The following is a 52,329-nucleotide window of genomic DNA, read 5'->3' as shown; positions in this document are numbered from 1 at the left end:
GCTCGTCAGGCTCATAACCTGAAGGCCGCAGGTTCAAATCCTGCCCCCGCAACCAAACCTTACCTTAGATACTCCCAAGCCCCTGTCATGCAGGGGCTTTTTGCATTCCAGAGGAGAGCAATATCGCTGGCGCGAAGACTTCATCTTCGCTGGCGATGGTAGCTCCTCGTCCTGCGGACCATAACCTGAAGGGTGAGCGGTCGATCGGGCCTGCCCGGTAAAACAGTCCAGTGGACCGTTTTAAGACCCGAACAGGACAAAGCCTGCCCTAGAAACCAAATTTCCTCATAGACACGATCAATACGAAAAGCCCTCCATCAAGGAGAGCTTTCGTGCGTTTGGTGCATGGCATCCGGAACAACCCTCAATGCAGGCGCGGGCGACGCCTCTCGCTGAGCTGCCGGCCAAGGTTCCAGCGGGATGGTCTAAAGAAAAGCCCGCCTCGTGCGGACTTTGTGCGTTTGGTAACGGGGCGAGGTTAATGCCTACTCAGGGGCGCCGGCACGGTCCATCATCATACAAACCGAGCCTCCGCTGCAGTACATAGCTAATCCCAGGTTAGCCTTATTGCGACATTTTACCGAACGTATCGAGCGCAGCCTGCTCGTCCCCTTGTCTATGGCCATGGTGCGCCTACATCACTACAAGATATAGTTGCATTTGCACAAGCCTCACACGAGTGCCTTGCGGTTGATGATTTTGGAATTGCTAATGATCTGGAACCACCGCATTACCCGTATTCTGGTCGGCATATTGCTGTTCGCGCTTGCGATCGTTCTTTTGCTGCCCGGCCTGACTGGCTTTACAAGTCTCGACGGTACAGTCAATGCGCGATTTGCGATCGTGAACGCTCCTATCGACGGCGAAGTCGCAGAAACACCCCCAAAAGTTGGTGCGCGCGTGTTGGCAGGAGCGCCGCTCGCCTTGATACACAACGCCCGCGTGAACCGCGCAATACTGACTTCGCTGCAGGCCGACCACATGACTGCTGTCGAACATGTTGCGGCGCTAAAGCGGGAACGCGATGAGCTTGTACGGCTTCGTGATCAATTGGGTGCACGCATGGAAGTCTTTACGCGCACAACCGTTGCCGACTTGGAGCGACAAGTTGAAATTCTAAACAAACGGGTCAAGGTTTCCAAGGCGCAGGACAATGTCGCGCAAGTGGACTTTGACCGGCGGCTGGCGCTTGAGGCGAAGGGTATCCTGTCCACCAAGATGGTCGAGTCCGCCCGAGCCGCCTGGGAAGCGGCGGGGGGCGAACTCGAAATCAGTGGTTTGACCGTAGCCCAGCTCGAACAAAAGCTGGAAGCCGTTCGCAACGGTGTTTTCGTTTTCGGTGACGGCCAGAACGACGTGCCCTATTCTCGCCAGCGACAGGATGAGGTCATCGTTCGTATCAGCGATCTCAACACGCGCATCGCCGAAAACGAAACACGGGGCGCACAGGTGCAAATGCAACTGATTGAGGAGGAAAACCGCGTCCGCAGTCTCACTTCGGCATCAGATCCATCACCTTTCGACGGAGTCGTGTGGAGTAGCAACATCGTCAATGGCTCGAACGTCATCCTCAATACCGAGCTGATGCGCATCCTCGATTGCAGCGATCTTTTCGTCGATATCCTTGTTCCGGAGGTCGATTACCAAGAGATTTATCCTGGCCTTACTGCAGAGGTGCGCTTGTTGGGCGGAGGCGAGGCCTTCAAAGGCGTTGTCCTATCGGTGAGAGGCAGCTCCGCGGTCGCCGAGAAGGACACGCTGGCAGCCAATCAGCCCGAAACAGCCAAACGCAACGATCGAATACGCGTGGGCCTGGCTCCCTCCGCTCTCAATACGGATTATGCGAACTTTTGTCAGGTGGGGCGTTCTGTTCAGGTGCGCCTTCCCAAACCTAACATCCGCATATGGAACTGGATAGAGAGCCTGTGGTTCAGTATCTCATAGCACTGGCTCCGACATTTTCGGTTTTGGCGTTCTTTTTGCTTGGGCCTTTCAACTGGTCGCGTAACCATAGTTGGACGCGCGCAATCACATGCGTGGTCGTTGGCGCCATTGCATTGCGCTATATACTCTGGCGGTTATTCGAGACGGTACTTCCTTATCCCAACAATGGCCTCAATTTCTACTGGGTCTGGTTTCTGTTCATCATAGAAATTCTCGCGTTCTTCGAAGTCGTGCTCTTCCTGGTTTTGATGAGTCGATACGTGGACCGGAGCGCAGAAGCGGACAGGCTTGCGCCAGACTTCTTTAGAGGTGACGAGGATGAATTGCCCACGGTGGATGTGTTCATTCCTACCTACAACGAGCCGCTCGACGTCCTGGAACGGACGATCATAGGGGCGCTTGCGCTCGATTATCCGCAAGACAAGCTGAAAGTCTACGTGCTCGACGATCAGCGTCGTAATTGGCTCAAGGCGTACTGCGAGGAGAAGGGAGCAATCCACGTCACACGGCCCGACAACAGCCATGCCAAAGCCGGCAACATGAACAATGGTCTGAAGGTCAGCTCCGGCGACTTCATCGCGATATTCGATGCTGACTTCGTGCCCTATCGTCACTTCCTGCGCCGGACGCTTCCCTTCTTTTCCGATGCGACCATCGGCATCGTTCAAACGCCACAGCATTTCTTCAATACCGATCCGGTACAAACAAATCTCGGTCTCGAAAATATCTGGCCTGACGAGCAGCGTTTGTTCTTTGATGAAATTGCACCGAGCCGAGATATCTGGGACGTCAGTTTCTGCTGTGGGTCATGCTCAATCGCGCGACGCAAGGCGATCGATGAGATTGGCGGGTTTCCAACGGAATCCATCACAGAGGATCTGTTGACCACACTTTCCATGCTCAACAAGGGTTACAAGACCCGTTACCTGAATGAGCGCCTGTCGATGGGATTGGCCGCTGAGAATCTGACCGGCTATTTTGTACAGCGCGAGCGCTGGTGTCAGGGGGGGATTCAAACACTCTATCTTCACAACGGCCCACTGCGCGGACCTGGTCTGTCACTTTTTCAACGCATCATGTTCCTTCCGCTATCGTGGTTGGTGCAGTATCTGGTGCGCTTTACGATATTGATCATCCCGATCATATATCTCTGGTTCGGCTTGCTGCCGCTCTATTTCACCAACGCTGCGGACTATATCTCCCATCAGGTGCCGTTGCTGACGGCCTATTTCCTTTTGATGCTCTGGATAACACCGACCCGATATTTGCCTGTCGTATCGAGTGCCGTCGGGGCTTTTTCGACGTTTCGGATGTTGCCAACCGTTATTTCCAGTGTGGTGCGCCCCTTCGGCAAGCCATTCAGGGTGACCCCGAAGGGCAGCGGCAACGAGGCGATCGGATTTGATGGATACAGCCTTGCCTGGATAGCGGCGTTGATAGTGGCGACGGCCATCGGTCTTGTCATCAATATTGTGCCTGAGACCTCCCATATCGAGGCGCAGTTCTCGCCGATTGCGGTTTGCTGGTCGGGCATCAACATTCTCGTTCTCGCTATTGCGTCTTTGATCTGCTTTGAGAAACCGCGACGGCTCTTCAATGCGTTCAAACTTGACGAAGCGGTTCACGTCGACGGTGTTTCCGGCCGCATAGTCAGTCTGGCGCTGGACAAGGCAGTCGTTGCCGTGCCGCCGGAGACGCGCTTTGCGTCCGCCGATGTCACGCTGTCGCTCGAGGGTTTTTCGCCCTTCAAAACCGAACTAAGGACGGTCACCCAAAGACGAAGGAGCCTCGCTCGCTTAGGCGACAAGGAGGCCTTCTACCTGCACCTCTTTTTTGATCTTAGTGGTTCGCCCCGCGATAAAATGATCGTGAAACTTTATACCGGGCGTTACTCCCAGGACGTTCGTGACATTGACAAAGTCGCTGTCTCGATCAACCTCCTGCTTCGGACATTCGGTCGGACCCGGACGCTTTGAGCGAGGTGTTTCCCGGCCCGGCAGTCGGCCAAAGGCCAGGTCGGCAAGCGGTCAAGAAGCTTACTGATCTCAGCCGAACCTGCGTGAGTATTTCGGGTATCTCTCAATCGAGAAAGATCAGGCTTGCGGCGCCAATCAAGCCGGCATGCCTACCGAGTTCGGCACAACCGGCACGTCGCGAAAAGCGGGCATCGCTCGTTCCTGGATGGTGGCCTCGAGCGGTTTGCGAAGGAGATCATAGCCATGGGAAATTCCACCGCCCATGACGATCATGTCGGGCGAGTAGAGATGGAGCAGATTGGTAAAGCCGATGCCCAGCCAGCGGGCTTCCCTGCCAATCAGCGCAAGTGCCGCTTCGTCACCGCCGCGCGCAGCCTCGACAACGTGTCGACCCGTGACCTCGACGTCGTGGGACAGGGTTCGCAGCGCCGAGCCGTCGCCTGGCTTTGTCAGAGCCGTCGCATGCCAGCCGAGCGCCGTGGCCCGACGCCACCGCCTCGAAGCAGCCCACCGCCCCGCAATGGCATCGTTCGCTCTCGAGGTCGCGCCGCGGCCGGCGCCGAAACGCCATTCGCCGAGAGCGGCGGCGTTGGCATCGTTCTCCAGCCGCACAGGCAGGTTCGACCGGTCCTGAAGAAGGCGCGCGAGGGGGACTTCGCGCCAGCCCGGTAGTTCGTCAGGGGCCCGCAAGAAGGCAAAGCCGATAAAGCCGGACAGAAAACCACAAATCCTGCACCAGGAACCAAACCTTCCGTCCGCGCCAAGCGGCCGTCTAAAGCCAGCCTGAAGAGAATCCTGCGCGTCGTAATCCGGTTACAATGGGCTTGCATCGGCGCATGATGCTCCAGAGCAATCCGGTCCGATAATTTTCAATCATGAGGACAACAGGTCCTTGGTCAATGCCGAAGTGATGTGGGCTTACCCACCACCCGGCCGGGCTATTTTCCACGGCATATGTTTGGTTGAACGACGGTTTGAAACCGTAAAGCCGCGTCATGCCGAGGTTCATTCGTGCAAAGTTGCGAACAGTCGGCACAACGATTTCCGGCGCGAACGGCAGCGAGGCGACGGCGACCCATGGTGCGATCGTGCCGTCGTCAGGCCCGAAGGGAGCCCCGCGAGCGATATAGTCGAAGTACTCCCGATCGACCCCTTCTGTCGTCCGCTTGCCCCAGCTAGGCCCGTCGCACGCTGTAAACCCCCAACAATGCTCGCCATACCCTGCAAAGTTCATCGGGTTGCGGATTGCATACTCCTGCTGGACATATGTCGCATGCCGGGTGTTTTCGAAATAATCGGTGTCATGCTCGCGCATGAACGCATCGCGTATGCCTCGAAAATCTATCCACATATGCGACAGCTGGTGGGTGAAGAGCGGTCCCGAATATAGCAGTTCTCGGCCGTAGATATTCCTCCATTCGTAGCTCTCGGTGTAGGCGGCATAAGATTCGGGCGGCAGCGGGTGAGTTGGGGATCCGAGACCAATGATGTAGAGAAGCAGGCCTTCATCATAGCCGCGCCATCGATAGGGGATGAAGCCGCTCTCCGGACGCCAGCCATGCGTCAAAGTTGCGCCGCCGTCGCGGGCCCAATTCCAATCGGCCCTCTCGTAAAGCGCCGTTGCGAGGCCGCGGATTTCCGCCTCATCGGCCGTATCCCGATCAAAATAAGTGGCAACGGTTAAGGCACCCGCAAACAGGAAAGCGGAGTCGATTGTCGACAGCTCGCATTGCCAAACTCGGCGGCCCGTTTCGATATCCAGAAAATGATAGAAGAAACCCTTGTAACCTGATGAATCCGGCTCGGGCCCCTGCGGGCATGCCATCAGGTATCTCAGGCGGCTGCGGGTGATCTTTGCCGCAAATTCGCGAATGAGGACGCCGCGTTCCACGACTACGGGGATCGTCGCCAGTGCCATGCCGATCGCCGCGATGCTGGCCGGTGCGTTGGGTTCCGTCTTGTCGCGGACGAGACCGTTGTCCGGGTTCGTGCAGTGGAGATAGTATAAGACAGTGGTGAATTGCAGCCGACTGAGATCGTGGTCCGTTGGCAAGCGGTCGAGATCGGCGTCGGTCGAGAGCGTTTCGGGCATGGCCGCTATCCAATGATAACGTGGACGTCGTGCGTGCGCGCGTCTTGCGCAAGCGGGACGCTCTCGTTCGCAACAGGTTCGCCATCCAGCGTGACGGATTGCACACCCCGGCCGATGCCCTTCGAGTTGTCGAAATGGATGCGGTAGGTCGCAGATCCATATCGGTATGCGATCTCATAGGCCGGCCAGCCTGCCGGAACGCAGGGTTCGAATCGCAGGAATCGCCCCTCCTGGCGAAAGCCAAGGATCGCCTCGAGCGCTACACGATAAAGCCAACTGGCCGATCCCGTGTACCAGGTCCATCCACCGCGCCCCGTGTGCGGGGGCGCGCCATAGATATCGGCGGCGACCGCATATGGTTCGACCTTGTAGCGTTCGACTTGATCCTTCGTTGCACCGTGATAAATCGGATTGATCAGGTTCCAGAGCTTCAATGCGAGCTCGCCGTCGCCCTGCAAAGCAGTCGCCCAGACCACCCAGGTTGCCGCATGTGTGTACTGCCCGCCATTTTCACGGATGCCGGGGACGTAGCCCTTGATGTAGCCGGGCTGGAGCACGCCGTCGTCAAACGGCGGGTCGAAGAGTTTGATCAGTCTGTCTTCTTGGCGGACAAGCCGGTCGTGGACCGCACGCATTGCCTGCGAAGCGCGTTCCGCATCCGCCTCGCCGGAAATGACAGCCCAAGCTTGGGGGATGGCGTCGATCTGGCATTCGTCATTCAGGGACGATCCAAGCGGCGTGCCGTCGTCAAAATAAGCCCGGCGATACCAGCCGCCGTCCCAGGCGTTGGCCTCAATGGCAATGCGCAAGGCTTCTACCCGTTCGCCGCACCAGGCGGCACGGCTCTGGTCCCCGCGTGACGCTGAAATCTCGGCAAATGATTTCAGCACCGTGAGATAGAGCCAGCCATTCCAGACACTCTCCCCCTTACCCCCAGCGCCGACTTTGTTCATGCCGTCGTTCCAGTCGCCGGTTCCCATCAGGGGCAGGCCATGGCTGCCTAGCCGGTAGCCATGCTCCAGCGCTCGAACGCAATGTTCATAGACGGTGCCGGACTGCTCGCTGGTCGCCGGCTGGTTGAAGTCTTCCTCCTGATCGTCTCTCAGCACCGGTGACGTGATGAAGGGAACAATCTCGTCAAGCAGTTGAGCGTCGCCTGTCGTGGAAACATAGTGGTGAACGACGAGAGGCAGGAAATACAAGTCGTCAGTGATCCGGGTGCGAACGCCGACGCCAGATGGCGGGTGCCACCAGTGCTGGACGTCCCCCTCCTCAAATTGGCGCGCCGCCGATCGCAAGATGTGTGAGCGGGCCTCGCTCGGCACGCTATAGACCAGCGCCATCACATCCTGCAGCTGGTCCCTGAATCCATACGCGCCGCCGGACTGATAGTTGGACGTGCGCGCCCACATGCGGCATGCCAGAACTTGGTACAGCAACCAGCGATTCATCATCAAGTTCAAGCCCGTGTCCGGCGTCGAGACCTGGATCGAGTTGAGAATGTGATCCCACTGGCGGGAGGCAGCAGACAGGCTCGCGGCTGCGCGCTCGAGGTCGGTATGCTCATGGACGAGCCTGCTGACCTCATCGAGATCGGCAGCCTGCCCAAGTATGAAGACAATCTCCCTGCTTTCGCTGGGGCGCAGGGAGATATCCACCATCAGCGCGGCACAGGGATCCAGTAGTGGGCCAAAACGTTCAGCCAGATCGGTTCGCCCCAGGGCCGCCGGCTGAAACACGGAACCGTATTTACCCAGAAACTCCGTCCGGTCGGACGTGGTCGACCTTGCCGGCTGACTGGCGGCTGCAAAAGCCAGCCTTCCGGCAAAATCGGCGGCCCAGGGATTCCTGGCCACGATCGCACCCGATCTGGCGTCCCGCTCGCAGACGACCCGTGCTGCTGTCTGTTCACGCTGGGTTCCAAGCACCCACTCGGCGAAATAGATTGCGGTCACATGCCGAACTCGGGTGTCCTCGTTGCTAAGCCTGACGCGCATGATTTTGACCGGATCGTTGGGGGCGATCGATACTGTCAGTTCGTGACTGAGGTGTCGGCTAAAACTTGTATACCGGCTGTAACCTTGGCCGTGACGAACAGTCACGACTGCACCAGGACCGATCGGTAGCGGCGTCGGCGTCCAGATATCTCCGGTTTCCTCATCCCGCAAATAGAGGACCTCGCCCGGCGCATCCGTAACCGGGTCGTTCGACCACGGTGTTAGCCGGTTCATTTGACTGTTCTCCGCCCATGTGTAGCCAAGACCGGCTTCAGTCGTCAGACAGCCAAAATGCGGATTTGCGATCACGTTGGTCCAAGGCGCAGGCGGCAGGGCGGGGGCTTGGGGTTTGAGCGCGTCCACGCGCACCACATACTCGTGCCCATCAGCTGTGAAGCCGCCGAGCCCGTTCCAGTATTGCAAATCTTCGGCTGGTTTAGGAGGCGGGGCTGCGGGGTGCTCGCTCAGCCGAGTGGTAAAGGTGGGTGAAAGAGGTGACCTGGCTGGGGAGAGCCGGTTGAGTTGATCGCCGAGTTCACCGCCGCTTCCCAGCAGGATGACGCGCGCCGCCGCGGCGATGGTCGCCAGGTGGTCGCTTTCGGTATCGGGCTCGGAAAGGATAAAGATTCCGCCGGGTTTGCCGATCATTTCGGCTTGCGGGCCCGACTGCAGCTTTTCGGCCAGCCGCTTGGCGCTTGCCGAACCGCCCTCATCAACTAGGATCAGGTCAAATCTCAAGCCCCTCCGCCGAGCGAAATCGTGAGCCATCGTTACCTGGCGAAGGAGGGCATGGTGCCTGTCGCCATTCGCGCGGACCAGCACGATGGGGAGGTCGCCGGAGATACCGCGAGCCCAGAGAGCTGCTCGATCCCACCGATCTCTCTGGAGAGCGGTCGCCTGCCGCATGGCCGGGTTCGTAAATACGACGCTCCCGGCCAGCCGATTGAACAGCGAGACATCGCCGGGCTTCAGGCCCAGCGTCTGGAGCTCGCTTTCGTATCTCCTTGATGCATCGGAGAAAGCTTGCTCGACTGCGTCGATCTCGGCGTATCTCTTGGCGATGAGCTGCACGGCCGACTGGTCGTCTGCCGCCCCCGTGACGAAGGCGATGCGCGCATCGGCGCCTGGCGCCAGACGAACCGTTCGCCGCAGACAGAAAATCGGGTCGAGGACAGGCCCGGTTGTTCCGGAGAGCAATGCGCCTGCGTCGAATGCCACCGGGTTGGCTGTTGTCCGGCCTCGACCAAGAAATCTCAGCCGATCGGTTTCATATTGGGCCGCTTGGGCAGGCTGCAGGTTCGACGAGGAGACGTGAACTGCCCAAGTGGCTTTCTCCCCGGCAGCACGTGGCCTGCGACGGGCAAACAAGGCGCCTGTCGCCTCGTCAAACTGCGTCTCCACGAAAAGCTTGGCAAAACCCGGATGCGCCATATCCGCGCTGCGATTGTACAGGCAGACTTCGGCATAGCTTGTCAGTTCGAGGGTTCTTTCCCGTGTGCCATGGTTCGTGACTGTGAGCATGCGCACTTCCACGTCCACATCGGGTGCGACACAGATTTTCGAGACGATTTCAATGTCGCCGGCATGACAGCTGAGTTCGGCCCGGTCTCCATAAAAGGCGTGCTCGTAGATATTTGAAGGGCGAAATAATGGCTGCCGCCCGATGGACCAGAGATCGTTGTCAGTCAGATCCCGGACGTAACAAAATTGGCCCCAACAATCGCGGGTGCTGTCCTCGCGCCACCGGGTAATGTCGAGGCCTTGCCACATTCCGTAACCAGCGCCGGCAGCGGTGACCAGGACACTGTATCGGTCGTTGGAAAGCAATGCGACCGCGGAACTCGGATTGAGCTCCGCGATACTATCATGGCGTGGCGCGTCGGCCGTGCTCGTTGCCACTGGAACCTCCGTTCGATTGCACAATGTTGCTCAAGCATTGTCCCCTTCGGTGGAGGTTCTTTGACGTGTTTTTGGCTGAGCTTTCGAGCCCCATTTCCAGCCGCTGATTGCCGGCATGTCGTCGCCATACTTCTCAATGTATTGGCGATGTTCGACCAGCTTCTCGCGAATTGCCTGTTTGAAATATGCAGCGCGCGCACCGAGCTGCGGCAGCCGGTCGATGACGTCCTCGACCAGATGGAAGCGGTCCATTTCATTCAGGACCACCATGTCGAACGGCGTCGTCGTCGTTCCTTCTTCCTTGTAGCCGCGGACGTGCAGATTGCCGTGATTGGTACGGCGGTAGGTGAGCCGGTGGATGAGCCACGGATAGCCGTGGAAGGCGAAGATGATCGGCTTGTTCTTGGTGAACAGCGCATCAAAATCGCGATCCGGCAGCCCATGTGGGTGCTCGGACGGGGGTTGAAGTTTCATCAGGTTCACGACGTTGATAACACGGACTTTCAGCTCCGGCAGATGCTCCCGGATTAGCTCAACCGCCGCCAGCGTCTCAAGCGTTGGAACATCCCCACAACATGCCATCACGACGTCAGGTTCACTTCCCATGTCATTGCTGGCCCATCCCCAAATGCCGAGACCTTCGCTGCAATGCTTGATGGCCTGATCCATCGTCAGCCACTGCGGAGCAGGCTGCTTGCCTGCGACAACCACGTTGACATAGTTGCGGCTGCGCAAGCAGTGATCGGTTACAGAGAGCAATGTATTGGCGTCCGGCGGCAGATAGATCCGGACAACGTCCGCCTTCTTGTTGACGACGTGATCAATGAATCCCGGATCCTGGTGGCTGAAGCCATTGTGGTCCTGCCGCCAGACATGGGAGCTCAGGAAGTAGTTAAGCGAGGCGACCGATCGCCGCCATGGAATGTCGTTGCACACCTTCAGCCATTTGGCATGCTGGTTGAACATCGAGTCGATGATGTGGATGAAAGCTTCGTAGCAGGAAAAGAAGCCATGCCGGCCGGTCAGCAGGTAACCTTCCAGCCAGCCTTGGCATTGATGCTCGCTGAGCACCTCCATCACTCTGCCATCGGGCGAAAGATGATCGTCTTCCGGATAGATGTCCGCCATGTAGCAGCGGTCGGTGACCTCCAGTACATCCTGCCAGCGATTGGAGTTGTTCTCATCAGGGCTGAACAGTCGGAAGTTCTTGCTGTCCATGTTCATCTTCATGATATCGCGGAGAAACTTGCCCATCACTCGCGCCGCCTCGGTGTGGGTTTGCCCGGGGCTTGGAACGGATACCGCGTAGTCCCGGAAGTCGGGCATTTTCAGGTCCCGCAATAGCAATCCGCCGTTGGCATGCGGATTGTCGCTCATCCGGCGTTGCCCCACGGGCGCCAGCGCCGCCAGCCCTGGCTTCAAGCGACCGCTGTCATCGAACAATTCCTCAGGGCGGTAGCTGTTCATCCATTGCTGCAGAATGCGGATGTGCTCCGGTTTGTCCATGTCGCCCATCGGCACCTGGTGCGCCCGCCAGTAATCCTCGCACTTCTTGCCGTCGATCTCGGGAGGGCAGGTCCAGCCTTTTGGCGTGCGGAAAATGATCATCGGCCACATCGGGCGTTTTATCTTGCCTTTGGTGCGGGCAGCTGCCCAGATTTCCTGGATATCCGCCACTGCTGTGTCGAGCACGCCGGCCAATTGCTGGTGCACGTTTTCAGGGTCACTACCCTCGACGAAATACGGCGTGTAGCCCATGCCTTCGAAGAACTTCCTCAACTCGTCCCGGGGAATGCGGGCGAGGAAGCACGGATTGGCGATCTTGTAGCCGTTCAGATGCAGGATCGGCAGCACGCAGCCGTCACGAGCGGGATTGAGGAATTTGTTGCCGTGCCAGCCTGTTGCAAGCGGCCCGGTTTCGGCCTCCCCATCGCCGACGACGCAGGCGACAATCAGATTCGGATTGTCGAACGCCGCCCCATAGGCGTGGCTGAGGGCATAGCCCAGTTCGCCGCCCTCGTGGATACTGCCGGGGGTTTCCGGGGCAACGTGGCTAGGGATGCCGCCGGGGAAGCTGAACTGCTTGAACAGCCTCTTCATGCCCTCGGCATCCTGACTTATATTGGGATAAACTTCGCTGTAGGTGCCTTCGAGATAGGCGTGCGCAACCAGCGACGGTCCGCCATGTCCTGGTCCGATGACGTAGATCATCTCTAGATCATCGCGTTTGATCACGCGGTTGAGATGCACGTAAAGCATGTTCAAACCCGGCGAGGTGCCCCAATGGCCAAGCAGTCGCGGCTTTATGTGCTCGCGCCTCAATGGTTCTTTCAGCAGTGGATTGTCGAGAAGATAAATCTGTCCGACCGACAGATAGTTCGATGCCCGCCAATAGGCGTCGATGGACTGCAATTCTTTCGTCGAAAGGGGGCCGCCCGTTGCCATCTTCGCGTGTATGGCGACCTTTGCATCTCGTGCCGTTTTGAGCGAAACCATGGGTGCCTCCTCCTCTGAGCCCAGATTGCTACGGTAAGATCTTCCAAGGTGAGAAATTGTCGAGTTTCTAACTGCGAGCGAATGAAGCGAGCGACAGATGCTTGGCGGAAGGGATGCTGACGGCAGGCACAATCTGCAGCGCGGTCGTTGTCGACCCAATATGCCATATGGTGCCTGTTTCAATCAGCCTGAGACGCTGGCCCGCCCGTTGCGGCTGCGGCCATCACTTACATCTCTACTTTTCTTGTATATCGCCCTGCCGTCGAAGCGGCTTCGCTCCCAGCTGTCTATGCGTACGAGCTAATACTCGCACAAAATGCATCGGAAGCACAGTTAAAATCGACGGCATCCGAGGTTTAATCCGAAGACAGAAGCCGATAGCGAAGGAAATCCTGCCGGCTTTTACCGACGATCCTCAGAGAAATGTTCAACCACTCGCCTCACGCCGCGGACACTTTCGGCAGCGACGCGCGCCGCCTTCTTGCACTCTTCCGTGTCGATGGTTCCCCACAGGTGAGCCACACCGTCGGTGACGGTCACGGTCGTGTCTTTTCCCAGAAGATCCGCATTTTCGCTGAGGCGTGTCGCAATGCTGCGACGGATGGCCTCGTCACCTGACGCGGTTTCATCCTGATCGGCCGTGACGATCGCCTTCAGAAGGTCCGCACGACTGACGATGCCAACCAGCACGCCGTCCCTCATAACGGGAATGCGTTTTATGTGATGTTCCTGCATCAATGCAGACACTCGCGCCAGTGACGTGTCCCCATCTACGACGATCGGGTCGCAGCTCATGACGTCGGCAACTCTCCACGCGTTGCTCCTAACATAAGCTGTGGCTTTCTCTTCGGCGGTAAGGGCAGACATTCCGAGTTCGGCGGTGGCTTCCCGTCCCAACTCCGTTCTCCGCAGCAGATCGCCTTCACTGATGATTCCAACGAGGCGGCCCGCATCGTCGATGACCGGGACACCACTCACGTGATTGGCAAGCATAATCTCGGCGGCTCGCCGAACGCTATTGTCAGGTGATACGCCGACAACCTTCGTGATCATCACATCTTTGACTAGCATCTCCGCACGACCTTCCCTCAAAAGGGCATCGAGGATCTGACAAAATAAACCTGTTGCGGGCGTTCGACAACCGAATTACCGGCGTTGCCGCGGCCCAGTCTCATGCCCGGTCTCAGGCCCGGTTCACAGTCCACACCCATCCGCCATCCTCACCGCATTCCAACACCGCATCGTGGTAATCGCGCAGGGCGGCGGTTTCTGCGTTGTTGATGTATGTGATCGAACTCTCTGAAAGCATCTGCATGATCGTGTGAAGTCGTTCGAGATCGAGCGTCGCGTCCAGTCGATCCAGGAAGGCGAACTGCGGCGCCGCGATGAGAATGTTGATGAATGCCAGAAGTTGCTGCTCCTGCGGCGAGAGCAATATTTCCCAGTTTTGTTCGGTATTTAATCCGCCCACCTGTTCCAGCACGTGTTCGAGATTGAGCTCGCGCAGGATCTGCACGATGCGGTCATCGGGGATTTCGCCTGCGCGCTCGTTGCGTACAAGAATCTGGCGCAGTGTCCCTGTCGGCAGATAAGGCCGCTGCGGGAGAAAGAGTATGTCATCGGCGGCTGGGCGAATGATGCGCCCGGATCCCTTGAATGAAATGCCGGCCGTCGCTCTGAACAGCGCGGCCTGGGCATCTTGAGCCGGCCCTGTGATCAAGACGCGCGTTCCCAAGGGGATCGATATCGACACGTCCTTCACGATGGGGACACCGTTCGTGGCGTGCAGCAGGGTCAGATTCTCGTACGCCAGACGCTCTTTTCCCTCGACAATCTCGATACTCGCGTCCACGGGTGTTCCTGATCGTTCGATAGCCTCCATCAGCGAGCTAAGCCGCGCGACGACCGCGGCGAACGTGGAGATGGACTGGAACTGGGTTATAACCAGCGAAAAAGCGCCCACCAGCATTGCGAAAGCTGCGCCGGATTGGGTGATTACGCCGAAGTCGATATTCCCTCTTATGTAGGCGGGAGCAATGATCAAGGCGGGAATGATCTGGATCAGCCAGTTGTAACCTGTGGTGAAGAATCCGACGTTGCGATTGATGGCGGTGACTTTGCGAAAATTGGCGACCGCGTCATCGAGGCGCCACAGCAGACGAGAGCTCTGCTGTTCTTCGCAATGCGCCAGCATTATGGCTTCGGCGTTTTCTCGAACTTGTATCAGGCCGGAGCGGAAGCTGGCCTCCTTGTCGAGCTGGTCGTAATTCAGTTTGATGAGCGGTCGCCCAAGCGCGATCGTCAGGTACGACCCGCAAGCCGCATACACAACGGCAACCGCAGACAGCAGGGGACTTATCGACCATAACACCCCGGAAAAGGCGACGATCGTCAGACTGCTGTTTAGGATCATTAGAATGAAGGATAGCGTCGTGACCGTGAATACACGCATGTCCTCGGCGATGCGCTGGTCGGGGTGGGTGAGCTGTCCCGAGACGTCCAGATGATAGTAGGCTCTGTCGGCGAGATATAAACTGACGGCCCGTCGCGTTAGGAATTCTCGCCAAAGCAGCGCAAGGCGTTCCTCAATGAACCGGGAGACAACCGCGACGATCGTGAATGCTGCAAAGACTCCGATGTAAAATATCGCCTGCCGCATGAACTCGGGCGTCTGGCGATTAGCGATTGCTGTCATAAAGTTGCGGCCTACGTAGCTGTTGGCAACGTTCAGGCCGCTGAGCGCGAGGAAGAGTGCTACCAGCCCGGCAAACATCAATGCCGCTTTTCCGCCTACCTCGGAAGTCATGAAGACCTTGACCGCTCGCACGAAGCGAACGGCTGTTACCTTGAAGGGAACTTGCTGCGTATCCATGGCAGTGGTCTTCCCCCATGGGTGATGCCCAAATTTAAAGCACAACCGCGCCTGGAATACCACTGCGCCATGTGCGCTGGAAGAAGCGAAATCAAGGAATGAATCGGCAATAGGGTTTAATGTCAGTGCGGACGCGGTCGACGTCGTTCGCTGAGCTGCCGTCCCCGGTCCAGCGGGCGATGGTCTCCGGCACGGCGTCCGTTTTGCAAGGGGTAGGCTCGGCACTCACGCGGATCCGTTCGAGCGCCGCACTCGCTTTGGCGACATAGTCGCGCGCGGCCGGATCGTCCGAATGTACGTTCTGGATCGCGGCGAAGACGGCCTCCGCTTCGGCCAGCCGTTTGCTGGCCGCAAGGGCGATGCCACGCTTGTAATGCGCCTGGATGAGATGCGGCCCGATCTCGCCGACCTGGCGGAAGGTCTCCGCGGCCTGCTCATATTGATGCAGGGCAAGCTGCGTGTCGCCAAGCCGCATCTGGATCGGTGTCGGATCGGGCGCTCGCTCGGTGAGAGCCTTGTAGGCAGTCAAGGCCTCTGTCAGCTTGCCTCGGTCGAACAGCAGATTGGCGAGCCCGAATTCCGCGCCGGTATGGCCTGGAGCGGATTGCAGAACCTGGTTAAAGGCGATCTCCGCCTTGCTACGGGCTCCGTTGCGGTACATGTCGAGCGCCTGCTCATAGACGAAACGAATGCTGCGCGGGTTGAGCACGCCATGCAGATTCTGGCCATTGCGGGTGCGGAACAGGGTGCAGCTGATCTGCCTTTCCTCCACCCCGAACATATATTTGTAAGGTTCGTTTCCGCGCAGGAAATCGTAGGTCTTGAAGCCGTCCTCGATCGCCCGCCGGATGCAGTAACCGTGCAGGATAAGACCGGGAGACGGTGTCTTCCAGTTCTCGTCGCGGCCGGTGATATAAAAGAGGATCGCCTTCTTCTGCCGGTCGACGATATTTGCCAGCGCACCGAGTGGCTGGTCGCCATACCAAAGGACCGGCACGTCGAGATTGCCGCTGTTGAAGCTGTCCATCAGCATCTCGCGCGTTGTGATGATCAGCCGCTCGGTCCGCTCCGCGCCCTTGCGGGCGCTCCACTTGGTCCGCCAGAGATTGAAGAGGATGTCCATGTCCCGATCGATAGTCTCGGCGGTTGCCATGGTGATCCGGTAAATATCGTCGCCTTCGACCTTGCGCAGGAACCGCCGGAGTTTCTGTCGCGTCTGGCTGCTCATGCGCTGTTCGAGATAGTCGTCGAAGCTTGCCGGCAGCGGGACGATGGGGCAGATCGTGTTGTCGATATTCTCGCTGTTCTTGGGTGAGCTGTCGCGAAACATCACCCCCGGCCCCCGCAGCGCCTCGATCATCTTCTCGCGCCGCCCGGCAGGGCCGCTGAAATATTCGAGCTTCAGGTCGGTCCAGTTCTGATATTTGAGAAATGAAGCAAAGCCGGCAATGGCATGACGCTCGTAGTCTGGTCTGACGATGAAGCCGGTATAATCGGCCGCAAAATTCCCGGCCATCATGATCTCGTCGTAGAAGCGCCCGGTCTTCTCGTTCAGATGCGTGATCAGACGCAGCGGAAAGAAGGCGACATAAGGTGCTCCGGGTTCGCGCTCGCGAAGGGCGAGGATGAACCAGCGGCGCCGGCGGGAGAGATAATTCTTCAGCCATATCCAGGAGAGGAAATGCTGCGCGTCGGGATCCTCCATGAAGACCTGATCCCAGTTGTCGCGGACCGCCTCGAACCCGGCAATGGTGTCGATGATATCTATGCGCATGCCGCCCCCAATACCCCATACGTCACTCGGGAGGTTTCATTCTAATGGGAAACACCGATCTTCAAATAAACCGTCCGGATGATTTGCAGGGCTTAAATGTGATTAGTCCTGAGCCGGCGCATAACCCGAAATCGGAATTGGTTTCGGTAGGAAATCATCCGTAGATTCAAAGTGATAGGGCGTAATGCGTCCCGAAGGATTCTGCGCTTCAATGTGGGTCGCCCGAAAGTGTGGAGCGGTCTGGAGGGCACGACATACATAAGGACTAGATCAGAGATCACCGGAGATCCGCGGGCTCGCATGGATGAAGGCCCAGAGCGTCCGGCTGATGGCGACGATTTCGGCGATCGACTTTTCCAGAAGGTCGATCTCGCGCGCGTCCATCTGCTCGATCTTGCCGTAGCGGATCTCCTTGTCGTCCTCGACGAGCCGCATCAGCTGCGTGCTCGAGATCTCTCCCTTTTCGTCGAAGGAATAGATGCAGTGATTGTACTTGTTGCGTGTCTTGGATTCTTTCTTCAGCCGCGACATGGCCGAAAGGATAGCCTTCCGGTCGGAAGGAGAGGTCGAAGCGAGTTTGGAAAGCCGTTCGATGAGATCGATCCGGGCGCGCGTCGTGTTGAGCGTCAGGAACACGACGATTGCTGCATCCTTTTCGACCTGGAGAAGATGGGCGATGATATAGATCAGCAGGCTTTCGGTGTTCGTCCAGACATAGTTCAGGCGGCCGACCCGCAGCAGGACATCGGACATCGCCGCCATGCTTGACCCTTTCTCCCCGGAGGGGATTCATCCCTCAAGGGATGACATGTGGACATTACATCAGACATCGGGCAAGTCCGCCATATTTAGCGGGACCGCCCATGCCGGATCGCGGGCGATCAGCGTTCCTTAAAAGCCCGGGACATGCTGTCGGTGATCGGTTTGCTCAGATATTCGAAGAAGGTGCGTTCCGACGTCTGAATCAGCACTTCGGCCGGCATACCGGGAACGGGATGGAAATTATGCACCCGCGCGATCTCGGAATCGGGTATTCCGACGCGGACGATATAGACGTCCTTGACCGAAGCTCCCGAATTTTCCTCGATCGAATCGGCTGAGACGTAGAAGACCTTGCCCTGCAGAACAGGGGTCGTGCGCCGATTGAGCGCCGTGAGGCGGATCGAGGCCGTTTCTCCCTCATGCAGCTGATCGATCGAGGTGCGCAGCACCTGCGCTTCCAGGATCAGCGGCACATGCGCCGGCAGGATCTCCATGATCGGCTTTCCTGTGGTGATGACACCGCCGGCGGTGTGAAAATAGGAGCGCACCACCGTGCCCGACACCGGCGAACGGATAGTGGTGCGTTCGAGCACGCCGGCGGCCTCGCGCATCTGTTCGCGCACACTGTCCAGATCGGTTTCGGCGGTCTCGAGAGCATCGAGTGCCGCCTGCTTGTTGGAGTTGACGGCGATGACGGCTTCCTGGCGGAATTTGGCGATCTCCGCCTCGCTCTCGTTGAGCTCGCCGTTCAGTCGAGCAATGTCGCCCATCGCATCGGCGATCGCCCGCTCGATTGCCAGCAGATCCGTCTTGCGCATGTAGCCGACCTTGACCAGCCGAGCCTTGGAGTCGCGTTCCTCGGTCAGCAGCGACAGCTGCCTTTCGAAGGATTCTCGCTGGCCCCTATAGCCGGCGAACCGGAATTCGAGCGACGCGATGTTCTTCCCGATCAGATTGAGCTGCTCTTCGAGCTTGATCTGCTTGCTGTGGAAGGCGACGTTCTGGCTCTGGATGATCGCGTTGATGTCGGGATCGCTGGCCTCCTTCGCCACGATATCGGGAAGCTGGAATTCACGCAGGCCCTGCGCTTCGGCACGGAGCCTTGCGACAACGGCTTCCAGGCGCAAGCGGCGAAGCTGCAGCATTCTCTCGTTTGAGCGGGATGCTGTGGGATCGAGGGTCAGCAGGATGTCGCCTTCCTTGACCGTATCGCCTTCGCTGACGCGCATCTCCCTGATGATGCCGCCTTCCAGATGCTGGATAATCTTGTTGTTGCCGGTCGCGACGAAGCTTCCCTGCGCGATAACGGCGGAGGCGAGCGGCGCCGTCGCCGCCCAGAAGCCGAAGCCGCCGAACGAAGTGAAGAGTACCGTCAGGCCGACGATGCTGTGCACGCGGATCGAGCGCGGCACGTCGCTATACCATTCGAGCTGCACCGGACCTGATGTCTCCTGCTTTTTCCGTCCCATGTCGTTCATCCTTCGATGCGCGGTGCTTGTTGACCGTTATTGCCGTTGCTCTTGGAAAGCGCCTGCAGCACCTCGATCCTCTCCCCGAACATGGCGACAGTGCCCTCCTTGAGCACGAGGATCTTGTCGACGCATTGGAGAAGGGCTGGGCGCTGGGTGATGGTGACGGTGGTGATGCCCTGCTTCTTTGCGTGGATGAGCGCCCTGGCAAGCGCTGCCTCGCCCTGGGTATCGAGGTTCGAATTCGGCTCGTCGAGGACGACGAATTTGGGATTGCCGAAGAAGGCACGGGCCAGCGCGATGCGCTGCTTCTGGCCGCCCGAAAGCGGAGCGCCATCGGCCGCCACGATGGTTTCGTAGCCCTGCGGGAAGCCGGCAATGAGCTCGTGCACGTCGGCCAGCACCGCGGCTTCGTAGATCTGATGATCGTCGACGTCGTCGCGCATGCGGCAGATATTGGCCTTGATCGTCCCGGGAAAGAGCTGCACGTCCTGGGGCAGATAGCCGATGCTTTCGCCGAACTGGCGCTGGTGCCAGTTGCGCAGATCCATCAAATCCAGCCGCACATTTCCCGATGTCGGGACGATCGAGCCGACGAGCATCTTGCCGAGCGTCGTCTTGCCGGACCCGGAATTGCCGATGATTGCGAGCGATTCCCCCTTCCTGAGCGAGAAAGAGATGCCGTTGAGAATGACCTTCTTCTGCGGCGGCGGCACGAAAAGAATGCGTTCGACATCGAGCCGGCCTTCGGGATTGGGGAGGCGCAGGCGCGGGAAGTTCAACGGCGAGTTCAAGAGCAGGCTCTTGATCCTGCCATAGGCGGCGGCCGACCGGTTGAACTGGTGCCAGCCTTCGATGGCGCCTTCGATCGGCGCCAGCGCGCGTCCCGATATGATCGAGGAGGCAATCACCATGCCGCCCGTCAGCTCGCCCGAAAGCGACAGATGCGCGCCCCAGCCGAGCAGGGTGACCTGGGTGATCATGCGGCAGGCCTTCGATATGCCGGAGAAGATGATGTTGCGGTCCTGCGCCTCGACTTGCGATTTCAGCGAGCCCGCCGTTTCCCGGCCCCACATCTTCACCGCCTCGGGGATCATCGCCATTGCGTTGATGATCTGCGAATTGCGCGACATGGAATCGAGGTGGAAATTTGCCCGGCTGAGATAGCCGTTGGATTCGGCAAATTGCCGGGCGGTGAATTTCTGGTTCAGATAGGCGATGAAGAAAAGCACCGCGCAGCAGGTCATGATGATGATGCCGAGATGCGGATGCACGAAATAGACGACGACCACGAAGAACGGCATTAGCGGCGCATCGAGAAACGCGATCAGCGTGCCGGATGTCAGGAAGCCCCGCAAAAGCTGCAGGTCCTGTAGCGTCTGATAATCCTTGCCGCTGCCATGCAGCGATGCTCTCGCTGCAGCGCTGAGGATCGGCGCGCCGAGCTGCACTTCGAGTTCCACCGCGGTGCGCATCAGGATGAAGCGCCGCACCGAATCCATGAAGGCCTGCAGCAGCACGGCGCCGATCACGGCGATCGAGAGCATGACGAGCGTATCGATGGAGCGGCTTGTCAGCACCCGGTCGGATATCTGGAAGAGATAGAGCGGGATTGCCAGCAGAAGGACGTTGATGGCGATCGTGAACATCATGACGACCACCATGTTGCGCCGCACCGCCGCCATGCCACGCGAGAGGCTGGCGGCGAAATTCACAGGCTCGCTGCGCTTGTGAAAACCGCCGCCACTTCCGCCGCCCCCGCCCCCGTCGCCCCCGGGATCGGAATCCTTGCCATTTCCGCCGCCGCCGGTGCGCAGCCGCCTGTCGTTCTCGCTGATTGGACCGCTTTCGCCTTCGATGGTCTTGCCGAAGGGCATCGTCGGGCTCGATTTGAGCTCGGTCTTCTCTTTCGGCAGTTCGAGGGGCACCCGCGCTTCGATCCTCGGTTGGGCCGGTGCTTCCATCGGTTTTGCTGTCGCCGGGCTCTGCACCGCCGCGGCAGGAGGTGCTGTTTTCACATTCGAGGCTTCCGGCGTCACCGTTTTCTGCGTCAGCGGCGGCTGAGTTTTACTTGCGCCTCCGATATCGGCAGCCTCGCGTGCCGCAACTTCGACCGTCTTCTTGCGCCCATCGGGAGACGAAACAACGGCGCCGCTGAGCCTGCGAAGATTCTCGACCGCCTGGTCGATCGCGGAGATGCACACATCGCTCATCGCAGCCTCCGAGGGGGCAGCGGAAGGAATATTGCCCGACCTGAGATCGAGGGCGCTGCCCGCCGCAAAGATTTGTTTTGAAATCTGGTTCATCGTGGTTCCTCCGCAATACTCAAGGTCACGCGACCATGGCTTGCATTACGTCGGCGGGGTGCGCCGACGACCATGAAAAATCATGCCCGGCATTTATGACGCCGTCCGCAGAATCGCTGCCCCCCGGATCGTCGTTATCGAGAAAGGCAATGACTTCGTTGGCGAGCCTGTCGTCGGCCGGCTGCGGCTTGGTCGTGTCATGCTCCACCAGCCCGCCCTGAATGAGGATGGCGTCTGAATAGAGCTGGCCTGCCAGATAGGTCGTCTGGCCGAAACTGTCGTAGTCGACGATCTCGGCGATGTTGATGACAGCATTGCTGCCTGTGTCGATCGTTACCGTTGCATCGGGATTGATGTCGAGGATGGCCGATGCCGCCTGAGTCACATCATCGGAATCGCCGAGAATGCTGACCTGCTTTATGATCGTCATGTCGTAGAGATTGCCGGTGATGTAGAGCACATTGAGACCGGCATATCCCTGGAAATTCACGTCGAACGACAGCCCTTCGGGCATATTGGGATCGCGGTCTTCGATCGCCTTCTGCGTCTCGACAATATAGTCCGGCATGGCCGCGAATGGGCTGTCCGTTCCGACATTGTGGATTGAGGCGAAATTCCAGATCAGGTTGTTGCCCGTCTGTATGTCGGCGCCGTCTTCGGCCCGCACCCAGTCATTGTCGTAGAGCAGCGAGATCTGCGTGATGCTGTTGATGTCGAGCACGTTGCCGCCGATGATCACCAGATCATACTGCATGCCCATCCCGAAAAAGGAGGAGAAGTTGATGGAGGTATTGCCGCCCGTCAGAACCGTGGTTTCGGATCCGGAGGTGGTGACCGTCATCGTGTCGTTGTCGCTGACGAAGTGATATTGCTCGATCCACTGTACAACGGAGACGTCGCCGTCGATGACGCTAACGCGCCAGCTGCTCGGGAACGTCGGCTCGGCAGCATCGGTGTCGGCGTGGCTCGATGCTTCGAAGGTGCTGTGTTCGAAGAGGGCGATATTCTTGGCGACCGTTCCCGCCTCCTCGGCCGAATGGCCGGATGCGTGCAGCGCCGAGGCGAATTCGTCGTGATCGCTGTAGACAAAGGTCTGGGAGATCGCGTCGACCTGGTGGTAGTTGCCCATCACCGCGGTGACCGAGGCGATGACGCCGGTATTGATCACTGAGGCGACGTTGACAAGGAGATTTGCACCGGCGGTCACATCAAGGCTGTTGCCAGTCGGGTCGGTCTGCTCGACGGATGTATTGTTGTCGTCGGGTTCTTCCTGGAGCTTGGCGAGACCACGGTCGGGCAGGAAGTCGTCGAGGACAGGTATATCGGTCTCGGCCTTGCCGTTGACGTAGACGGTGTCGTTGACCTCGGGGTCGACGCGGACGAAATTATGCGTCGCGTCGGTGCCGAGCGAAGTTGTGCCGCTGTCCTCTGTGTTCTGGGCATTCTGAATATAGCTTTCGAGATCCTCGGCGATCTTCAGCGCGCCATCATAGGTGTCGGTTCGGTGGAGGCTCGCAAAAGGCGTGAAGATCTCGACCTTGGTGCTGAGGTCCGCGAGCTGCTCGATGACGAAACTCGTGTCTCGCGGTGCATGGACGCTGCTCGTCATATCGAGATAATCGTCGTCGTAGAGGACGTTGACCTGGATGGCATGACTGATCGCCGAGCCAGGCCCGGCAAAGACGGTCAGTTCCGGCTCATCCGTGAGCACGATATCCGTAGGATCGCCGAAATGCGGTAACGGGATATCCTTTGCGGCAATCGCCGCCAGCTTCTCGAGACTGTCTTCGAAGACGCGACCTAAATGGCGTGCCGGACCATACTCGATATCGTAACTGCCGCTTTTGTAAATGACACCCGGATCATAGTCCTTGAGCTGAAGATCGGAAGAGAAGGCAGCGGTATAGGCATCCTGATCCGGCAGAGCGGGTCCATCCGCGCCCGGTCCTGCGCCTTCAGCATAGTTGGTGCGCAACCTCATCTCGTCGGTCGTCATCTCGAAGAGACCGATGAAGTGCGCAATGATTTCCGAAATCTTCTCGATATGCATGGTTCGGCCCTCCCATTCGAAATGACGATCGGCCTTGCGGGTGCCCCCTCGTTGGGCGCCGTGGTGTGGTCGTCAAACCGTTTTCAAGCAGTCAAACTGCACCGGCCGGGCCGGTGCAGTTCGTCTTGGTCGTTGGAGGTCCGTGTCAGGTGCTGGTATCCTCGCCGACGTCGGAGACATGAGAATTGCCGCCGATGACGCTGGAGTCGATTGTGTTGCTGAGCAGGTTCGCACCCTGAACAAGCTCGAGATGGAAGCCGGAATTGGCAAGGATTGCCGAAGCGTCGGCCGTGCTCGAGCCATTGGCATCGTCGCCAGCCTTGAGATCCCAGCCCTTGCCGTCCATCTCCATGCCTTCGGCACTATCGGCGTGGCCGCCATCGGCCTTCAGATGGTTCTCGGCCCCGCCATTGTCCATCTTGATGTTCCAGGCCTGGTCCTGGTCGGCCAGATGGTTCGCCTGGACGGCGCTGAAGCCGCTGTCGTTGCCCGCGCCGGACAGCGAATTGTTGAGGATGCTGTCAACGTCGAGAGTGAAAGAGAAGTCGTCGCCGAGGTTGAAGGTGAGGTCGTGGCCGGCAACGCCGAGGTTGTCGAAGTCCTTGACGTCTTCGATGACGGCGAAGTCGGTATCCGTCTTGTTGAAGCTGTCGGAGGTGTTGTTGCTGTCGGAGACCGTCTTGGTATCCGTATCCGTAATGGTCTTGATGTCGGTGTCTGTCACCGTCTTCGTGTCGGTGTCCGTGATCGTCTTGGTGTCGGTGTCGTTGTCGCTGTACGACTTGCTGTCATAGCTCCAGTCGTAATCGGTTTTGGTGTCGGTATCGGTGATCGTCGTGGTCTTGGTGCTCGTATCGTCGTCGGACTTGTTGCTCCAGTCATATTCGTTGTCGCGGTTGTCGCCATTATTGGCGGAGAGCTCGGCCTTGACGTCCACATCTACACTGTTGTCGGTATTGTCGCGATTGTCCCCATTGGCGACGCCGCCGACATAACCGGTCGAATCGTCTTCGATTTCAGTCGAATTGATAGCGCTGTTGGCAAAGCCGTCGGCAAGCGCCCCGACCTTGGTGATTTCGGTTTCGTCAGACACTGCAGTCCTCCAGAAAAAAACCGGAGCAGCTTTTCGAAATCCCTCTCATCTCAAATGGGATTTTACTCGCGCTCGCTCCGATGCGGTTAACATCGGCAGATGTATTCGATACGTGTCATCTGCAGCTTCATCGCGATTTGTTGATCAAATCGTTGGTATTGGGAACGTACGCACTCAGTACAAGGCCGCACATATCCGGCTCCTCATCCTGAGAAGGATAAGGAGTATTCAGGCTTAATTTTCGTTGGGTTGCCCTAAATGGAGGCCATGTATCAAAACGCAAAACAATACACGGATTTTCCATGTCGCCACTTGGGTGACGATCACAGACTGCTGGAAAAAATGCGGATCCGATAGATACCAATTCGGGCTAAGGCGGATCTGCCATGCCTGGCTAGCCCTGGGTAGCCCCTGTCGCCGGAGCGCTAAGATCTCTTCGGCGGGAGGGTTGGCGGGCAACGAGAATCCGGGGCTCCCGGCATTCGCTGCCGGGTTGAGGGGAATCTCTTCCCCGTCCTATATCCGGCCACCCTGCATGACGAAAGTATGACAATTTGTACTGAAATATTACATTAAGCTGATTATCTATAGTCAGAGCAAATATAGCCTTGAAGTATCTATCGCAATGAAAATACAACCAAGGCTTTGTATCGTATCGTTTTTCGTCCGCTAAAACTAATCACTTTGGGCCATTTCCTTCCTTCTCAATCCGTATTAACATAATTAAGAAATGTCTAAAAAATAAGGCGATGACATCCGGGATCGACATTTCATACTATCCAATACCCGCCATCGCTCCACGTTTGAGTAAAGTGTAACGCTAGGGGAGGCGTATATGTTCATGACAGGGTCTGGAATGGAGAATGCGGACCAAGGAAGGAAGTTAAGCCAGTCTGGAGATACTATACTAGTGGTAGCCAAGGCGGATCTGTTTTCAGAATGCATGGTAGAAGCACTGGCAAAGAAATTTCCGAACTGTGAAGTAGCAAGCATAACGAGCACAAAGCCAATGCTGGAAAAAGATACCAGCGATATGAAGCTTGTTTTATTCTATCATATACCCGGCCCCGAGCTTCATGAAGCGCTGCAGGCTGCCCGCGAAAACCACCCTGAAACCTCGATCGGACTTGTCGTAGAAGCGATCGATATGCTCGAGCCCTATGTCAGCCGGCTGGTCGAGGCAAGGATCATCGATGGTGTCCTGCCGCTCAATCTCCGGCTCGACGTCTTCATGGCCGCTGTGGATCTACTGATGAAGGGCGGCGAACATTTTCCGTCAGCACTTCTCAACCGTCTCAACAACAAGAACGCCCAGCTGGAACCTTCGCTCTATCAGACAAAATCGGTCGATGCGGCCCGCAACAATGCGCTCAAGCTGAGACGCGACAGTATCTCCGCTTTGACCACCCGGGAGGTTCAGATCCTGGATCTCATCTGCAAGGGGACGCAGAACAAGATCATCGCCGACAAGCTGCATCTTTCCGAAAACACCGTGAAGGTTCACGTCCGCAACATCTACAAGAAGATGAACGTCCGAAACCGCACGGAAGCGGCATCCCGCTTCTTCAATGAGCATCCCGCCGGCGAAGACGACATGTCTGGCCGGTGGCGCAATTGATGTAGCGCTATTGTTTCAGATAGAAGGACGCGCAAAGCAGCGCGACTTCTGTCCGAAGCCGCTTGGAGAGCAGATATAAGGCGCTGAGCCGTGATAGGCGACAGCGCGGGCCGTTACCCCGGCCGGGCGCTCGGCGTGATTTTCCGGATAGGCGTAGGCCTTCGAGACGCGCGGCGCCTCGACCATGACGATATTCTTTTTCGCGACGACCGCGATATCGTCCTCAACAACCGCGCAGGCCGTTGGTCCGATCGCCACAAGCGTCGTTCCCCCGACGAACATCGCCAAGCGAAGACACCAGCCTTTCAGCTGCGCTGCATCTTGTTTTTTCAACATAGCCCAAACCCCTCGCATATGGCGCTTCCGGATGCAAGACCGGCCGTGCCGTTGAGCTCCGCCGATCTCCCGACTTCCCTCGTATATTAGCTGCATTGAGTGAAGCTTGAGAGGCGGATGAGGCGTATTGGTCGTAAAGCGTTGAAAGTGATTAATCATTTGTTACTTTAAAGTATACTTGCGTAATTATTTTGGATGGCGGGAATTTTTCAAGTTGACCTTGCTAACATTCGTTGTATTATTTTAATAGTAATTCGGTATCCGGAGAGTAACTACAAAGTTATTCATGTGTGGACGCTCAGTTTTATGAATATCCAGAGCGGGTAACGGAGGCAAGCAGTGCATAAATAAAACAAAAGACTAAATACCTGGGAAGGAGTTTGTAATGCGTAGTTTCGTTCCCAACGAAGGCTATTCTAAAGTGTCAGGCATACCGGTGCTCCAAGGGCGACGCACCGTTCTTGTGAATGGCGGGGGCGGCTTCCTCGGTTCACATCTCTGCGAAAGGCTCCTGCAGCGCGGCCACAGCGTCACATGCCTCGATAATTTTTCGACCGGCCGCCGTGCGAATGTCGCTCATCTTGCTTCGAACACCCGCTTCCGCATCGTCGAGCACGATGTTAGGCAGCCCTTCGATATCGATGCGTCGCTCATCTTCAATTTCGCCTCCCCCGCCTCTCCGCCCGATTATCAGCGGGATCCTGTGGGAACGCTGCTCACCAACGTGCTTGGCGCCGTCAATACCCTTGATTGCGCGCGAAAGACCGGTGCGATCGTCGTCCAGTCGTCGACGTCGGAGGTCTATGGCGACCCGACCCAGAGCCCGCAGCATGAATCCTATTGCGGCAATGTCAATCCGATCGGACCGCGCGGTTGTTACGACGAAGGCAAGCGCAGCGCCGAAACGCTGTTCTTCGATTACCACAGGACTTACGGTGTCGACATCAAGGTCGGCCGCATCTTCAATACTTACGGACCGCGCATGCGCCTGGACGACGGGCGGGTAGTTTCCAATTTTATCGTTCAGGCCCTGCGCAATGCCGACCTGACGATCTATGGCGATGGTCAGCAGACCCGTTCTTTCTGCTATGTCGACGACCTCATTGAGGGTTTCCTGCGTTTTTCGGCTGCCGGTAGCGCCTGCAACGGTCCGATCAACCTTGGCAACCCAGCCGAAATGACCGTTCGACGTCTGGCGGAAATCATTCGAGACCTGACGAACTCGCGGTCCCGGATCGTCCACCTGCCTGCGGTCACCGACGACCCTCGTCAGCGGCGGCCGGATATTTCCCGGGCCATGGCCGATCTTGGCTGGAAGCCTCGCATCGGGCTCGAAGCCGGCCTGGCTCGCACCGTCGAATATTTCGACGGACTGCTGGCCGGCACGGAGAAGGCGGAGGTCGTATGAGATGCCCCGCTACATTCTCGTTACCGGCGGCGCCGGTTTCATAGGCAGTCATATCTGCAAAGCGTTGTCGCGCGCCGGCATGATCCCCGTCACCTACGACAATCTCTCGACGGGACATGCCGACAGCGTCCGCTGGGGCCCGCTCATCCGGGCAGAGCTTGCCGACGCCGCCACGCTGCGCCGGACCCTGGCAGAGTTTTCGCCCGATTGCGTCATCCATTGTGGTGCCAATGCCTATGTCGGCGAATCCGTCGACATGCCCAGGAAATACTACCGGAACAATGTCGTCGGCAGCCTGACGCTGCTCGAGGCCTGCCTCGATCAGGACATCGAGCGGATCGTCTTTTCGAGCAGCTGCGCCACCTATGGCATTCCCGCCTCGCTGCCGATTCGGGAGGAAAGCCCACAGCACCCGGTCAATCCCTATGGGCGCACCAAGCTGATCTTCGAGATGGCGCTTGAGGATTTTGCCGCTGCCTATGGTATCCGCTTTGCCGCGCTGCGTTATTTCAATGCGGCCGGCGCCGATCCCGAAGGCGAGCTTGCCGAGCGCCATCACCCCGAGACCCATCTCATCCCTCGCGCTCTTCTTGCCGCCGCCGGCAGGCTGGAGCGGCTCGATATCTTCGGCACCGATTATGCGACAGAGGATGGAACCTGTGTTCGCGATTATGTTCATGTCAGCGATCTCGCCCAGGCGCATCTCGCCGCCGTCAATCACCTGATGGCAGGCGGCGGCTCGCTCAGCGTCAATCTCGGCTCTGGCCGGGGCACTTCGGTACGCGAGATTCTCGAGGCGATCTATCGCGCGAGCGGCCGTGAAGTCCCCGTGAATTATCGCGCCCGCCGTGTCGGCGATCCGCCGATCCTCTTTGCCAATACCGCAAGGGCGAAGGCGGAGCTCGGTTTCGCGCCAGTTTTGTCGGACATCGATACGATCATCCGCACCGCCGGCCCCACCTTCGGACTGGAGGTGACGGCATGAGCGACGCTCTGCAAGTCGGTCACAGCGTCAGGACGGCGAAGGCCGCCGCGGCGGATGCATTCGATCCTGTTTTCACCGGCTGGAACCGCGTCGCCTATGGCTTCGGCATCCTCTGCTGGCTGACAGCACTCGGCTATTTCTGGATCTGGTGGTGCCAGTCCGCCCACATCATTTCCTGGGCCGCCTTTGTGCTTATCACCCTCGTGCTTGCCTGGATCACGCTCGTGCCGGCCTATTTCATCCTGATCTTCTTGGATGCGAGGACGGTCAATCCTGCGGCACAGCTGCCGGAAGGGCGGGTGGCAATGGTCGTCACCAAGGCGCCGTCCGAGCCCTTTGCTGTCGTCCGCGCCACGCTGCAGGCGATGCTCGACCAGATCGGCGTCGACTTCGATGTCTGGCTGGCCGACGAGGATCCTTCGGAGGAAACCAGGCGCTGGTGTGCGGCGCACGGCGTGCTGATCTCCACCCGAAAGGGCGTGGCGGAGTATCATCGCACCACCTGGCCGCGCCGGACGCGTTGCAAGGAAGGCAACCTCGCCTATTTCTACGACCACTTCGGCTATGCGCGCTACGATTTCGTCGCCCAATTCGATGCCGACCATGTACCGACGCCGACCTACCTTCGTGAAGTCTTGCGCCCCTTCGCCGATCCCGAGATCGGCTATGTCTCCGCTCCCAGCATCTGCGATGCCAATGCCGGCGCAAGCTGGGCGGCGCGCGGCAGGCTCTATGCCGAGGCAAGCCTGCACGGTTCGCTGCAGACCGGTTATAACAATGGCTGGGCGCCGCTGTGCATCGGTTCCCATTATGCGGTTCGCACATCAGCCCTTCGCCAGATCGGTGGCCTCGGCCCAGAACTTGCGGAAGACCATTCGACAACGCTGATGATGAATGCCGGCGGCTGGCGTGGCGTGCATGCCGTCGATGCGATCGCTCATGGCGACGGACCAGCGAACTTCACTGATCTCGTCGTCCAGGAATTCCAGTGGTCGCGCAGCCTCGTCACGATCCTGCTGCAACATTCCCGCCGTTACATCATGCACCTGCCCTGGAGACTGAGATTTCAGTTCGTGTTCTCGCAGCTGTGGTATCCGCTCTTCTCCGCCTTCTTGGCCGTGATGTTCCTGCTGCCGGTTGCCGCCTTGATGACGGGCCAAGTCTTCGTCAATGTGACCTATCCGGATTTCCTGCTGCATTTTGTGCCGATATCGGTCGTGCTGACGCTGTTTGCCTTCTTCTGGCGGGCCACGGGAACCTTCAGGCCGCACGATGCGAAACTGTTCGGCTGGGAAGGGCTTGCTTTTATCTTCCTGCGCTGGCCGTGGTCGCTTGCCGGCAGCCTCGCCGCGCTTCGCGACTATATCTGTGGCTCCTTCGTCGATTTCCGCATCACGCCGAAGGGAAGGCAGCAGCAGCGGTCTTTGCCGTTGCGCGTCATCGCGCCCTATATCGGGCTCGCCGGACTGTGCGCAGCCGCCGTGGCACTGGCCAGTGAGGCCGCGGCCGCTCAGGGCTTTTATGTTTTCGCTGCGATAAATCTTTCGATCTATCTGTCGCTGACAGTGCTGATCGTCATTCGCCATGCAATCGAGAACGCTCTACCGCTGATGCCGCAATCACGCGGGCTGTGGCTTGCGACAGCCATGGGGCTTGCGATTTGCATCACCGGCGGCATGCAGGCGGGCAGCCATGGTCTGCGCAGCCTCGAGGCCCTTTCCCACGGCCAGACGTTCATCAGTTTCAGCCAATCACAGTTTGCCGTGGCCGGTGCCGGTGTCGGCGGTGGCAAGACCAGGATCGTGAAGTTCCGCCTCAGATGGAATGGGTTCGGAAGCACGGGACGGGACGAACAAGGTGTTTGAGCCGGCGGAACCGGCAAGTGTCGAGTAGGAGGATGTAATGAGTATCGGATCGAGACTATACGGAGCGGCGCTCGCTCTCAGCCTGTGCCTGCCAATGGCGGCACACGGCGCAGAGGTCGCCAAAACGAAAGCGCCAACGCCGGTCAGCGCCTATGAGCTCTATCGTATCTACGGCGACAAGACCTGGACCTGGAACACCGGCGGCGGCCGTTTCTTCGATGACGGCCGGCGGTTCATCGCCTGGAGCAATGACAAGGGGAAGCCGTCCTTCGCCGAAGGCAGATGGGTGGTCGACGATCTCGGCCAGCTCTGCATGCGCGCCGCCTGGACGAATGCCGAGGGTGCGGCCCGCGCCAGCACCTGTTTCGGTCACCGCAAGATCGGCAACACGATCTATCAGCGGCGCCAGCCGGACGGCAAGTGGTACGTCTTCCGCCATGCATCGGTGCTCCCGGATGACGAGTTCGGCAAGCTCGTTCCCATGGATACGGTGAGCGCGAAGGCGCGCGAACTGAAGCAGGTCCTGCTGAGCCAGGAAATAGCCCGAAAAGGAGGGTGAAGCCATGAAGAAGCTAATGAAAAACAACCTCTCGACCACCGCGATTGCGTTGCTGCTGTTGTGTGTCGCGGATCTGCCGGGCCGGAGCGAAGTGCAATATGCGGGTATTGCCCCAAACCCGGCGGCGGCCGTGCAGGCGATCATCGACAAGCGCCCCGTCGTTCATGCCGACGGCATCAAGTTCGGGGCCTACGATCCGCACGGCGATTTCGGCGCACAGGCGAATGTCGCGACCGAAGCCCTGTTCCTGCCGTGGGAGGACGTCGACCTGGAAACCTTGCGGGTCGCCGATGCCTATGCGCTGGCGAGAGGCCGCAACCTGCTGATCACTGTGGAGCCGTGGTCCTGGGACGTCGACTGGCGGCTAACCTCCGCTCAACTCCGCGCCAAGGTCCTGCGTGGTGATTACGATGTCAACATGCGTTCGATCGCGCATATGATATCCGAGCTGAAAAGCCCGGTGATTGTCCGCTGGGGACAGGAGATGGAGGATAAGTCAGGGCGGTTTTCCTGGTCTGGCTGGAGCCCGCAGGACTATATCACGGCCTACAAGCGGATGATGGACATCGTCCGCAAGGAGGCGCCCGGCACAGAGCTCATGTGGTCGCCGAAGGGAGAGCCTGGCCTTCAGGCCTACTATCCCGGCGACGATTATGTCGATCTCGTCGGGCTCTCGGTCTTCGGCCTGCAGCGCTACGACGAGCTTGCCTACAAGGAGCACCGGACGTTCTCGGAAGCACTGAAGCAGGGCTATGATCTCGTCGCCGGCTACGGAAAGCCGATCTGGGTGGCGGAGCTCGGCTATGAAGGCGGCGACGCCTATATCAGGCCGTGGATCGAAACTGCCACATTGAAGCAGAGCGCCTTCCCGAATCTGCAGGAGGTCGTCTATTTCAACGACCAGGATGTGCATGCATGGCCGTTCGATCTTGGCCGGCCGGACTGGCGCGTGGTCGAAAACCTGGGCAACTGATAGTCCGGAAAACAGAGGCCTGAAAAACGGAGAGGCCCGCCGGGGTGTTGCGGGCCTCTCCTCGTGTCGGGCGACCGATCATCCCTTGATCGTTGCCTTACCCTCTTCGATGAGCCGGGTCGCCGCATCGGCGGGCGAAATCCGTTCGAAGGCGAGTTCGTCACAAAGCGGGCGCAGCACGCGCTGGTCGAATTGGGTTGCTCCCATCGGCACCGGCGGCGGATACTCGCCGACCTGATCCTTGAGCAGGTTCACGTATTTGACCGTTTCCTGCTCCGTCGGGTTGAGCTGCGGCAGGATGGCTTCGCGCACGGTAGGCGACATTGGCACGCCGCGTTCCACACCGAGAATCTTGCCGGCTTCGGGATCGTTGACAAAGAAGCTGATGAACTTCGCAGCAGCTTCGCCCTGCTTGGTCGTAGCGCCCACACTCCAGATCAGTGCCGGACGGTAATAATGGCCGGATGGACCGCCCTTCTTTTCGCGCGGCAGCATGGTGATACCGAGCTTGTTCTTGATGATCAGCTGATAGCCGATCATCTGGTTTGAATAGGCCATGCCGATCACCGATTTGCCGAGACCAAGGCAATTGGTGTCGATCGTGTTCTGATCGAGCGTCTGCACGTCGGCAGCAACGGTGCCGCCCGCCTTACGCAGTTTCTCCCAGTAGTCGAACCATTCCCTGGCATCGTCGGCCGTGAAGCCGAGCCCAACGCTTTCCCTCGCAAAGAGGCTTTTGCCGCGCTGGCGCAGCCAGGCATCGAACACGTAGGCGTAGCGCGCCGCATAGGGGCCGCCGCCCTTGCCGGAAGACTTGGCGAGTTCAACGGCGAGCTTGGCATACTCATCCCAGGTGAGATCGGGCGTCGGCAGCGGGATGCCCGCCTTTTCGAATGCGACGGTGTCGAAAAACATCGAGAAGGAGTTGAGGCCGAGGCCAACACCATAGAGCTTGCCGTCAATGGTGGTCAGTTTCAGCATGTCGGCGCCGAAGGACTTAACGTCCAGCGTGGAAGGGACGAATTCATCGAGCGGCAGGCAGGCGCCGCGCTTCGAATAGTCTGAGATCGTTCCTGGCTCGAGTTGGAAGATGTCGGCGATCGAGCGGCCAGCCATCTGTGTTGCGAGCTTCGTCCAGTAGCCGTCGCCCGACAGCGATTCGCCGACGAGAGTGACGCCAGGCGTCTTCGACTGATAAAGCTTGGCAACATCGAGCGTGCGCTTGGCGCGGTCGTTGGACCCCCACCACATGGCACGCAGTTGTGCGCCTTCGGCAAAGGCCGGAATGGCGCTTCCGGCGCCGAGGGCGAGACCAGCGGCCGCACCGGCTGAACCCATCAGAAATGAACGGCGATTGACCTGCATGATGATCCTCCTTGTCCCAACTGCCCGCTGCCATCCTCCAACGGCGTTATCGGGCACTTCGGCAAACAGATTACGCAAAAAAAATTTTATTGCAAGAAGTAAGCATTTTCTTGCAAATTTGCATTACTTGCATAATGTTTGCCTATGAACGACCAAAAGATCAGACGGCCGCGTCAGGCCGATATAGCTACATTGGCCGGCGTTTCCGTCTCCACGGTGTCGCGCGTGCTCGCCAACGAACCTGGTATCAGCGAAACCGTCCGCCGCCAGATATTGAAGGTGGCAGCCGAGCACGGCTATCCCGTCAAACCGGCTTCCGAAGCCGTTGCCGGCGGGCTGGCGTTGATTGCCAGCGACGGCGTCACCGGCACTCTCAGCGTCTTCTATGAAGCCATTGTCGACGGCCTGCGCGCCGGCGCTGCCGAAGCGGGCATGCCCTTCGACGTCCGGTTGGTCCGCGAGGATCGAACCACCCCGGATGCCGTGCGCGACTATATGCAGACGGCTGGGGCCGAAGGTCTCTTTCTCGTCGGTATCGATCCGAACGAGATGTTGCGCGGCTGGCTGCAGGCCAGCATGACACCGACCGTTCTTGTCAACGGCACTGATCCAAGGATGCAGTTTGACGGCGTTTCGCCGGCTAATTTCTTTGGCGCCTACGAGGCCACCCGCCGGCTGACCGAAGCCGGCCATCGTCGCATCCTGCATCTGAGCGGCTCCCACCGCCACACGATCCGCGAGCGCGTGCGCGGTTTCGAGGCGGCGATCGCTGCCGTCCCCGGCGCCGAGGGCCGTCTGGTGTCCTTGACACTTCAAGGCAGCGCCAGCCGAGAGGCGCATGAACGCACGGCAGCAGCACTTGCCGAGAATGCCGGTTTTACTGCCGCCTTCTGCATGAATGACTTCATTGCCGTCGGCGTCCTCGAGGCCGTCACCGAGGCCGGGCTGCGTGTGCCGGAGGATTTCGCGATTGTCGGCTTCGACGATCTGCCCTGCGCGCAGATGACCAATCCGCAGCTTTCCACCATGCGTGTCGACCGCGCTGCCCTCGGGCGCGAGGCCGTTTCCCTGATGCTGTCCCGCTTCCGCAATAGGACGGCCTCTGCGCGCCACATCTGCCAGGCGGTTGTTCCCATTCCGGGAGGAACCGTTCCGAACATCGAAAACCCGTGAGTGATACCGATGACCTATGATCCCGCCGGCGCCAACCCGCTCGCCGGCAATCCGCTGGAAAGTCGCGCCGATATGAGCCGCGCCCTGCTTGCGCTCTTCGATCCGCTGCTTGCCTGTTTCTCGAAGGGTAATGCCCGCGTCACCCTCAATGGCGGCGCCGCCCATTTCGACCGGGCGGCGGCCGATCTCGAAGGCTTCGCCCGCCCGCTCTGGGGATTGGCGCCGCTTGGCGCCGGCAATGGCGACTTCGCCTATTGGCATCGTTTTGCCGAAGGCCTCGCAAACGGCACCGATCCCGCCCATCCCGAATATTGGGGAACGGTCAACGGCCGCGATCAGCGGATGGTCGAGCTTGCCGCTCTCGGTTTTGCCTTGGCGCTGGTGCCCGAAAAGATCTGGGAGCCGCTCGATGCGCGCGCCCGCAGCAATGTCGTCGCCTATCTCAAGCATGCCCGGCAGTTCGACTATGCCGACAACAACTGGAAATTCTTCCGGATCTTCGTCGATATCGCGCTCGATCGTCTCGGCGCCGATTTCGACCGCAGCCTGACGCGGCAATATCTCGAGGAGCTCGAAGGCTTCTATATCGGCGACGGCTGGTATCGTGACGGAAACGTCCGCCGCATCGACCACTACATTCCCTTCGCCATGCATTTCTATGGCCTGATCTATTCGAAGCTCGTCGACGACGATTATGCAAAGCGCTACCGCGAGCGCGCGATCCTCTTCGCCCGGGATTTCCGGCACTGGTTTGCCGCTGACGGGGCGACGATCCCCTTCGGCCGCAGCCTGACCTATCGCTTTGCCTGCGCCGGCTTCTGGTCGGCGCTCGCCTTTGCCGATGTCGAGGCTCTGCCTTGGGGGGAGGTCAAGCATCTCTGCCTGCAACATCTGCGCTGGTGGAAGGACAAGCCGATTGCCGATCGCGACGGCGTGCTGTCAATCGGCTTCGGCTATCCGAACCTGCTGATGTCGGAGAGCTACAATTCCGCCGGCTCGCCCTACTGGGCCTTCAAGGCCTTTCTGCCGCTGGCGATCCCCGAGGATCATCCGTTCTGGACCGCTACGGAACAGGAGCCGGAGCAGGCGCCGGATGTCGTCCCCCAGCGTCATCCCGGCATGGTGATCATGCGGGCGGGCGGCGATGTCGTGGCGCTGTCTTCCGGCCAGGAAAACCTGCAGATGCGGTGCGGCTCGGAAAAATACGCGAAATTCGCTTATTCCGCTCGCTACGGCTTCAGTGTGGAGGCCGATGAGCGTGCCTTTGCGCTTGCCGCCTTCGATTCAGCGCTTGCCTTCAGCGATGACGGCCTGCACTACCGCGTCCGCGAAACGAACGAGGAAGCCAAGATCGCAGGCGAGGTGCTGTTTGCGAAATGGTCGCCTTTTGCCGATGTCGACGTCGAAACCTGGCTCGTGCCCGCCGCACCCTGGCATATCCGCCTCCATAGGATCAGGACAAGCCGGCCGCTGCGGATTGCCGAAGGCGGATTTGCCATCGGCCGCCGGGATTTCGAGCTGGATACGCTGTCCGCCTCGGCTGGGGTTGCCTATGCGATCGGCGAAGCCGATTTCACCGGCATTCTCGATCTCGGCTCTTCGGCCAAACGTTCGGGTCTCGTCCAGAAGGCAATGCCCAACACCAATGTGATCGTCGCAAAAACCCTGGTGCCGCAACTGCGCGGGCAGATTCCGGCCGGTGAAACAATCCTGGTGACGGCGGTGCTCGCACTTGACGATCCCGCTGCCGTCTCGTCTGTCTGGACGATCCCGCCGAAAGCGCCTGACATTGCAGCGCTGGAGGCCCTGGTGAGGGAAAAGGGCGTGACGGTCAGCGCCATTGAGGCGCCGGGACAGATGCCATGAGCCAGCCGGCCATTGTCCTTGCCATGCAACCGTCGCGCACGCAGCATGTCCTGCCGGATGAGGTCCTGCGCCGGCTGAGCGGCATCGGTCGCTTGCTGGATTCCAAGCCGCTACAGCGCTTCGACGACGAGCGCGCGAGGGGTCTGCTGGCCCAAGCCGAAATCCTGATCACCGGCTGGGGCGGGCCTTATGTCGGGCCTGAAATCCCCGCCGCGGCGCCGCATCTTAAGCTCATCGTCCATGCGGCGGGCACGGTAAAGGGCGTCATCGACGACGCCATCTTCGAAGCCGGTATCCCGGTCAGCCATTCGGCCGAGGCAAATGCCGTACCGGTGGCCGAATTCACGCTGGCGGCGATCATTTTCGCCGGCAAGCGGGTCTTCCGTTTTCGCGATCTCTACGTCGCCGATCGCAACCGCAATCGAACCCATCCGATGCAGCGCGAAGCGATCGGAAATTACCGCCGCACCGTCGGCATCGTCGGCGCGTCGCGCATTGGCCGGCGCGTCATCGAGCTCCTGAAACCCTTTGACTATAGATTGCTGCTCGCCGACCCGACGCTTGATGCCGCCGAGGCAGCTGGCCTCGGAACGGAAAAGGTCGATCTCGACGAATTGATGCGGCAAGCGGATATCGTTTCCCTGCATGCGCCGTCGCTGCCGTCGACACGGCATATGATCGATGCGCGAAGGCTGTCGCTGATGAAGGACGGCGCGACGCTCATCAACACGGCGCGCGGCATTCTCATCGATGAGGCCGCCCTGCTTTCGGCGCTGAAGACCGGCCGCATCGACGCGGTCCTCGATGTCACCGATCCGGAGATCCCGGAGGCGGGCTCTGCTTTCTACGATCTGCCGAATGTCTTTCTGACACCGCATATCGCCGGCGCCATCGGGCTGGAACGGGCGCGCCTTGGCGAGATGGCGGTGGACGAGATAGAGCGCTTCGTGACCGGCCAGCCGCTGCTCTACCAGATCCACCGGGCAAATCTCGAAAACATCGCCTGAGGCGCGTCGAGCGGCTCAGGCGATGATATCAGCGCGACGCTCTAAGCGAATTCGGCGAACCGTCATCGGCAAGTTCGGGCATGAGATCGGCAATGTTGACCACCTTGCCGGTGCGCGAGCTCTCCAGCGCGGCAATACCGCAAAGCACGGACATGGCGCCCGCCCGCGTGCCGGCGCGCTGGGCGAGCCTGTCTTCCGTATCGGGCTTGAAGATCATGTTGCGCATCCGGTCGTCGCCGCCGTAATGGCCGCCGGTGAAATGCGGAACGACGATGCGCTCCACAGCCTCCTTGCCGTTCGGGAAATTGCGGATGAGGAGGATCGTGTCCTCCTTCGGCTCTTCCCAGGGCTGGGCCTCATATTGGCGAAGCTCGATGCGCCCTTTGGTGCCGTTGAAGGCAAGGTGATGGCCCTCGATCGGCTGGAAGGTGTTCAGCGAATAGGAGACATGGACGTTGTTGCGGTAACGGAGGGACACCACCATCGTGTCGGGAATGTCGATGTCCTCGCGGAAGACGCAGCCGTCTCGGAAGTAGCCGTCGATCTTCGAAGGATCCTCGTAAAGCGAATCAAGGAAGGGATCGGCCTCGAGATCGAGGTAGTAGTCGCATTCATGCGCGTGCGGACAGAGCTTGCAGCGCGGGCCGCGGAACGGGCCCTTGCGGCCGTAATTCTGCAGGTCGGCGAAGGAGGTGACGGCATCGGGATCGCTGTCGAGGTACCAATTCAACAGATCGAAATGATGCGTTGCCTTGTGGACGAACAGACTGCCGGAATTTTCCGTATAGGCATGCCAGCGGCGGAAATAATCCGCGCCGTGCTTGGTGTTCAGATACCAATGAAAATCGACTGACGTGACCCGGCCGATCTCGCCGGCATTCAGCAATTCCTTGATCTTCGCAGCCGTCGGCGCGTAGCGATAGTTGAAGGACACGTCGACCCGGCGACCAGTGCGCTTTTCGGCATCCAGAATCCGGCGAATCTTTTCGACCGAGGTCGTCATTGGCTTTTCGGTAATGACGTCGATACCGGACTCCAGCGCCCGCACGACGATATCGTCATGCGTATGGTCGGGCGTACAGACGATGACCAGATCCGGCTTCTGCTCATTGAGCATCGAATCGATGTTTTCGTAGAGCGGCGCATTGCTGCCGATCATGTTGCGGGCGCGTTCGCCGCGCAGCGAATTCTTCTCGACGATCGCGGTCAGGTCGACATGCTCGCGCCAGCCGGCAAGCAGATCCTTGCCCCACATGGTGGTGCCGCGGTTTCCCGTACCAATCAGGGCAAAACGGCGTTTCTCCATCGAATGATCCTCCTGCATGCGTGATGAAACAAATACTGAAAATCAGGCCTAAAGCGCGTCGCGATCTTTCAGATTCGCTTGGCCAGCGCTTTAGGTCTTTGGTTTTTCGCATGTCATGATCGCAAAACCGCTGCACACTTTTGCGCGACATGCTTTAGCAGCAGCTCCTGAAGCGCTCGACGCAGGTGGCGATCACTTCGGCGGCCGGGCGTTTCCACCAGTTCTCGGCCGAAAAGATCTCCACCTCCTGCGCGCCGAAGAAACCGGCGGCCTCCACCATTCCTCTTATGCCTTTGAGGTCGATCACACCATCGCCCATCATGCCGCGGTCGAGCAGCATGTCCTTTGTCGGCACCAGCCAGTCGCAGATGTGATGGGCAAAGATGCGTTTCATGCGCCCGGCGCGGGCGATCTGGTTGGCAAGATCGGGATCCCACCAGACATGGTAGACATCGACCGCAACGCCGACATCCTCGCCGAGCTGCTCGCACATATCGAGCGCCTGACCGAGCGTGTTCACGCAGGCACGGTCGGCGGCATACATAGGATGCAGCGGTTCGATGGCGAGCTTCACGCCGGCAGCCTGCGCATGCGGCAAAACGGCGGCAATGCCGTCGAACACCATTCGGCGCGCTGCGACGATGTCCTTCGAGCTGCCCGGCAGACCGCCGACGACGAGCACGAGGCAATCGGCGGAAAACGCTGCCGCCTCGTCGATCGCCCGCCTGTTGTCGTCGAGGTTTTTCTGCCAGTCGGCATCGTTCGCCGCCGGGAAGAAGCCGCCGCGGCAAAGACCGGTCAGCTTGATGCCGTTCGATTTGACGATACGCACCGCCTCGTCGAGACCGACCTTGGCGACCTGGTCGCGCCACGGTGCGATCGCGGTGATGCCATGTTTCAGGCAGATATCGACGGCCTCGGCAAAGCCGCACTGTTCGCGGATCGTCGCCAGATTGATCGAAAGTCCTTCGACCTGCATGTCATTCTCCTCCATCCGGTGTCTTCAGTTGACGCCGTGGACGGCGAGCACTTGGCGCATGCGGCTTGCGGCAAGCTCGGGATCGGCCAGAACCCGTGCCTTGTCGGCCAGGCGGAAGAGTTCGGCCAGATGCGTCAACGATCGCGTGCTCTGCTGGCCGCCGACCATGACGAAATGGTCCTGCAGGCCGTTGAGATAGGCGAGGAAGACGACGCCGGTCTTGTAGAAGCGGGTCGGCGCCTTGAAGATGTGGCGCGACAGCGGCACGGTCGGCTCCAGCAGGTCGAAGAATTCATGATTGCTCTTGCGGCCGAGCGCCTCAAGGGCTGCCGAGGCTGCCGGCGCGATCGCATCGAAAATGCCGAGCAGAGCGTCGGAATGGCCTTCTTCGTCGCCGGCGATCAGTTCGGCATAGTTGAAATCGTCGCCGGTATACATGCGCACGCCCTTCGGCAGTCGGCGGCGCATTGCCACTTCCTTCTCCTTGGAGAGCAGCGAGATCTTGATGCCGTCGACCTTGTCGGCATGCGTCTCGATCACCTCGAGGCAGGTGGACATGGCCTTGATATGATCACCATTGCCCCAATAACCCTCGAGCGCCGGATCGAACATTTCGCCGAGCCAATGGATGATGACAGGTTCCCTGACCTGGCGGAGAATGCGGTCATAGACGCGGATATAATCGTCCGGCCCTTTGGCGGCGGCGGCAAGCGCCCGGCTCGCCATCAGGATGATGCGGCCACCGGCCGCCTCCACGGTTTCGATCTGCTCCTCATAGGCCCTGAGGATCGTGTCGATAGTGACGTCAGGTCCCGGCGTCAGATGATCGGTGCCGGCGCCGCAGGCGATCAGCGCATCCTTGCGGCCGGCCGCCTCACCGAGCGCCCGGCGGATGAGGTCGCGTGCTTCCGGCCAGCCGAGGCCCATGCCGCGCTGCGCCGTATCCATGGCTTCGGCAACGCCGAGGCCGAGATCCCAGAGCCGATGGCGGAAGGCCAGCGTCCGCTCCCAGTCGATCGCCGGCGTCAGCCAGGGATCGTTGTCGGCGAGCGGATCGGCGACGACATGGGCGGCGGCAAAGGCGATGCGCGGAAAGGCCTTGGCGTCGCGCTTGGCGAGCGCGATCGGCGTGCCGGTCAGCGTGTAGGGGGCGATCTTGCCGTCAAGAGGGAGATTGATCGTCGTCACGGCTCAGAACTCCAGTGCGGGAACATCGAGCCAGCGGCGCTCGGCCCAGGATTTCAGGCCGAGTTCGGCAAGCTGTACGCCCTTGGCGCCAGCTTCCAGGCCATAGGGCCACGGCGCATCTTCGACGACGTGGCGGATGAACATTTCCCACTGCGCCTTGAAGCCGTTGTCGAAGGCCTGCGTGTCCGGAACCTCGTCCCAGGTCTTGTAGAAGTCGATCGTCTGCGGCTGGTCCGGATTCCACACCGGCTTCGGCGTGTTGACGCGGTGCTGGCTCCAGCATTTCGTCAGGCCGGCGACGGCCGAACCATGCGTGCCGTCGACCTGGAATGTGACGAGGTCGTCGCGGCGAACGCGAACGGCCCAGGAGGAATTGATCTGCGCGATCGCGCCGCCTTCGAGCTCGAAGGTCGCATAGGCCGCATCGTCCGTGTCGCAATCATAGGGCTTGCCCTGCTCGTCGATGCGGCGCGGAATATGCGTAGCACCGAGGCAGGAGACGGCTTTGACTTCGCCGAACAGATTGTCGAGCACGTAGCGCCAGTGGCAGAGCATGTCGAGGATGATGCCGCCGCCGTCGCCCTTGCGGTAGTTCCAGGAGGGGCGTTGGGCCGGCACGCCCCAATCGCCTTCGAAGACCCAGTAGCCGAATTCGCCGCGCACCGAGAGGATCTTGCCGAAGAAGCCGGAATCCCTGAGCAGCGCCAGCTTGCGCAGGCCGGGCAGGAAGAGTTTGTCCTGCACGACGCCATGCTTGAGGCCGGAGCCGCGCGCCTTGCGGGCAAGGTCGAGTGCTACCTGCAGATCGTCGGAGATCGGCTTTTCGCAATAGACATGCTTGCCGGCATCGAGCGCCTTGGACAGAAGTTCGGCGCGCATCAGCGTCGTGCCGGCGTCGAAGAAGATCGTGTCGTCGGGATTGGCGAGCGCGGCATCGAGATCGGTCGACCAGCGCTTGATGTTATGCTTCTTCGCCAGCTCTTCCATCTTGGCGCCGTTGCGGCCGACGATGATCGGGTCGATGTCGAGTTTCTCACCCGATTTCAGCGTGATGCCGCCTTGGTCGCGGAAGGCGAGAATCGAGCGCACCAGGTGCTGATTGTAACCCATGCGGCCGGTGACGCCGTGCAAGATGATCCCCAAGCGTGCCATTTTTTCCTCCCAGCAGATTTTTGCGGCGGGAGCGGGCATCCTCGTCCGGTCCTCCCGATCCGGTAACTAAACAGTTACTTGATGGCAGAAGAGCAACGCGGCTGTCAATAGTCAAATCCGAATTTAGAGATTCAGCGCTTGATCGAGGTCAGCGTCACGTGGACGATATGCCTTTCCCAGGCATTGAGATGGGTCGGCTCCATCAGGTCGCGGCCGAAGATCGTCGAAAGCGTGTACTGGTTGGACAGGTAGAAATAACCGAGCGAGGCGATCGTCAGGTAGACATGCAGGGGATCGGCGGTCTCGATGAAGACCCCCTGTTTCTTTCCCTGCTCGAGCACGTCCGAAAGCTCGCCGATCAGATGCGAATGCAGTTCCTTGAGCCGGACGGACTGGCGCAGCCAGCGGGCCCGATGCAGATTTTCCGTGCCGAGTAGGCTGAGGAATTCCGGGTGCTGGAGAAAATAACGCCAGGTGAAGAGCGCCAGTTCGCCGATGCCTTCCTCGGGGCTGCGGTCACCGATATGCAGCGCGCGTTCGGCGGTGCGGATGCCGACATAGGCCTCTTCGAGCACTCTGAGGTAGAGCTGCTCCTTGTCACCGAAATAATGATAGAGCATGCGCTTGTTGGTGCCGGCGCGCTCGGCGATGGCGTCGACACGAGCCCCGCCCATGCCGTTTTCGGCAAATTCCCGGGTTGCCGCGTCAAGGATAGCAGCGCGTGTCCGCTCCGGATCGCGTTGGGCCGTCCGTTCGGTAGATGGGCGCCGAGACCTTTTCTTTTCCCCATTCCCCCCGCTGTCGTTCATCTCTCCACCTCCGTCTCACATGTTGCGCTCATAAGCCTTCGGTGCGAAATTGTAAAAACCGAATTTGAAAGCCCCGCGAGCGACACCGCTTGACACGCTCGCCGCTTTGCCCGTAGCTTGTAACCAATTAGTTATTTATGCAAGGGTAACTAGGTTCGGAAGCGTGTGGAGGCGCTTCCCTTTGGAGGAGGAAAGAAATGACATTCCGTGTAAGCAGACGTAATTTCGTCGCGGGAGGCGCCACGCTTCTCTCGCTCTCGGCGCTGGGAACCAGCGCTTTGGCACAGGAAACGCGCTTGCGTCTCCTGTGGTGGGGCTCGCAGCCGCGTGCGGATCGCACCAACAAGGTGTCGCAGCTCTATCAGTCGAAGAAGCCGGGCACCTCGGTCACCGGCGAATTCCTCGGCTGGGGCGACTACTGGCCGCGCCTTGCGACCCAGGTCGCCGGCCGCAACGCGCCCGACGTCATCCAGATGGATTATCGCTATATCGTCCAATATGCGCGGCGCGGCGCGCTCGCCCCGCTCGAATCCTATATGCCGGCCAAGCTCAACCTCGACGATTTCGACAAGGCGCAGATCGAGGGCGGCAGCGTCGACGGTCATCTCTATGGCGTCAGCCTGGGCGCGAATTCGGCGGCTACGGTCCTGAACACCACCGCCTTCAAGGAGGCCGGCGTCGATCTGCCGACCCAGGCGACCACCTGGGAAGAGTTCGCTCGCATGGGTGCGGAGATCACCAAGGCAGGCAAACGCAAGGGCATGTTCGGTTTGGCCGACGGCAGCGGCGGCGAACCGCTGTTCGAAAACTGGCTGCGTCAGCGCGGCAAGGCGCTTTATACCGCCGACGGTAAGATCGCCTTCGACGTGGACGATGCCTCCGAATGGTACGACATGTGGGCCAAGTTCCGTGCGGCCGGGGCCTGTGTTCCTGCCGATGTCCAGGCTCTCGACAAGAACGATATCGACACCAACACGGTTTCGCTCGGCAAGTCGGCCGCCGGTTTTGCCCATTCCAACCAGTTCGTCGCCTATCAGGCAATGAACAAGGACAAGCTGGCGCTGACCAACTACATGCGCATTAAGCCGGAATCGAAGGGCGGCCACTATCGCAAGCCTTCGATGTTCTTCTCGGTCTCCGCCCAGTCGAAAGCCGTGGACCTGGCCGTGGACTACGTCAACTTCTTCGTCAAGAACCCCGAGGCAGCGCTGCTTCTGGATGTCGAACGCGGCATTCCGGAATCGAGCGCCATGCGCGAGGTCGTCGCGGCGAAGCTTGATGAGAACGGCAAGATTGCGCTGGCCTATGTCAGCGGCCTCGGTGATCTCGCCGGCAAATTGCCGCCGCCGCCGCCGGCCGGCGCCGGTGAAGGTGAGCTGATGTTACGCAACATCGCCGAACAGGTCGGCTTCGGACAGCTGTCTCCCTCCGACGGCGGCAAACAGCTTGTCGCTGAAATCACGCAGATTCTCGCACGAGGCTGATCCCGTATGAGCAATGCGATGCGCACGCCCGCAGGGGCCATCAATGTGGAAAGATATCAGAGGGCCGTGGCCGAAGGACGCTTCAAGCGTCTCTGGAATGCCAATGCTCCCGGCTATCTCTTCCTTCTTCCATGGCTCATCGGCTTTTTCGGGCTGACGCTCGGGCCGGCCCTGATTTCGCTCTACCTCTCGTTCACCGACTTCGACATGCTTCAGTCGCCGCGGTGGGTGGGAATGGCGAATTACGTGCGCATCGCCACGGCGGATCCGAAATTCTCGGCCGCCATGCATGTCACCCTGACCTATGTCGTCTTCTCGGTGCCGTTCAAGCTGACCTTCGCATTGCTGGTTGCCATGGCGCTGAACCGCGGCCTGCGCGGGCTGTCGGTCTATCGTGCCATCTTCTATCTGCCGTCACTGCTGGGCGGCAGCGTGGCGATTGCCGTGCTCTGGCGCCAGCTTTTCGCCAGCGATGGCCTCGTCAATGCCGCGCTTTCGTATTTCGGTATCGAAGGTCCGAGCTGGATCTCGCATCCGAACTATTCGATCTATACGCTGGTGGCGCTGTCCGTCTGGCAGTTCGGCTCACCGATGATTATTTTCCTGGCCGGCCTGCGCCAGATCCCGCAGGATATGTATGAGGCCGCGAGCCTCGACGGCGCTTCCAAGTTCCGGCAATTCTACAAGATCACGCTGCCGCTTCTGACGCCGGTGATCTTTTTCAATGCCGTCGTCCAGACGATTGATGCGTTCAAGGCCTTCACGCCGGCCTTCATCATATCAGGCGGCACCGGCGGTCCGATCAACTCAACGCTGTTCTACACGCTCTACCTCTATCAGGAAGCCTTCGGCAATTTCCGCATGGGCTATGCCTCGGCGCTCGCCTGGATCCTGGTGGTGATCATCGCGATCTTCACCGCCTTCTCCTTCCTGACCTCGCGTTATTGGGTGCACTACGATGACTGAGATGACCGCTTCCGTCACCGCGGCCAGGCCGCCATCCGACATCACCAAACGCAGCCTGCCGGCGTCGCTCATCATCCACGCCCTGCTGATCGCCGCTTCGCTCCTCATGCTCTATCCGCTGTTGTGGATGGTTTCTGCATCGGTGAGGCCGGAAAACGAGATCTTCTCGTCGACATCGCTCATCCCGTCGTCGATCGATTTCTCCTCCTATGCGCGCGGTTGGGTCGGCCTTGATGTCAGCTTCGGCCGGTTCTTCTGGAATTCGCTGGTCATCTCGCTGCTGGTGGTGACGGGCAATGTCATCGCCTGTTCGCTGACGGCTTTCGCCTTTGCGCGGCTGCGTTTTGCCGGCCGGAATTTCTGGTTCGCGATCATGCTCGGCACGCTGATGATCCCCTATCACGTGACGCTGATCCCGCAATATGTGCTCTTTCTCGATCTCGGCTGGGTCAACACCATCCTGCCGCTTGTCGTGCCGAAGTTCCTGGCAAGCGATGCCTTCTTCATCTTCCTGATGGTGCAGTTCTTCCGCGGCATTCCGCGCGAATTGGACGAGGCGGCGATGATGGATGGCTGCAGCGCCTGGCGCATCTATTGGAAGATCATGCTGCCGCTGTCGCTGCCGGTTTTGGCAACGGCCGCCATTTTCTCCTTCATCTGGACCTGGGACGATTTCTTCGGTCCGCTAATCTACCTGAACGATATGAACACCTACACGATCCAGCTCGGCCTGCGCACTTTCGTGGATTCCACCAGCGCGTCGGATTGGGGCGGTTTGTTCGCCATGTCGACCCTGACGCTCGTACCGGTCTTCTTCTTCTTCCTGTTCTTCCAGCGCCTGCTGATCGAGGGCATCGCCACGACGGGCATGAAACGTTGATGGCGATAACGGGAAAGAGCGACATGAGCATCAGGACGGTCGCGATCGTCGGCTGCGGTATCGGCCGCTCCCACATCGTCGAGGGTTACCTGCCGCATTCCGACAAGTTCAAGGTCGTGGCGATCTGCGACCTGAACGAACAGCGCATGGCCGCGGTCGGCGACGAGTTCGGCATCGAACGGCGCACCACCTCTTTTGCGGAACTGCTCGCCGACGACACGATCGATATCATCGATATCTGCACGCCGCCCGGCATCCATCTGGAACAGGTGGTTGCAGCACTTGCCGCCGGTAAACATGTCGTCTGCGAAAAGCCGCTGACGGGCTCGCTTGCCGCCGTCGATACCATCATGGAAGCGGAAAAGACCGCCAAAGGCGTGCTGATGCCGATCTTCCAGTACCGTTACGGCGACGGCATTCAGAAGGCCAAGCGGATCATCGACGCCGGTATTGCCGGCAAGCCCTATACCGCTTCGGTCGAAACCTTCTGGCTGCGCAAGCCGGAATATTACGCCGTGCCTTGGCGCGGCAAATGGGCGACGGAACTCGGCGGCGTGCTGGTCACCCATGCACTGCACCTGCACGACATGCTGATGCATCTGATGGGTCCGGCGGCCAGGGTCTTCGGCCGCGTCGCCACCCGCGTCAACGATATCGAGGTCGAGGATTGTGCCTCTGCCAGCCTGCTGATGGAAAGCGGCGCCTTTGTCTCGCTGTCCTGCACGCTTGGTTCGCAGGAACAGATTAGCCGGCTCAGGCTGCACTTCGAGAACGTTACTTTCGAGAGCAGTCACGAGCCCTATACACCCGGCAAGGACCCCTGGAAGATCATCGCCGCAAATGACGACGTGCAGGAGCAGATCGACGGGGTGATTGGCGATTGGCAGCCGGTCGCGCCGCGTTTCACCACCCAGATGGGCCAGTTCCACGCTTTCCTCAGCGGCCATGCGCCGTTGCCGGTGACGACAAAGGACGCCCGCCGCGCGCTGGAACTCGTCACCGCCATCTACCAGTCTTCCGACAGCGGCGCCGAAGTGCCGTTGCCGGTCGGTCCCGACAGCCCGAAATACGCCGATTGGCGCGCAAGAACGAAGTAACCGACAAAATAAAAAGAGAGGGTTTTGAGAAGATGGCAACCAGTGTCGTTCTTCAGAAGGTCGAGAAGCGCTACGGCTCGCTGGATGTGATCCATGGCATCGACCTGACGATCGATCCCGGCGAATTCGTCGTTTTCGTCGGCCCCTCGGGCTGCGGAAAATCGACCCTGCTGCGCATGATCGCCGGTCTTGAGGAGATCACCGGTGGCGGGCTGTTGCTCGACAACGAACGTATGAACGAGGTGGCGCCTGCCAAGCGCGGCATCGCCATGGTGTTCCAGTCCTACGCGCTCTATCCCCATATGTCGGTCTATAAAAACCTCGCCTTCGGCCTGGAGACGGCGGGTTACAAGAAGGCCGATATCCAGCCGAAGGTGAAGCGCGCCGCCGAGATATTGCAGATCGAGAAGCTGCTGGAGCGCAAGCCGAAGGCGCTCTCCGGCGGCCAGCGCCAGCGTGTCGCGATCGGCCGAGCCATCGTGCGCGAGCCACGGATCTTCCTGTTCGACGAACCGCTGTCGAATCTCGATGCCGAACTGCGCGTGCAGATGCGCGTCGAGATCTCCCGCCTGCACCGCAGCCTCGGCAATACGATGATCTATGTCACCCATGACCAGGTCGAAGCCATGACGATGGCGGACAAGATCGTGGTGTTGAATTCCGGCCGTATCGAGCAGGTCGGCGCCCCGCTCGATCTCTACAACAACCCGGCCAACCGCTTCGTCGCCGGCTTCATCGGCAGCCCGAAGATGAATTTCCTGAAGGCCCGCATCGAGCAGGTCGGCGAGACCGAAACCAGCATCCATGTCTGCGGTAATTCCGTCCGCCTGCCACGCCGGCTGAAAGGCGGGGCGGGAGAGGAGGTCACCTTCGGCATCCGTCCCGAGCATCTTTCGCTGGCCGATGGCGCCATCACGCTCTCGACCGTCAACGTCGATCTCGTCGAAAATCTCGGCGGCGCCACCATGCTCTACACGACCACGCCGGATAACCAGCTCCTGACCATCGCGCTTGACGGGCAGCAGAAGGTGGAGCGCGGCGCCAATGTGAAGGCTTCCTTCGATCCGGCCCGCTGCCACGTCTTCGATGCCGCCGGCAAGACGATCTAAGCGCGCCGCTGCTTGACATCAGATCCTCCTCTGGCCCATCATTTCGGGAGGGGCCGCAGGGGGATCAAGCATGACGCCTGAAGATAGGATTCATGCGCTTCGCATCTGGCAGGGCCCGATCGAAATCTCGCCGATAGCAGGCGGCATCACCAACAGGAATTATCTGGTCAGCGATGCCGTCGCGCGCTGCGTGGTCAGGCTCGGCACCGATATTCCGATCCATCACATCAACCGGCAGAACGAGCTTGCCGCAAGCCGTGCCGCCCATGCAGCCGGCATTTCACCGGCGGTCATCCACCATTCGCCGGGCGTCCTGGTGCTCGAATATATCGAGGCGAGAGCGCTTTCGCCGGAAGATATCAGGACGCCGCAAATGTTGGCCCAGGTCGTGCCGCTGGTCCGCGCCTGCCATCGCGACATTGCCCGGCATTTCCGCGGCCAGGCTATGATCTTCTGGGTCTTCCACGTCATCCGCGACTACGCCGCCAATCTGAAGGCGTCGGAAAGCGCTTATCTTCCTCTGTTGCCGGTCCTCCTCGGCCGGGCTGAGGTACTGGAGGAAGCGGCAGGGCCTTTCGAGATCGCCTTCGGCCACAACGACCTGCTGGCCGCCAACTTTCTCGATGACGGCAAACGGCTCTGGCTGATCGACTGGGACTATGCCGGATTCAACACGCCACTTTTCGATCTTGGCGGATTGGCCTCCAACAACGAACTCTCGGAAGCGGCCGAGCGCACGATGCTGGAGACCTATTTCGACCGGCCGCTGACCGATAATCTCAGCCGGCGCTATACCGCGATGAAATGCGCCTCGCTGCTACGCGAGACGCTCTGGAGCATGATTTCGGAAATCCATTCCACCATCGATTTCGATTACGCCGGCTACACGGCCGAAAATCTCGCGCGCTTCGAGCGCGCCTATCAAGCCTTTGAACAGGACCATTAAATGACGAAGGAATTACCGAAGACGGCGAAAGCCGTGGTCATCGGCGGCGGTATTATCGGCTGCTCGACGGCCTATCATCTCGGCAAGCTCGGCTGGACCGATACCGTGCTGCTGGAGCGCAAGAAGCTTACCTCGGGCACCACCTTCCACGCCGCCGGCCTCGTCGGCCAGCTGCGCACCAGCGCCAACATCACCCAGCTCCTCGGCTATTCCGTCGATCTCTACAAGCGGCTGGAGGCGGAAACGGGTCTCGGCACCGGCTGGAAGATGAATGGCGGCCTGCGTCTTGCCTGCAACGAAGAACGCTGGACCGAGGTCAGGCGCCAGGCGACCACCGCCCAGTCCTTCGGCCTCGAAATGCAGTTGCTGACCCCGCAGGAAGCCTTCGATCTCTGGCCGCTGATGACGACAGACGATCTCGTCGGCGCCGCCTTCCTCCCGACCGACGGCCAGGCAAATCCCTCCGACATCACCCAGGCGCTGGCAAAGGGCGCCCGCATGTCGGGCGTTTCGATCTTCGAGGATACCGAAGTCCTCGACCTCGAAATCGACAAGGGGAGAATTCGTGCCGTCGTCACGGCGCAAGGGCGCATCGAATGCGAGCGCGTCGTCGTCTGCGCCGGCCAATGGACGCGCCCCTTCGCCGCCCGTTTCGGCGTCAACGTGCCGCTGGTCTCCGTCGAGCATCAATACATCATCACCGAATCCTTCGGCGTGCCATCCAACTTGCCGACGCTGCGCGATCCTGATCGCCTGACCTATTACAAGGAAGAGGTCGGCGGCATCGTCATGGGCGGCTACGAGCCGAACCCCATTCCTTGGGCGGCAAACGGCATCCCCGAAGGTTTCCATTACACGCTGCTCGACAGCAATTTCGACCATTTCGAGCAGATCATGGAACAGGCGCTCGGCCGCGTTCCGGCGCTGGAGAATGTCGGCGTCAAGCAGCTGCTGAACGGCCCGGAAAGCTTCACGCCGGATGGCAACTTCATTCTCGGCGAGGCGCCGGAGCTGAAGAATTTCTTCGTCGGCGCCGGTTTCAACGCCTTCGGCATCGCCTCGGCCGGTGGCGCCGGCATGGCGCTTGCCGAATGGGTGACGAAGGGCGAACCGCCATATGATCTCTGGCCGGTCGATATCCGCCGTTTCGGACGTCCGCATTTCGATACCGACTGGGTGCTGACACGCACGCTCGAAGCCTACGGCAAACATTACACCATGGCCTGGCCGTTCGAGGAACATTCGAGCGGCCGCCCCTGCCGTAAATCGCCGCTCTATGACAGGCTGAAGGCGCAGGGCGCCTGTTTCGGCGAAAAGCTCGGCTGGGAGCGGCCGAACTGGTTTGCCGATCTCTTCGCCAACGAGGAGCCGAAGGATGTCTACAGCTACACCAGGCAGAACTGGTTCGACGCCGTCGGCCGCGAGCACAAGGCCGTGCGCGAAGCGGCCGTTATCTTCGACCAGACCTCCTTTGCCAAATTCGTGCTGAAGGGCAGGGATGCCGAGGCAGCGCTGTCCTGGATCGCCGCCAACGATGTCGCAAGGCCGGTGGGATCGCTTGTCTACACGCAGATGCTGAACGACAAGGGCGGCATCGAATGCGACGTGACGGTCGCCCGCATCGCCGAGAACGAATATTACATCGTCACCGGTACCGGCTTCGCCACCCATGACTTCGACTGGATCGCACGCAATATCCCGGCGGCGATGCATGCCGAGCTGGTCGACGTCACATCCGCCTATTCCGTGCTGTCGCTGATGGGACCGAATTCCCGCGCCGTGCTGGAAAAGGTGACGGGCAGCGACGTCTCGAATGCGGCCTTCCCCTTCGGCAAGGTCAGGACCATCGGCATTGCAGGCTGCCCAGTGCGGGCGCTGCGCATCACCTATGTCGGCGAGCTTGGCTACGAACTCCATATTCCCATTGAATATGCGACCACGGTCTATGACGTGCTGATGGCCGCTGGCGGTGAACTCGGCCTCTTCAATGCCGGCTACCGCGCCATTGAGAGCTGCCGCCTGGAAAAGGGTTATCGCGCCTGGGGGTCGGATATCGGTCCCGACCATACGCCTATTGAAGCCGGTCTCGGCTGGGCGGTGAAGATGCGGAAGAATATTCCGTTCCGCGGCCGTGAGGCGATCGAACGGCAGCTTGCGGGCGGGGTGAAGAAACGCCTCGCCTGCTTCATTCCGGAGGATGCGGATGCCGTGCTGCTCGGCCGCGAAACGATCTATCGCGACGGCAAGCGCGTCGGCTGGCTGTCGAGCGGCGGCTTCGGCTATACGCTGGGCAAGCCGATCGGCTACGGCTACGTCCGCAATCCCGACGGCGTCACCGAGGATTTCGTCCTCTCCGGCGCCTATGAGCTTGACGTCGCGCGGGAACGCATCCCCTGCAAGGTATCGCTGTCGCCGCTCTACGATCCGGATATGGCGCGCATCAAGGCGTAGCGGGGCTAGAGCATGATGCCGCAAAGTGTGAGCGGTTTTCGGACGACATCATGCTCTAACTATATAATGTAGAACAG

General features: G+C 59.7%; 35 protein-coding genes and 2 pseudogenes. 18 read left to right on the top strand and 19 right to left on the bottom strand.

The window, feature by feature from the left end:
* Positions 1–711 precede the first annotated feature (711 nt).
* Positions 712–1,944 (top strand): HlyD family secretion protein, encoded by a 1,233-nt coding sequence (locus C3Y91_RS27830; RefSeq protein WP_024323136.1) that lies wholly within the window; start codon positions 712–714, stop codon positions 1,942–1,944.
* Positions 1,926–3,920 (top strand): glycosyltransferase, encoded by a 1,995-nt coding sequence (locus C3Y91_RS27825; protein WP_024323135.1) that lies wholly within the window; start codon positions 1,926–1,928, stop codon positions 3,918–3,920. The genes C3Y91_RS27830 and C3Y91_RS27825 overlap by 19 nt, the downstream gene beginning before the upstream one ends.
* Positions 3,921–4,023: 103 nt before the next feature.
* On the opposite strand, the pseudogene C3Y91_RS27820 reads toward C3Y91_RS27825, so the two are convergent.
* The 12 genes and pseudogenes from C3Y91_RS27820 to C3Y91_RS27765 form a co-directional block, all read right to left on the bottom strand.
* A pseudogene (locus tag C3Y91_RS27820) lies at positions 4,024–4,601 on the bottom strand (ROK family protein); the annotation flags it as partial.
* Positions 4,602–4,692: 91 nt separating this feature from the next.
* Positions 4,693–6,012, bottom strand: coding sequence for a glucoamylase family protein (locus C3Y91_RS27815; protein WP_168576057.1), 1,320 nt, complete (start codon positions 6,010–6,012; stop codon positions 4,693–4,695).
* Positions 6,013–6,017: 5 nt separating this feature from the next.
* Positions 6,018–9,908 (bottom strand): GH36-type glycosyl hydrolase domain-containing protein, encoded by a 3,891-nt coding sequence (locus C3Y91_RS27810; RefSeq protein ID WP_168576056.1) that lies wholly within the window; start codon positions 9,906–9,908, stop codon positions 6,018–6,020.
* Between the two features lie 30 nt (positions 9,909–9,938).
* The gene (locus C3Y91_RS27805; protein WP_168576055.1) at positions 9,939–12,404 is read right to left on the bottom strand and encodes a phosphoketolase family protein; all 2,466 of its coding nucleotides are present in this window, start codon (positions 12,402–12,404) and stop codon (positions 9,939–9,941) included.
* Between the two features lie 402 nt (positions 12,405–12,806).
* Positions 12,807–13,475 (bottom strand): CBS domain-containing protein, encoded by a 669-nt coding sequence (locus C3Y91_RS27800; RefSeq protein WP_168576054.1) that lies wholly within the window; start codon positions 13,473–13,475, stop codon positions 12,807–12,809.
* A gap of 112 nt (positions 13,476–13,587) precedes the next feature.
* The gene (locus C3Y91_RS27795; protein ID WP_168576053.1) at positions 13,588–15,276 is read right to left on the bottom strand and encodes an ABC transporter ATP-binding protein/permease; all 1,689 of its coding nucleotides are present in this window, start codon (positions 15,274–15,276) and stop codon (positions 13,588–13,590) included.
* 122 nt (positions 15,277–15,398) lie between these two features.
* Positions 15,399–17,050: pseudogene (locus tag C3Y91_RS27790) on the bottom strand (GNAT family N-acetyltransferase).
* 270 nt (positions 17,051–17,320) lie between these two features.
* A complete protein-coding gene (locus C3Y91_RS27785; protein WP_168576052.1) occupies positions 17,321–17,812 on the bottom strand; it encodes a hypothetical protein in 492 nt (163 codons plus the stop codon).
* Between the two features lie 119 nt (positions 17,813–17,931).
* Positions 17,932–19,281 carry an HlyD family type I secretion periplasmic adaptor subunit gene (locus C3Y91_RS27780; protein ID WP_018068708.1) on the bottom strand — a complete coding sequence of 450 codons (1,350 nt, stop codon included), beginning with the start codon at positions 19,279–19,281 and terminating at the stop codon, positions 17,932–17,934.
* Between the two features lie 5 nt (positions 19,282–19,286).
* Positions 19,287–21,587 (bottom strand): type I secretion system permease/ATPase, encoded by a 2,301-nt coding sequence (locus C3Y91_RS27775; RefSeq protein WP_168576051.1) that lies wholly within the window; start codon positions 21,585–21,587, stop codon positions 19,287–19,289.
* A gap of 25 nt (positions 21,588–21,612) precedes the next feature.
* Entirely contained in the window at positions 21,613–23,637 is a 2,025-nt protein-coding gene (locus C3Y91_RS27770; protein WP_168576050.1) for a hypothetical protein, read from the bottom strand.
* 145 nt (positions 23,638–23,782) lie between these two features.
* Positions 23,783–24,730, bottom strand: a complete 948-nt coding sequence (locus C3Y91_RS27765; RefSeq protein ID WP_018068705.1) for a hypothetical protein — start codon at positions 24,728–24,730, stop codon at positions 23,783–23,785.
* A gap of 835 nt (positions 24,731–25,565) precedes the next feature.
* On the opposite strand from C3Y91_RS27765, the gene C3Y91_RS27760 reads away from it, so the two are divergent.
* Positions 25,566–26,348 carry a helix-turn-helix transcriptional regulator gene (locus C3Y91_RS27760; protein ID WP_024323129.1) on the top strand — a complete coding sequence of 261 codons (783 nt, stop codon included), beginning with the start codon at positions 25,566–25,568 and terminating at the stop codon, positions 26,346–26,348.
* Positions 26,349–26,363: 15 nt separating this feature from the next.
* Here the strand turns inward: C3Y91_RS27760 and C3Y91_RS27755 are convergent, their stop codons facing one another.
* Positions 26,364–26,684, bottom strand: a complete 321-nt coding sequence (locus C3Y91_RS27755; RefSeq protein ID WP_024323128.1) for a hypothetical protein — start codon at positions 26,682–26,684, stop codon at positions 26,364–26,366.
* A gap of 385 nt (positions 26,685–27,069) precedes the next feature.
* On the opposite strand from C3Y91_RS27755, the gene C3Y91_RS27750 reads away from it, so the two are divergent.
* From C3Y91_RS27750 to C3Y91_RS27730, 5 genes are read left to right on the top strand one after another with little or no spacing between them, the layout of a single operon-like run.
* A complete protein-coding gene (locus C3Y91_RS27750; protein ID WP_018483131.1) occupies positions 27,070–28,092 on the top strand; it encodes a UDP-glucuronic acid decarboxylase family protein in 1,023 nt (340 codons plus the stop codon).
* A gap of 1 nt (position 28,093) precedes the next feature.
* Complete coding sequence (gene galE, locus C3Y91_RS27745; RefSeq protein ID WP_024323127.1) at positions 28,094–29,077, top strand: UDP-glucose 4-epimerase GalE; 984 nt, start codon at positions 28,094–28,096, stop codon at positions 29,075–29,077.
* Positions 29,074–30,942: a glycosyltransferase family 2 protein gene (locus tag C3Y91_RS27740; protein ID WP_024323126.1), complete on the top strand. Its 1,869-nt coding sequence runs from the start codon at positions 29,074–29,076 to the stop codon at positions 30,940–30,942. The genes galE and C3Y91_RS27740 overlap by 4 nt, the downstream gene beginning before the upstream one ends.
* Before the next feature lie 37 nt (positions 30,943–30,979).
* Positions 30,980–31,501, top strand: coding sequence for a DUF995 domain-containing protein (locus tag C3Y91_RS27735; protein WP_168576049.1), 522 nt, complete (start codon positions 30,980–30,982; stop codon positions 31,499–31,501).
* Positions 31,502–31,505: 4 nt separating this feature from the next.
* Positions 31,506–32,474: a glycoside hydrolase family 26 protein gene (locus C3Y91_RS27730; protein WP_018068698.1), complete on the top strand. Its 969-nt coding sequence runs from the start codon at positions 31,506–31,508 to the stop codon at positions 32,472–32,474.
* A 78-nt stretch (positions 32,475–32,552) separates the two neighbouring features.
* Here C3Y91_RS27730 and C3Y91_RS27725 read toward each other — a convergent pair whose 3' ends face one another.
* Positions 32,553–33,839 (bottom strand): ABC transporter substrate-binding protein, encoded by a 1,287-nt coding sequence (locus tag C3Y91_RS27725; RefSeq protein ID WP_024323124.1) that lies wholly within the window; start codon positions 33,837–33,839, stop codon positions 32,553–32,555.
* Positions 33,840–33,983: 144 nt separating this feature from the next.
* Here C3Y91_RS27725 and C3Y91_RS27720 point away from each other — a divergent pair, with 144 nt between their 5' ends.
* Genes C3Y91_RS27720 through C3Y91_RS27710 form a run of 3 tightly spaced genes read left to right on the top strand, consistent with a single transcriptional unit; the run spans position 33,984 to position 37,885 of the window.
* Positions 33,984–35,012, top strand: a complete 1,029-nt coding sequence (locus tag C3Y91_RS27720; RefSeq protein ID WP_130656690.1) for a LacI family DNA-binding transcriptional regulator — start codon at positions 33,984–33,986, stop codon at positions 35,010–35,012.
* 9 nt (positions 35,013–35,021) lie between these two features.
* Positions 35,022–36,878, top strand: coding sequence for a DUF2264 domain-containing protein (locus C3Y91_RS27715; protein ID WP_130656691.1), 1,857 nt, complete (start codon positions 35,022–35,024; stop codon positions 36,876–36,878).
* Positions 36,875–37,885, top strand: coding sequence for a hydroxyacid dehydrogenase (locus C3Y91_RS27710; RefSeq protein WP_075225757.1), 1,011 nt, complete (start codon positions 36,875–36,877; stop codon positions 37,883–37,885). Before C3Y91_RS27715 ends, C3Y91_RS27710 begins: the two co-directional genes overlap by 4 nt.
* 28 nt (positions 37,886–37,913) lie before the next feature.
* On the opposite strand, the gene C3Y91_RS27705 is transcribed toward C3Y91_RS27710, so the two are convergent.
* From C3Y91_RS27705 to C3Y91_RS27685, 5 genes are all read right to left on the bottom strand, one after another.
* Complete coding sequence (locus C3Y91_RS27705) at positions 37,914–39,191, bottom strand: Gfo/Idh/MocA family protein (protein ID WP_075225758.1); 1,278 nt, start codon at positions 39,189–39,191, stop codon at positions 37,914–37,916.
* A 154-nt stretch (positions 39,192–39,345) separates the two neighbouring features.
* Positions 39,346–40,170: a sugar phosphate isomerase/epimerase family protein gene (locus tag C3Y91_RS27700; RefSeq protein ID WP_130656692.1), complete on the bottom strand. Its 825-nt coding sequence runs from the start codon at positions 40,168–40,170 to the stop codon at positions 39,346–39,348.
* Between the two features lie 24 nt (positions 40,171–40,194).
* A complete protein-coding gene (locus C3Y91_RS27695; protein ID WP_130656693.1) occupies positions 40,195–41,358 on the bottom strand; it encodes a dihydrodipicolinate synthase family protein in 1,164 nt (387 codons plus the stop codon).
* 3 nt (positions 41,359–41,361) lie between these two features.
* The gene (locus tag C3Y91_RS27690) at positions 41,362–42,510 is read right to left on the bottom strand and encodes a Gfo/Idh/MocA family protein (RefSeq protein WP_130656694.1); all 1,149 of its coding nucleotides are present in this window, start codon (positions 42,508–42,510) and stop codon (positions 41,362–41,364) included.
* A gap of 131 nt (positions 42,511–42,641) precedes the next feature.
* Positions 42,642–43,319 (bottom strand): TetR/AcrR family transcriptional regulator, encoded by a 678-nt coding sequence (locus C3Y91_RS27685; protein ID WP_130656695.1) that lies wholly within the window; start codon positions 43,317–43,319, stop codon positions 42,642–42,644.
* Between the two features lie 197 nt (positions 43,320–43,516).
* Here C3Y91_RS27685 and C3Y91_RS27680 point away from each other — a divergent pair, with 197 nt between their 5' ends.
* The 7 genes from C3Y91_RS27680 (at position 43,517) to C3Y91_RS27650 (ending at position 52,252) form a co-directional block, all read left to right on the top strand.
* On the top strand, positions 43,517–44,803 hold the full coding sequence (locus tag C3Y91_RS27680) for an ABC transporter substrate-binding protein (RefSeq protein ID WP_130656696.1): 1,287 nt from the start codon (positions 43,517–43,519) through the stop codon (positions 44,801–44,803).
* A gap of 6 nt (positions 44,804–44,809) precedes the next feature.
* Complete coding sequence (locus C3Y91_RS27675) at positions 44,810–45,769, top strand: carbohydrate ABC transporter permease (protein ID WP_168251680.1); 960 nt, start codon at positions 44,810–44,812, stop codon at positions 45,767–45,769.
* Entirely contained in the window at positions 45,762–46,649 is an 888-nt protein-coding gene (locus C3Y91_RS27670; RefSeq protein WP_024323117.1) for a carbohydrate ABC transporter permease, read from the top strand. Before C3Y91_RS27675 ends, C3Y91_RS27670 begins: the two co-directional genes overlap by 8 nt.
* The gene (locus C3Y91_RS27665) at positions 46,649–47,746 is read left to right on the top strand and encodes a Gfo/Idh/MocA family protein (protein WP_174826397.1); all 1,098 of its coding nucleotides are present in this window, start codon (positions 46,649–46,651) and stop codon (positions 47,744–47,746) included. Before C3Y91_RS27670 ends, C3Y91_RS27665 begins: the two co-directional genes overlap by 1 nt.
* A gap of 32 nt (positions 47,747–47,778) precedes the next feature.
* Positions 47,779–48,855, top strand: a complete 1,077-nt coding sequence (locus tag C3Y91_RS27660; protein ID WP_130686970.1) for an ABC transporter ATP-binding protein — start codon at positions 47,779–47,781, stop codon at positions 48,853–48,855.
* A 70-nt stretch (positions 48,856–48,925) separates the two neighbouring features.
* Positions 48,926–49,801, top strand: coding sequence for a phosphotransferase (locus tag C3Y91_RS27655; RefSeq protein ID WP_168576048.1), 876 nt, complete (start codon positions 48,926–48,928; stop codon positions 49,799–49,801).
* Complete coding sequence (locus C3Y91_RS27650; RefSeq protein ID WP_130686971.1) at positions 49,802–52,252, top strand: GcvT family protein; 2,451 nt, start codon at positions 49,802–49,804, stop codon at positions 52,250–52,252.
* Positions 52,253–52,329: the final 77 nt, after the last annotated feature.

This window comes from Rhizobium ruizarguesonis (genome assembly GCF_012349115.1).
GTDB lineage: Bacteria > Pseudomonadota > Alphaproteobacteria > Rhizobiales > Rhizobiaceae > Rhizobium > Rhizobium ruizarguesonis.
Note: the sequence above shows the minus strand (reverse complement) of the source record. Positions and strands in the feature narration are given on the sequence as shown.

What these genes read in the sequence shown, in the direction of transcription:
- C3Y91_RS27720 (WP_130656690.1), top strand. Translation starts at nt 33,984, where the DNA reads ATGAACGACCAAAAGATCAGACGGCCGCGTCAGGCCGATATAGCTACA.
- C3Y91_RS27805 (WP_168576055.1), bottom strand. Translation starts at nt 12,404, where the DNA reads ATGGTTTCGCTCAAAACGGCACGAGATGCAAAGGTCGCCATACACGCG.
- C3Y91_RS27755 (WP_024323128.1), bottom strand. Translation starts at nt 26,684, where the DNA reads ATGTTGAAAAAACAAGATGCAGCGCAGCTGAAAGGCTGGTGTCTTCGC.
- C3Y91_RS27655 (WP_168576048.1), top strand. Translation starts at nt 48,926, where the DNA reads ATGACGCCTGAAGATAGGATTCATGCGCTTCGCATCTGGCAGGGCCCG.
- C3Y91_RS27795 (WP_168576053.1), bottom strand. Translation starts at nt 15,276, where the DNA reads ATGGATACGCAGCAAGTTCCCTTCAAGGTAACAGCCGTTCGCTTCGTG.
- C3Y91_RS27705 (WP_075225758.1), bottom strand. Translation starts at nt 39,191, where the DNA reads ATGGAGAAACGCCGTTTTGCCCTGATTGGTACGGGAAACCGCGGCACC.
- C3Y91_RS27815 (WP_168576057.1), bottom strand. Translation starts at nt 6,012, where the DNA reads ATGCCCGAAACGCTCTCGACCGACGCCGATCTCGACCGCTTGCCAACG.
- C3Y91_RS27775 (WP_168576051.1), bottom strand. Translation starts at nt 21,587, where the DNA reads ATGAACCAGATTTCAAAACAAATCTTTGCGGCGGGCAGCGCCCTCGAT.
- C3Y91_RS27660 (WP_130686970.1), top strand. Translation starts at nt 47,779, where the DNA reads ATGGCAACCAGTGTCGTTCTTCAGAAGGTCGAGAAGCGCTACGGCTCG.
- C3Y91_RS27785 (WP_168576052.1), bottom strand. Translation starts at nt 17,812, where the DNA reads ATGGCGGCGATGTCCGATGTCCTGCTGCGGGTCGGCCGCCTGAACTAT.
- C3Y91_RS27735 (WP_168576049.1), top strand. Translation starts at nt 30,980, where the DNA reads ATGAGTATCGGATCGAGACTATACGGAGCGGCGCTCGCTCTCAGCCTG.
- C3Y91_RS27770 (WP_168576050.1), bottom strand. Translation starts at nt 23,637, where the DNA reads ATGCATATCGAGAAGATTTCGGAAATCATTGCGCACTTCATCGGTCTC.
- galE (WP_024323127.1), top strand. Translation starts at nt 28,094, where the DNA reads ATGCCCCGCTACATTCTCGTTACCGGCGGCGCCGGTTTCATAGGCAGT.
- C3Y91_RS27800 (WP_168576054.1), bottom strand. Translation starts at nt 13,475, where the DNA reads ATGCTAGTCAAAGATGTGATGATCACGAAGGTTGTCGGCGTATCACCT.
- C3Y91_RS27760 (WP_024323129.1), top strand. Translation starts at nt 25,566, where the DNA reads ATGTTCATGACAGGGTCTGGAATGGAGAATGCGGACCAAGGAAGGAAG.
- C3Y91_RS27680 (WP_130656696.1), top strand. Translation starts at nt 43,517, where the DNA reads ATGACATTCCGTGTAAGCAGACGTAATTTCGTCGCGGGAGGCGCCACG.
- C3Y91_RS27685 (WP_130656695.1), bottom strand. Translation starts at nt 43,319, where the DNA reads ATGAACGACAGCGGGGGGAATGGGGAAAAGAAAAGGTCTCGGCGCCCA.
- C3Y91_RS27700 (WP_130656692.1), bottom strand. Translation starts at nt 40,170, where the DNA reads ATGCAGGTCGAAGGACTTTCGATCAATCTGGCGACGATCCGCGAACAG.
- C3Y91_RS27830 (WP_024323136.1), top strand. Translation starts at nt 712, where the DNA reads ATGATCTGGAACCACCGCATTACCCGTATTCTGGTCGGCATATTGCTG.
- C3Y91_RS27665 (WP_174826397.1), top strand. Translation starts at nt 46,649, where the DNA reads ATGGCGATAACGGGAAAGAGCGACATGAGCATCAGGACGGTCGCGATC.
- C3Y91_RS27780 (WP_018068708.1), bottom strand. Translation starts at nt 19,281, where the DNA reads ATGGGACGGAAAAAGCAGGAGACATCAGGTCCGGTGCAGCTCGAATGG.
- C3Y91_RS27750 (WP_018483131.1), top strand. Translation starts at nt 27,070, where the DNA reads ATGCGTAGTTTCGTTCCCAACGAAGGCTATTCTAAAGTGTCAGGCATA.
- C3Y91_RS27730 (WP_018068698.1), top strand. Translation starts at nt 31,506, where the DNA reads ATGAAGAAGCTAATGAAAAACAACCTCTCGACCACCGCGATTGCGTTG.
- C3Y91_RS27725 (WP_024323124.1), bottom strand. Translation starts at nt 33,839, where the DNA reads ATGCAGGTCAATCGCCGTTCATTTCTGATGGGTTCAGCCGGTGCGGCC.
- C3Y91_RS27650 (WP_130686971.1), top strand. Translation starts at nt 49,802, where the DNA reads ATGACGAAGGAATTACCGAAGACGGCGAAAGCCGTGGTCATCGGCGGC.
- C3Y91_RS27670 (WP_024323117.1), top strand. Translation starts at nt 45,762, where the DNA reads ATGACTGAGATGACCGCTTCCGTCACCGCGGCCAGGCCGCCATCCGAC.
- C3Y91_RS27740 (WP_024323126.1), top strand. Translation starts at nt 29,074, where the DNA reads ATGAGCGACGCTCTGCAAGTCGGTCACAGCGTCAGGACGGCGAAGGCC.
- C3Y91_RS27690 (WP_130656694.1), bottom strand. Translation starts at nt 42,510, where the DNA reads ATGGCACGCTTGGGGATCATCTTGCACGGCGTCACCGGCCGCATGGGT.
- C3Y91_RS27675 (WP_168251680.1), top strand. Translation starts at nt 44,810, where the DNA reads ATGAGCAATGCGATGCGCACGCCCGCAGGGGCCATCAATGTGGAAAGA.
- C3Y91_RS27715 (WP_130656691.1), top strand. Translation starts at nt 35,022, where the DNA reads ATGACCTATGATCCCGCCGGCGCCAACCCGCTCGCCGGCAATCCGCTG.
- C3Y91_RS27710 (WP_075225757.1), top strand. Translation starts at nt 36,875, where the DNA reads ATGAGCCAGCCGGCCATTGTCCTTGCCATGCAACCGTCGCGCACGCAG.